The organism is Steroidobacter sp. (assembly GCF_036402275.1).
Classification (GTDB): Bacteria; Pseudomonadota; Gammaproteobacteria; order Steroidobacterales; family Steroidobacteraceae; genus Steroidobacter.
The window spans coordinates 171,770-217,437 of record NZ_DASWTF010000017.1; the positions used below are offsets into that span (position 1 = coordinate 171,770).

Consider the following 45,668-nt stretch of genomic DNA (forward strand, 5'->3'; position numbering starts at 1 on the left):
CGTTCCCGCGAGAGAAACAAGGCCGCGCATTCAGCGTCTATAACATGGGGATCGCGATCGGCGCCGGCGTTGCGATGCTGGTCGGCGGCCTAGTGGTTGCCGCCATTTCAGTCGAAGGCAAAACATTCACGCTACCGCTGCTCGGCGAAGTGCGCGCCTGGCAATTCGTGTTCATCGTGACCGGCGCGCCCGGATTGCTGTTGCCACTCTTGCTGCTCGGAGTGCGTGAGCCGGCGCGTCGCGGCTTCATGAAGATGCAATCCGCCAGCGGCGAGGACTTCGGCCAGAAAGTCCCATTCCGGGAAGTCATGAAGTTCCTGCTGGAGCACGGCAACTTTTACAGTCTGCACTTCATCGCGCTGGCCATGCTCGCCATGGTCGGCTACGCGGTGGGCGGCTGGTTGCCGACAGTGATCGCCAGAACGTATGGCGTGGCTCCTGCGCAGGTCGGCGTGGTCATCGGTTTGTCGACCATCTTCATCAACACCACCGGCATCTTCCTTGCGGGCAAGCTGTGCGATTGGTGGGCCTCGCGGGGTCACACCGACGCACCCATCAAGGTCGCCCTGGTCGTTGCCCTGGCGACGCTGGCCACGAGCTCGCTCACACCGTTCATGCCCTCGTTCGCCATCGCAGTCGTGGCGATCTGCATCGCCGGCCTGCCCTTCCATGGCTATGTCGCCATGGGCCCCATGGCCGTGAATCAAGTGACGCCCAACCAGATGCGAGCGCAGATTTCCTCGGTGTACCTGTTCACGGTGAATCTGATCGGCATGGGCGTGGGTCCGGCGCTGGTGCCGTTCATCAGCGACTACATCCTGCAAGACCCCATGCAGATTCGCTGGGCGCTGCTGATCGTCGTGGTCATGGGCACATCCATCGCAGCCACCTTGCTCTGGCTGGAACGCCCGCTGTTCCGGGAGAAAATCGCGGCAACCGCGAGCTGGCACTGACGCGCCGGAGGGGGCGGGCATGGAATCGCCCGGAACGGGGCGTGCGTGGACTAGAATAGCGCGCATGCACGCCACTCCCCTGCGCCGCCACCCATCGACTCCGGACGACATCGTCACCGGCATCACCGTCGAAGTGGATTCGCTCACGACGGATCTGCTGGTGCTGTACTTCCGCGTCACCGGCAACATCGACCGCCTGCAGCTGCCTGCGCAGGCGGCGAGCAAGTTTCAGGACGAGCTGTGGAAACACACCTGCCTGGAAGCATTCCTCGCGTTCGCCGACAGCGACGTGTACTACGAATTCAACTTCTCGCCATCGAGCCAGTGGGCCGTGTATCGGTTCGACGGCTACCGTGAGGGAATGACGCCGCTGCACCCAGCGCCGCCACCGCGTGTGATCGTGCGACGACGCGAAGGCGAGCTGGACTTCGACGTCGACATCCACCTCGGCGCCATACCGGGACTGACGGCGGACGACATCAAAGATCGCGAGCTGCGCATGGCGGTCTCCGCGGTCATGGAGAGCGATCAAGGACGCAAATCCTATTGGGCGCTGGCGCATCCGCAAGGCAAGCCCGATTTTCATCACCGAGATGGCTTTGCCCTGGTCCTGGACGGGGGCCTGGCTGGAGATCCTGTATGAAGTTCGGTATCGATCGGCTGCTCGCCGAACCGACGTTGCGTCGTGAGTTACAAGGCAAGCGCGTGGCGCTGCTGGCCCATCCCGCATCGGTCACCACGGACCTGACTCATTCGCTGGACGCACTGGCCGCCGCCGGAGTGAAACTCACAGCGGCCTTCGGTCCGCAACACGGTTTGCGCGGCGACAAACAGGACAACATGGTCGAGTCGCCGACCTTCAACGATCCGATCCACGGCATTCCCATCTTCAGCCTTTATGGCGAAGTGCGCCGGCCCACTGATGAAATGATGCAGCCGTTCGATGTGCTGCTGGTGGATCTGCAGGATCTCGGTTGTCGCATCTACACGTTCATCACGACGCTCCGTTACGTGCTGGAGGCCGCGGCCAAGCATGGCAAGTCTGTATGGGTACTGGATCGACCCAATCCCGCTGGCCGCCCAATCGAAGGTCTGCGCTTGCGCGAAGGTTGGGAAAGTTTCGTAGGCGCGGGGCCGTTGCCCATGCGACATGGACTGACGCTCGGCGAGCTCGCGCACTGGTTCGTTCGCACGTTGAAGCTCAATGTCGATTACCGAGTGATCGAGATGCAAGGTTGGCAGCCGGACGCCTCGCCCGGTTACGGCTGGCCGTTGGGCGAGCGAACCTGGGTGAATCCCAGCCCGAACGCGCCGAATCTCTGGATGGCGCGCGCTTATGCCGGCACCGTGATGCTGGAAGGAACGACGCTTTCGGAAGGTCGCGGCACCACCCGGCCGCTCGAGCTGTTCGGCGCTCCCGACATCGACGCCAACAAAGTGCTCGCCGAAATGCGCTCGCTCGCGCCGCAATGGTTGCAAGGCTGTCGCCTGCGTCCGTGCTGGTTCGAGCCGACGTTTCATAAACATGTCGGGAAACTTTGCTCAGGATTGCAGATCCACGTCGAAGATCCGAGCTACGACCACGAGGCGTTCCGCCCCTGGCGATTGCAAACATTGGCGTTCAAGGCGCTACGACGTTTGCAGCCCGACTATCCGCTGTGGCGCGACTTTCACTATGAATATGAGAAAGACCGGCTCGCCATCGACATCATCAACGGCAGCCCGCTGCTGCGCGAATGGATCGACGATGCGCAGTCAACGCCCGCTGATCTGGATTCAATGACGGCGCCGGACGAGAAGTCGTGGCGCGAGGAACGCGAAGCTTTCTTGATATATCGCTGACACGTTTCGGAACAGGGTGCTGCTGTAGGGCGTTGCTGGGGCGGGACTAATCCATACCGGGCCCAGCCCTGGGTCCATCCCGCCACCAACGAGGAGCATCCTCATGGCAACACGTAAGTACAGCAAGAAAGCGTCCAAGAAAGTCGAAAAGACCATGCGTGAGCGCAAGCGCGGCACGCTGCGCAGTGGCCGGTCGGGCAAGAAGGTGAAGAGCCGAAAGCAGGCTATCGCCATCGGCCTGTCCGAAGCGCGGCGCTCCGGTGCGAAGGTGCCGAAGAAGAAAACGGGCCGCAAGACCGGCGGCCGCAAGAAAAAGAGCGCCAAGAAGAAATAAGCGTCAGCGCGTGCGCGGCTCCGCTCAGGATCTGGAGCTGCGCACGAGCAGCAGAGCGCTCAGCGCCACCAACGCCAGCGCGCTCAAGGCCAGAGAGGAATGAATTCCGATCGCCGCCCCCATCAATCCCACCGTCACGCCACTGAAGGTCCGCAGTCCCAGGGCCATCATCGAAAAGACGCCCAGCACCCGGCCCCGAATGTCGGCCGGCGCATTCAGCTGCACCAGCGTCTGGGCCATCGAGTTGAACGATAGATCCATGAAGCCGGCGATGAACAGCAACAGCACCGCCAGCGAATAGAACGACGACATGGCGAAACCCGCCAGCGCGCCACACCACAGGATCGCCAGGATCATGGCAGTGCGCGGATTCGGCTGCAGCCAGCCGCGACTTTCCAGGATGAAGCCCGCGGTCAACGCTCCGACAGCGTCGGCGCCCAACAACACGCTGTATGAAAGATCTGCATCGACATGACCGAGCGAGCGTGCGAAGTCCGGCATCTGCGGCAGATAAGCATTGCCGATGAAGAACGATGCGCCACCGGACAGCAGGATCATCGCCAGCAATACCGGATGAGAAGAAATTCGCCGTAAGGTCGACGTCACGTCGCTAACCGAGAGCAACGCACGACGTGGCGGCCCCTGCCCTGCAGTAACCCGCGAGTACGGCGCTTTCCACAACCAGACGATGGTGGGCACGTAGATCAGCGCATTCAAAAGAATGCCGTGCGACGGGCCGAAGATCATCAGCAGCAAGCCGCCAATCGCGGGCCCGCCGAGCATACCCAGCTGTCGCGCGGTCGCATTCAATCGCACGGCGCTCTGTAACTGCTCCGGCGGCACAACGTGATGCAACAGCACTTGTGAGCTCGGCGTCCACAGCACGCCAGCGATGCCGTGCAGGGTCAGCAGCAGCATCGCGTGCCACATTTCCAACGTATCGGTCAGGAACAGCGCGCCCCACGCGACGGACACGCCCATGAAAATCACCATGCCGATTTGAATCAGACGTCGCGGATCGAAATGATCGGCCAGCGCGCCCACCGGCAGGGACAATAAGAGAAACGGCAGCCAGTGCGACACCACCGCAAACGCGCCCAGCGCGTTCGACTGAAACTTCTGGAACATGATCCAGTAGCTGATGACGTGCTCGATGCTGTCCGCCATCATCGCGCCGGCGAAGGCGAAGAAAAACCCGCGATAGCCCGGGTGCCTCAGGGCCGCAAAGGATCGGCGCGGCGGCGCGGTGGCCGTGTCGTTATTCATTGGCGGGGGCGGCCGAATCGGCGCTGGGTTTAGCTCGCAGCGGCAGCTCGGGAACGAACAGCACCACGAGCAGCGCCAGCCCGACGATCCACAGCGCTCGTTCGAGCATGTGAGCAATGGACGTGGCGAACGCCACTTTGATGCCGCGATGAACGTCCTCGACGACTTTCGTGACATACGGCGCCATTCCCGCCTTCACCAGCTGCAACACCTGCTCGGAACGCTTGGCGACGATCGCATTCTCGGTCGCGAGCAGGCTGTCGCGGAACAACTTGGCTACACCGGCAATGACCTCGGGTTCGTTCCAAGCCCGCGAGGGAATATTAGCGAGCTGGTGTTTCATGGACGGCGACAGATTCGGATCCTGCAGCAGCCGATCGCGCCCATCCTGCCCATCCTTCAACTCGGCCACCAGCGCATCGGTACGCTCTTCCAATTCATCATGGGCGTGCGCGCGAATGCCGCCATCGCGCAACGGCGCCTTGATGCTCTCCGGCAGCCGTGAATCTGCGAGGATGTCAGCCACGGCTTTGGGATCTTCGCGATAGGCGCGCTCGATGACCTGATATCGCTCGTCGAACGCGCGCTGCACGCGCGCCCGGATCTCCCCGACGTTCATGGCCTGACTTTGCGCATGCGCAAGATCCAGCTGCGAAATGTTGTTCCCTGGCAGCTGAGGCACATGCTTGGGCAGCTCTGACGTGAGCGCATGCGTAAGAAACGTTCCGAAAATGGCCACGCCGACGGTCGAGCCCATCTGCCGGCTGAACTGGCTCATGCTGGTGGCCACGCCGACCTGGTGGACCGGCGCGGCGTTCTGAATCACCAGGCTGAACAAGGTCTGCGCCGGCCCCAGGCCCAGGCCGGTCAGCACCAGCCGCCAGGTGAGATCGGTCTGCGTGGTGTCGGCCGTGATTCCGGTCAGCGATATGACGCCGGCAAACAGGACGATGCCGCCCGTCACCATCAACAGTTTGTATTTGCCGGTGCGGTGGACGATGCGGCCGGAGCCGATGCTGCTGACGATCAGCGCGATCATCAGCGGCAGCAGGGCAACACCGCTCTGCATGGCCGACACGCCTTGCACCACTTGCATGTAAAGCGGCATGAACATCACGACACCGAGAAACGCCATGCTCATCACAAACGAGCCCAGTGTCGCGGTACGAAAGGTCGGAATGCTGAAGAGACGAAGCGGCAGTATCGGCTCGCGAGCGCGCGTCTCGACCCAAAGGAAGATTGCCAGCGAGACCACAGAAAGGGCGAACAGCCCGATGATGCGAGGCGAATCCCACGCGTGATGCGTGCCGCCCAGCGTAAGCCCGAGCAGAGCCGACGCGGCCGTCAACACGATCAGCACCGCGCCCAGATAATCGATTTCGCCACCGCCACCCTTTCGCAGCGTGGGCATGCGATAGATGATCATGAACAGCGCCAGCGCGCCGAGCGGCAAGTTCACATAGAACACCCAGCGCCAGCCCGCGATCTCATAACCGGCCAACGTGACGGTGCCATGGTCGGTGAAGAAACCGCCGATGAACGGCCCCACCACCGTGGCCAGACCGAACACCGAGCCGAACACGCCGAACAATCTGCCGCGTTCACGGGGTGGATACAGATCGGCCATCACGGCGAACGACACTGTCATCAACGCGCCGGCGCCCAGGCCTTGCAGAGCCCGGAACACCACCAACTGCATCATGCCCTCACCCAGCACGGGCAAACGGCCGAACTCGCCGCTCAAGCCGCACAGGGCCGAGCCGGCCAGAAACATCAGCACGCCGACGATCAGAATGGGCTTGCGCCCGTACTGATCGCTCAACTTGCCATAAAGCGGAACCGACACCGTCGAGGTCAGCAGGTACGCCGTGGTCACCCAGGCATACATGGAGAGACCCTGCAGCTCCTCGATGATTCGAGGCATGGCCGTGGCCACGATGGTCTGGTCGAGCGCGCTGAGCAGCACGACAACCGCCAGCGCCGCCAGCGTCAGGCGCCTTTCGGCGGACGAGATTTGCAAGTCGCTCAAGTGAGGATTTTACGGTCGCAAAAAACGCCGCAGAGCTTAAACCGTCCGCCGTCGCCTCGCATCACTACGTTCAGTCCGTCGTGATTTGGCCTCGGCTGGTCGCAATGCGCACAACCGACACGGGGGACTGAGGTCCAATCCGCGTAATAGTCGAAAGGGCCTCGGCCGCTTTCGACCGAAAAACCATTCTGGCCAATTCACGGAGCCGAGCGATGCGTGTCATTGCCGCCGCCATCCGCAACCCCATCGCCGTCTGCGTGACGGTCCTGCTCGTCTGTCTGTTCGGCGCGCTCAGCCTGCTCGAGCTGCCGCTGCAGCTATTTCCCGATATCGAACGCCCGACCATCGGCATCTTCAGCAACTGGCGCGGGGCCTCGCCGGAGGAAGCCGAGGCCGAGCTGCTGGAGCCGCAGGAACGCGTGCTGCAAGGACTGCAGGGTCTGGAGGAAATTACCGGTAACGCCAACAGCGGCGGCACCGAGGTCATTCTCACTTTCGCCATCGGCACCGACATGAAGGCCGCTCTGGTCGACGTAATTGGTCGGATGAGCCGATTGCCGCCATTGCCGCGCGATGCCGACCGGCCCGTGGTGCAGCTCGGCGCCTTCGGCGACGCCAATCAAAACCTCACATACTTTTTCGTGCAGTTGTTGCCGGGGACGGACGGCCCCATCGACAAGTATCGACGCTTCATCGAAGACGTCGTACGACCCCGCATCGAATCCGTTCCCGGCGTCGGCGGCGTGAACATCAACGGAGGCTCGCCCAACGATGTGCGCATCACGGTGGATCTGGCGCGAGCGGCAGCGCTCGGTGTTGGCATTCCGGATATCGCCCGCCTCGCAGCGAGCGCGAACAATGTTTCCGCAGGGCAGCTGGACGTGGGCCGCCGCCAATATGCGCTCCGCTATGCGGGCCGGTACGACCTGGATGAGCTCGGTCAGCTGGTGCTCGCCTGGCGCGATGGCCAGCCCGTGCGTCTGTCGGACGTGGCGGTGGTCGAAACGCGTCCACCCGACCAGCTCAGGTACTCGCATCAGAACGGCAATCCAGCCATCGATCTGCAGATACTGCGAGCGCCCGGCGCGAATGTGCTCAGCACGCTCGCGGAAGTAAAGAAGGTCGTAGCCGAGCTGCGCGAAGGGCCGCTGCGCGAGCGGGGATTGGGAATCGAGCAATCGTTCGACGCGTCCTTATTCATCACTCGCGCCGTGAACCTGCTGACCGAGAATTTGATCGTCGGCGCATTGCTGGCGCTGGTATGCGTGTGGTGGTTCATGCGGAACGCGCGCGCCACCGTCATCATCGCCACCACGATTCCGGTTTGTTTGCTGGCGACGTTCTGCGCCCTGCATCTGGGCGGCCGCAGTATCAATGTCATTTCACTGGCGGGTCTGGCGTTTGCCGTCGGCATGGTGGTCGAAGGCGCGATCGTCGTCTGCGGCAATATCATTCGATTGCGAGAGACCGGCATGCCTCTCGATCAGGCCGCCCACGATGGCACGCGACAGGTGGTGCCCGCGCTGTTCGCTTCGACGACTACGACGATCGCGGTGTTCCTGCCGGTGCTGTTCCTAGAAGACGTCGAAGGGCAGATCTTCGCCGACCTCGCGCTGACCATTTCCATCGCCGTCGCGTTTTCTATTTTAGTCGCCATCACCGTCGTGCCGGCCGCGGCGGGACGATGGCTCGGCGGCCCGGCGCAGAAATCGGGCTATGGCGAAGGTTGGCCGGGGCTCACGGACAAAGTCATTGCATGGACCAAGACCCGACCTCAACAAGTGGCGTGGGTGCTCGCGCTGCTGGTGCTGCCGCTGGCCATGTCTTGGGTATTTATGCCCAAGCTGGACTATCTGCCGCCCGTGAAGCGCGCGGCGATCGATGCGTTCTTCAGCTTCCCTCCGGGCATGAGCCCCACGACGGTGGACCGCGAGATCGTCACCAAGCTGCAGGAGCGAATGCAGCCTTACATGAGCGGCGAGAAAGAGCCGCGCCTCAAGAACTATTACATCCTGCTATGGCCAGGTGGCGGCACGCTGGGCGCGCGTGTCATCGATGATGAACGCATCGGCGAACTGGAGCGCATCGTTCGCGACGAGGTCGTCGCCGGGATTCCGGACACGCGCGTGTTCGTGAATGAAGGCGAATTGTTTGGCGGCATCGGCGGCTCGGCCCGCTCTGTCGCGATTCATCTGCAAACCTCCGACACTGCCTCGCTGAACGCGGCGGGCGCGGCGGGGCGACGGCTGCTGGAGCAGACATTCCCTGGAGCGAACGTGCAGTCGCTCCCGAACACCGACGTGCAGGTTCTGGAACTGCGCGCCGAGCCCAATGACCGTCGCATTGCCGAGGTCGGTTGGGACCGCGCCGCGCTTGGCACGATCGTTCGCTCGCTCGGCGATGGCGCGTGGCTTGGCGAATATTTCGATGGCCAGGCGCGCTTGCCGGTGATGTTACGAACCAATCTCGGCGAGACGCCCGAGGACCTCGCGCAAGCGCCGTTGATCACCCCATCCGGCGAAGTTGTGCCACTCGGCGATCTCGTGACGCTGGAGACGACGCTGGTGCCCGAGCAGATCCGCCGCGTCGATCATCACCGCACCGTGACGCTCACCATCGATCCGCCGCCCTCTTTGTCGCTGGAAGACATGCTGGCGACGATCAACACCGAGATCGTGCCCAAGCTGCGCGCCGACCTGCCGGCGGATGCAAACATTCGCCTCGCCGGCAGCGCCGATCGGCTCGACACCATCATTGCCACCATGAGCGGCAATTTCATGCTGGCGCTGCTCGTGCTGTTCATGCTGATGGCGGCGATGTTTCATTCGCTTCGCGATGCGCTCGTGGTTGTGCTCACGGTGCCGCTGGCGCTGGCAGGCGGTGTGTTAGGAATTCGGCTGCTCGGGGCCGTGGCGTTCCAGCCGATGGACCTGCTCACCATGATCGGCTTCATCATGATGATCGGCATCATCGTGAATCACGCGATCTTGCTGGTGGACCTGACCCGGCATGCGATGAACGATGGGCACAGCCTGGAAGAAGCGCTGCGGATGTCGCTGAATCAGCGCTTGCGCGCGATGGTTGCGAGCACTCTGACGGGCGCTCTTGGAGCATTGCCCATGGTCGTCAATCCCGGCCCGGCCAGCACCATCTATCGCGGCCTTGCCGCCGTGAACGTGGCCGGCGTGATCGTGAGCATGGTGTTCTCGGTGGTGCTGCTGCCGAGCCTCATGCGACTTGTTTACGAACGACGTATGCCTGTTACGGCAACCAACGACGCCGCACTGCTAACGGAGACTGGGCGATGATGCGAGCTACGAAGGGATTGTTACTCATGCTGTTCGCCGCGGCGGCCGGCGCTCAACAATCCAACGAACAATTGCCTGTGGTGATGGTCGAGGTCGCCGAAGCGTCGGTGTCACGCGTGGCGCCACGACGCTGGGTGCCCGGCAGTGTCGTGAGTCGCAATGACGCTCGGCTCGCGACCAGCGCGGCTGGTCGACTTGAGTACGTCGCCGAAGTGGGCACTCGCATTCGTGCTGGCGAGCGTGTCGCGAAACTCGAAGACGAAGCCGTGCGCTTGCAGGTCGAGGACGCGAAGGCCGAGGTCGCACGCATCGAGGCGCAACGGGCGATGTCGGCTCGGCAACTACAGCGGCTCGAGCAACTTGCCAACAACTCCATCTCACAAACACAGCTCGACGAAGTCCGTTCGCAGCTCGCGATGCTGACCGCACAGCTTCAACAGGCCGAAGTCCGTCATCGCTCCGCCAAGCACGACCTGGAGCAAACCGAAGTGCGCGCGCCGTTCTCCGGCGTCGTCACCGAGCGGCTCGCTCAACGAGGCGAGTACGTGGCCACGGGAGCTTCGATTGCCCGGCTCGTCGATACGGTGCACGTCGAAGCCCGCGTGCAAGCGCCCCTCGCGCTGCTCAGCTCCGTGAAGCCGAACATGGAGCTGCCCATCAAGATCGCCAACAAACAAACGCCCGCGGTCGTGCGGACTGTCGTGCCCGTGGGTGAAGAGCGGTCCCGGCAGTTCGAGTTGCGCATGGTGCTTGCGGACAACCAATTCAACGTCGGCTCCGCCCTCGAAGTCGGCCTGCCTGAACGCGACGCCACCGAAGCTCTCGTCGTCCCCCGCGACGCCATCGCCGTTCGCCAGACCGGCAATTACCTGATGCGCATCCGTCGCGACAACACTGCCGAACGCGTCGCCATCACCTCCATTGCCACCGACGGCGACCTCGTCACCATCGACGGCCCCGTCAGCCCCGGCGATATCGTCGTCATCCGCGGCGTCGAACGCCTGCAAGACGGCCAACGCGTCACTGTTCTTACTCGCGATGCTTCGCTAAAGACCAAGCGTCAGCCCGACGCTTGAGTTGCAGCTCTTTCCGGCGGAAGACCCACCCCCTAACCCCCTCCTGTGTCCGGGAGGGGGAATAGAAATTTTTTATTTCGCCTGCGGCGAGCCCAGAACAGACGCGTACGGGTATGCCTGTGGAGGCTGATGAGTGCCGGCGGCGAGCGCCGAAGCGCATGGGCCGACGGCAAGGGCGATGAAAGCCTGCAAGGACGCGGCACAGGGCACCTGCTTTCCATTCCAAATAAGAATGATTATCATCGAGCGGCTTTGATCGCTGGGACCAGCCACGCCCGTTAGGCCCGATTGTGCGGCCGAGCCGCTAGCCATCCCTGGGTTTGGATCACCGGGAGGCGTATGGGGTCGGGCATCGCAATTACAGGTCGGGGCCGCTGAGGGATGGCACCGCTCACTCCTGCTTATCGACTTGCCGTCGCTGCGCGCGTGGTCGCGGCCATTGTCGGTGGCTATGCGCTGGCGGCGCTGGCGACGTTTGCGCTCGCACAGTTCCTGCCGATGACCAAGGCGGAAGCGTCGATGACGGCGACGCTGCTGTCGTTCCTCATTTATGCCTGCGCCGTGATCTGGGTGTTTGCGACGCGCAGGAAAGAAGGATTTCGCCAGTCGATGGCGTGGCTGCACACCTGGTCGGGGCTGGTCGTCGGGTGGATTTTGTTCGCGGTGTTCGTCACGGGGACGCTGAGTTATTTCCGTCCCGAAATCTCACAATGGATGCGTCCCGAGCTGCGCGACATGCAGACGCAGCCGGGGGCTGCCGCGAAAGCGATTGCTACGCTTCAGCAGCGCGCGTCCGATTCGCCGCGATGGTTCATTCGATTGCCGGACGCCCGCGAGCCGGTCGTGCGGGCAACCTGGCGAGATCCGAACGCCGAGGGGCGTCGATTCAAGAACGCAGTGTTCGATCCTGCCACGGGCGAGGAAGTCACAGCGCGCGACACGCGCGGCGGCGATTTCTTTTATCGGTTTCATTTCGAGTTGAGCATGAAGCCCATCTGGGGCCGGTGGGTGGTGGGCTTCTGCGCCATGTTCATGTTCGTCGCCATCATCAGCGGCGTCATCACTCACAAAAAGATCTTCAAAGACTTTTTCACGTTCCGGCCGAAAAAAGGTCAGCGCTCATGGCTCGACGCGCACAACGCTGTCGGCGTGCTGGCGCTGCCTTATCACATCATGATCACGTACAGCGGCCTGGTGACGCTGATGTTCATGTACATGCCCTGGGGCGTGCAGGCGAACTACGGCGACAATCGTGAAGCATTCTTTGACGAAGCTCTGGCGGTGACGGCGGAAACGCCGGCCGCGAATCAACCGGGCACGCTCGCCGATGTCGAACCGATGCTGCTGGCGGCACAACGCCACTGGAAAGGCGCGAACGCGTCGATGATCACGGTGCACAACCCCTCCGACGCCAACTCACGCATCGAGATCCGTCGTGACAACGAGGGCCGTTTGTCACATAGCAACCAGAGCGTCGTATTCGCCGGCGCCACCGGTGAGTTGATCGCGGCCGCAGGTGAACCGGCGCCCGCAACCCAAACTCACGATGTGGTGTACGGCCTGCACATGGCGAACTTCTCGTCGACCGCCCTGCGCTGGCTGTTCGCACTCTGCGGCCTCGGCGGCATTCTCATGGTCGCGAGCGGCCTGGTGTTGTGGTCGGTGAAGCGCGCGCCCGCGCGCGTGAAACTCGGCCGCACTCCATTCGGCCATCGGCTGGTCGAAGTCCTGAACATCGGCGTGATCACCGGCCTGCCCATCGCAATCGCCGCGTTCTTTTATGCCAATCGCCTGCTGCCCGTCGGTCTGGCCGAACGCCCGACGTGGGAAGTGCGCGTCTTCTTCGCGGCGTGGCTATTGAGCTTCCTCATCCCGATCCTCCGGCCGGCTCGGGCCGCCTGGAAGGCGCAATTGCTCGCTGCCGCGACGCTGTTTGCGGCCCTGCCGGTGCTCAATGCCCTGACCACCCAGGCTCACCTGGGCATCACCCTGAGCCAGGGCAACTGGGTCTATGCCGGCTTCGATTTGACAATGCTGGGCCTCGCCGGGCTGCTGGGCCTGGCCGCCAGGTACGCCGCCCGCACCCCGGCTGCCCGACGTAAACCCGCGCGAAATAAGGCCGAAACGCTGGAGGATCTGCCGGCCGAAGCGGAGCGAGCGTAATGTCCTTATTCCCATTCGCGCTCACGTACACCGGGTGGGTGGCGCTATGCTTGGCAATGAGCCGCCATGCCCGCGAGATCTTGCAGCGGGAGCCGTCGCCCCTACAAAGGCACCTCCTGCGCGCCGCCGGCTGGATAGCCCTGACCGTGTCGTTGTTTCTGGCCGCCGCCCGAACGGGCTGGCCGATAGGCACGGTGGAATGGTTCGGCATGCTCACCGCGAGCGCCGTGAGCTTCGTTTTACTGCTGACTTATACCCCCCGGTTGGCCGCCGGCCTGGGACTGGGGCTGCCGGTTTGTGCCGCGATGGTCACTTTCTGGTCAGCGTGATGATGCATTGAGGAGCCAAATGTCGAGTTTCAACACCGAGCGCGTCCTGCGAGTCCGTCACTGGAACGACACGTTGTTCAGCTTCGTGACGACGCGTAATCCGGGGCTGCGTTTCGAGAACGGCCAGTTCGTGATGATGGGCCTGGAAGTGGACGGCCGTCCGCTGACCCGCGCCTACAGCATCGCCAGCGCCAATCACGAAGAGCACCTGGAGTTCTTCAGCATCAAAGTGCAGAACGGCGCGCTCACTTCCCGCCTGCAGCACCTGCTGCCGGGCCACGAGGTGCTGGTCAGCCGCAAGCCCACCGGCTCGCTGCTCATCGACGACCTGAAGCCGGGCAAGCACGTCTACCTGCTGAGCTCGGGCACCGGCCTCGCGCCGTTCATGAGCCTGGTCAAAGATCCCGCGATGTATGAGAAGTTCGAGAAGGTCGTGCTCCTGCACAGCGTGCGCGCGACCAGCGAGCTGGCGTACGAGGAATATCTGACTCACGTGCTGCCCAAGGACGAGCACATCGGCGAGATGGTGGCGAACCAGCTCATCTACTATCCCACCGTGACCCGCGAGCCGTATCGCAATCGCGGCCGCCTCACCGACCTGATCGAAAGCGGCAAGCTGTTCGAGCAGATCGGCCTGCCGCCGCTGAACCCCGAGCACGATCGCGCGATGATCTGCGGCAGCCCGTCCATGCTGAAGGACCTGTCCGCCATCCTCGATGCGCGCGGCTTCGAAATCTCGAAGCACATCGGCGCGCCCGGCGACTACGTCATCGAACGCGCGTTCGTCGAGAAGTAACGCGATCTCACGACACTCTCGATAACAACAGGCCGCCTCTCAGGCGGCCTGTTTTTTTGCGGAACGAATTCAGTCGATCGCCAGGGTGACACTCACGGGGCAATGATCGCTGCCCATCACGTCGCTATGGATCTCGGCTTTTTTCACCAGCTTGCGCAGCTTCTCCGACACCAGCCAGTAATCGATTCTCCATCCCACGTTACGCGCGCGAGCATTCGAGAAATTGCTCCACCACGAATAGTGACCGTTGCCTTCGGTGAACATGCGGAAGCTGTCGACGAAGCCCGCGTCGAGGAAATTCTGGAAGCCCTCGCGCTCCTCGTCCGTGAACCCTTTCTTGCCGCGATTCGGCTTGGGGTTCGCCAGGTCCAGTTCGGTATGCGCCACATTCAAGTCGCCACAGAACAGCACCGGCTTTTTCTTTTCCAACTGCTTCAAGTACGCGAGGAACGCCGGATCCCAATGTTTGTGTCGCAGCGGCAGCCGGCTCAGGTCGTCCTTGGCGTTCGGCGTGTACACCGTGACCACGAAGAACTTGGCGAACTCCGCGGTGATGACACGGCCTTCCTCGGTGCTATCGCGCTTCAGCTCGTCCGCGAACGAGAACTTCTTGGCGAACTCCTTGGGAAAGCCGTTGATCACATCCAGCGGCTCCTGCTTGGAAAAAATCGCGGTGCCCGAATAGCCCTTCTTGACCGCCGAATTCCAATACTCGTGATAGCCCGCGAGATCGATCTCGGCCTGGCCGCGCTCGGCCTTGGTCTCCTGCAGACACAGCACGTCCGGTTTGTGCTTCTTGATGAACTCTTGAAAGGTGCCCTTTTTCACCACGGCACGAATGCCGTTCACGTTCCACGAATAGAACTTCATCGTCACGCTCGTTTGTTTATTTCTTGTCGCCGTGAGTTGCGAAGACCGACGTCTCGCCATCCTTACCTACCAGCAGCACGTCGTAACGATCTACACGCCCCGACGGCACTTCCATGCCCGGCGATCCCGCCGGCATGCCCGGCACCGTCAATCCCTTGGCTTCGGGCTTTTCACGCAGCAGCCGTTTGATGTCGTCGGCCGGCACGTGGCCTTCGACGAAATAGCCGCCCACCTCGGCGGTGTGGCAGGAGCCCATGCCGAACGGCACGCCGACGCGCTCCTTGATGGGCGCGAGGTTCTCCAGGTCATGGACTTGAACGGCGAAACCCGCCGCCTGCAGATGTTTGACCCAGACGCCGCAGCAGCCGCACGTCGGAGTTTTGTTCACGACCACGGTGGGCGTGGCTGCCGCCGAAGCAATATGCGCCACCGCGGGCAAGGCAACGAGCCCAAGCAAGGCCTGGCGTCGATTCATGTCGGTCTCCAAAACCCAAAAAAGCGGTTCCCAAAAACGATGGGGCGGAGCCTGCCACGCAGACTCCGCCCCAATGATGACCGCGACGCGGTGAACTGACCAGTCTTGTCGAACTACGGCGGATGCGCTCGCCGCCCGCCAGCCACTGACATGTTTTGGGACAAGTTTTACTCCTCGCCCTTGTCGTTATCCGCCTCGTTCTGCTTGACCGCCTTGCCGGCCGCCTGCTTTTCCTCTTCACGCGCGCCCGCCAGGATGCCCGGCAGCGCATAGTTGCCCTCGTGACAGGCGTACTCGTACATCAGATCGGGCGTCGCATTCAGCGGCAACTCGCCGGCGAACGGCTGGCTCAACCCGGGATCTTCCACCTTGAACTGATACAGGATCTGGTCCGCCGAAATGCGGGTGAAGCGCTCGGTCACCTTGCGATCGGGACCGAGGCCGCGGAACGTCTGGTGAGGATGGAAGTTCGTGGTCTCCACGACCAGCGTGTCACCTTCCCAGCGGCCGATCGAATCGCCGTACCACTTTTTCACGTTGCTCGGCGCATGCGTGCCGTCGATGCGGACGACGCGGGCGTCGTGAATCATTTCGACCAGGATCATGACCGTGTCCTTGGTCTGCACGATGGAGTACGTGTTGTTGTACATCAGCGGCAGCATCGGCGGACCCGCGCTCGATCCGAACGACGTGAGACAACGTTCGCCCAAGGAGCGAATCTCGGGACCGTCGACCGGGCCAGCGCCCTTACGGAAGGCCGCGACACGCGCGCTCGCTTCCTTGGCGGCTGCCGGTGTCATGGAAGGAATGCGACCGTTCGCGGGCTCGGTGATGATGGAGCTGCGCGGCTGACCGTCGATGCGGATTACCTGCGTGCCGCGATCCACCCAGAAGTTGTTGTAACCGCAATTGGTGCCGGTGAAACCGTAACCGCAATCCTTGGGTAAATCTTCGATGCCGAGTTTCGGATCGGTGGGCTTGGCATTGTCTTCGACGTGCTTGGCGGCATAGCCCTCGATCTTCTGCGCCTCCTCGGCCGTCAGCGTCTTGCGATCGCCGAACTCCGCCGAGCGCTCCAACTGCGTGAGCGTTGCATTGGTCCAGTTGCCCTGCAGATCCGGCTTGCCTTCCGCAGTACGTGGCAACTTCCACCCTGCAGCCTTCTTGGCATTCGCCGCGTGCGACGCCGGCGCGCCGACGACACAAACCATCGCCAGAATACTGCCCATCAGAACTGCAGGCAGGCGAGCTGCAAACAGGCCCCGCGACGATCGATATTTCATACACTTCCCCCACCCGCCACTCATGCAGCGCCCGAGCAGTTTATGGATGAAACGCGGCGAGACAATCGCGCCGGCCCTGCTTTGACTTTTCTTTTTACGGCCGCGGGTCCGAATCCGGTAAACAGCGCATCGGGGGATTTCTATGCCGACACTGTTCATGACCGGACATTCGTTCTGTCGCAATGCCTTCGCGCGCGCCGCGATGGCTCTTGCTCTGGGATTTTTCAACCACCTCGCCGTGGCCGCGGAAGGGCCAGCGCCCGATCCGCGCGCCAATCATCCCGGCCGTGCCGTATATGAAACTTACTGCGCGGCCTGCCACAACATTCCTGGCACGCGCGCTCCCGCACTGTCTTCGCTTCAGCTCATGAGCGAACAGTCGCTGCGTCTCGCGCTCACACAAGGCGTGATGCAACAGCAGGGCTCGCTCGTTCCCAAAGACAAGATGCCGCTGCTGCTCGAGTATCTCGCCGCGGACGATGCCGACACCGACTGGACCGCCGAGATAATGTGCGCGGCCGGCGATCGCAACGTCAACTTGAACGAGCCTGTTTCGCTCAGCATGTTCGGCGTGGATCACAACAACAGCCGGCGCATGAGCGCGAAGCAGGCCGGTCTCAGCAGCAAACAATTGCCCGAGCTGGAACTGGCATGGGCGATTGGGTTCCCGAAAACAACCTCGCTGCGCTCCTCGCCAGTGATCATCGGCTCGACCATGTTCTATGCGCCGGCGCAGAGCGGCAAACTGCTCGCGCTGGATATCGAGAAAGCCTGCGCCAAGTGGGTTTATGACGTCGGGATGCCGGTGCGCAGCTCAGTGTCGTATGGAGATATCGGCTCGCGCAAGGCGCTGATCCTTGCTGACACGCAAGCGCAGGTGCACGTCGTCGACGCCAAGACCGGCGAGCGCATTTGGAAAGCGAATGGCCGTCACGACGCGACAGGCAACATCACTGGCGCGCCAGTCCTCTACAAAGATCGCATCATCGTGCCGGTTTCATCTTCCGGCGTCGGCGCTGGAGCAAATCCGAAACACGAATGCTGTGTCGGCCACGGCGCAGTGGTCGCGCTCGATGCAGCGACGGGCAAGCAGTTGTGGACTGCGCACACGATGGAAGACGCGCAGTACACGGGCAAGACGAGCTCGATTGGCGTGAAATTGCGCGGACCGTCGGGCGCTCCGATCTGGTCGACGCCGTCCGTCGACCCCAAGCGTGGACTGATCTATGCGACGACGGGACAAAATACTTCGCTGCCTGCGACGGCGACCAGCGACGCCGTGCTCGCGATCGATCTCGACAAAGGCGACCTCAAGTGGACGTTCCAGGCGCTGGCCAACGACGTGTGGAATCTGGCGTGCCGCCCCGACCCGGCGCAGTCCGGTCCCAATTGCCCGAGCCCGAAGGACAGCGTGCTGAAAGATTACGACTTCGGCGCTGCCGCCGTGCTCGCACAGACTCGCGATGGTAAGGAGATCGTGCTGGCCGGCCAGAAGTCCGGCGACTTGTGGGCGCTCGATCCGCAACAGAATGGCAAGCTGCTGTGGCGACGGAGCTTCGGCATGGGCACCGCGCTCGGCGGCATTCATTGGGGGCTCGCGATCGATAGCGAATATCGCGTGTTCGCGCCGATCAACGATCCGCACTTTCCTGAGCTCAAGGAGTACGTGCCCGAGCCCGGCATGAATGCCGTCGACCTGAACACCGGCGCAGTACTCTGGCGCAAGTCCGTGACTGCCGATTGCAGCAACGGTCGTAAAGAACGATTCAACTTGTGCGGCGAGAAATATGGACTGTCGGCCGCGCCGCTGGTCGTGGATGAATCCGTGATCGCGGGCGCACTCGACGGGCGGATCTATATCTTCGACGCAGCCAGCGGAGACGTCGTGTGGCAGTACGACACGCTGCGCGATTTTTCGACGGTGAATGGAGTCAAGGGTCAGGGCGGCGGCATCGATTCGCATTCGGTGTTCGCAGGCAGCGGCATGTTGTTCGTGGCTTCCGGTTACGGCGGGTTCCGTCAGCCGCCGGGCAACGTGCTGCTGGCGTTTCGTCCCAAATCCAAAACGCGCTAACGGACTGTTCAGAGGGGGATCATCATGTCGAACGTCATCATTCGAGCTTCGATTGCGGCGTGTGGGCTGTTGTTGGGCGCGAGCGCGTTTGCGCAATCGTCCACGACGGAGAGCGCTCCGCAGGCAGCTAACGATTACAGCAAGCCTGAGACCTGGTTGTGTCGGCCGGGGCGGAAGGATTCATGTGCTGTGGATCTGACGACCACAGTCATCGGCGCCGACGGCAAGCTCACCAAGGAGCCGTTCCAAGGTAATCCCAACGCGCCCATCGATTGTTTCTATGTGTATCCGACGGTGTCGAACGATGAGACGCCGAACAGCGATATGTATGCGGGGCCCGAAGAGCACGCGGTGGTGCGCGCGCAGTTCGCCCGATTCGGATCGCAGTGCAAGTTGTATGCGCCACTGTATCGACAGGTGACGCTCAAGACACTGCGCGCTGCGATGGCCGGCGGCGCCGGTTTTCCTGCGGACCGCAAGCTGGGTTACAACGATGTGCTGTCGGCGTGGAACTATTACCTGAAGAATGACAACAAGGGCCGCGGCGTCGTGCTGATCGGGCACTCGCAGGGCTCGAGCGTGCTGACGCAGCTGATCAAGAACGAGATCGATGGGAAGCCGATTCAGTCGAAGATTATTTCGGCGTTGCTGTTGGGAACGAATGTCGCTGTGCCAAAAGGTAAGGATGTGGGTGGCGCGTTCAATCACATGCCCTTGTGTCGTTCCTCTTCTCAGCTCGGCTGCGTGATCTCGTATGTAACGTTCCGTAGCGATGTGCCGCCGCCGGCGAACTCTCGCTTCGGTCGCGTTCCGGGCGACGGCCTGACGGCAGCGTGCGTCAATCCTGCGTCCTTGAAAGGAGGCAAAGGTGAAATGCACGCGTATCTTTCGACTGGATCGAATGGCGTAAGTACTTCCGCCGCGCAGCCGAAGCCATGGGTGACCGGGCAGACCATCGACACGCCGTTCGTGAGCGTTCCTGGTCTGCTGAGTGGCGAGTGCGTTTCCAACGATGCCGGCTCTTACCTGGCGATCACCACCAACGCCAATCCTGCCGACCCGCGCACGGATGAGATCCCCGGCGACGTAGTCGCCAACGGTGTCGTCATGAAAGACTGGGGCCTGCACCTCATCGACGCCCACGTCGCCATGGGCAACCTCATCGATGTCGTCGCCCAGCAATCGAAGGCGTACTTAGGCAAGTAACGCCGTAATTCACGCAGGCGTCATCTACACGACGCCTGCGGTGAATTGATCTACGTACCTCGCAGGCCACGGGCGCGTGGCGGAACCCCCAATTCGATTGCGGCGTTCCGCCGATGCGTTTTCCCACGGCGAGACTTACGGCCATGCGATACCTCGCGCTGTGCACCGACTATGACGGCACGATCGCCCGCCATGGCGTCGTCGACGACCTCACTATCGACGCCCTGGCGCGGCTGCGTGAATCGGGGCGCAAGCTCGTGATGGTCACCGGTCGCGAACTCCCCGATCTGTTCAGTGTCTTTCAGCGCCTGGATCTGTTCGATCTGGTCGTCGCCGAAAATGGCGCCCTCCTCTACAACCCGCAAACCAAAGAAGAGAAGCCGCTCTGCGAGCCACCGCCACCCGCATTCGTAGCGGCACTGCAGGCCCGCAACGTCGCCAGGCTCAGCGTGGGCCGAACCATCGTCGCGACATGGGAGCCGCACGAACGCGACGCGCTCGAAGTCATCCGCGACCTCGGCCTCGAACTGCAGGTGATATTCAATAAAGGCGCGGTGATGATCCTGCCCTCCGGCGTCAACAAGGCGACCGGCCTCAAAGCCGCGCTCACCGAATTGAATCTTTCCGTACACAACGCCGTCGGCGTCGGCGATGCGGAAAACGATCACGCCTTTCTCGGTATCTGCGAATGCGCCGTGGCCGTCGCGAATGCGCTGCCCTCGGTGCAAGAGAAAGCGGACTTCGTTACGAGAGCGACGCACGGCCCCGGCGTGACGCAACTCATCGACGAAATGATCGCCGACGATCTCATGTCACGCGAGCCGTCGCTGCGTCGACATCGCATCCTGCTCGGCAAGACCTACCTGGGCGAGCCGGTGCATTTCTCGCCTCATGGAGTGAACGCCCTGATTGTCGGCACCTCCGGCGGCGGCAAGTCGACGGTCGCCGCCGGGCTGGTCGAGCGCTTGTGCCAGCAGCAATACACCTTCTGCATCGTCGACCCCGAAGGCGATTACGACAGTGTCGAGTCCGCCGTCGTGCTCGGCAGCGCCGAGCATCCCCCGGAGATCGAGGAGTGCGAGCAGTTGCTGTGCAAGCCCGATGAGAACGCCGTGATCAATCTCATGGGCGTCAAGCTCAACGACCGCCCATGGTTCTTCATGACTTTGTTCGCTCGCCTTCGCGACCTGCGCGCCCGCACCGGACGCCCTCATTGGCTGATCGTCGACGAAGCGCATCATGTGCTGCCTTCGAACTGGCAGCCGTCGGATGTTTCTCTCCCGGAGGTGCTCGAAGGCGTGCTGCTCGTGAGCGTGACGCCGAGCCTGCTCGCGAAATCGTTGCTCCGCGCCGTCGACACGCTCGTGATATTGGGCGACAAGCCGCGCCAGATGCTGCATGAGTTCACGCAAGCAAACAAACTACCGATGGTGGATCCGCCGGTCGAGCAGATCGAAGCCGGCGATGCCTTGCTCTGGAGCCGCACTGCCAATGCGCCGCCGCTGCTGCTGAAGCTGGAGCCGAGCAAGGTCGAACATCGACGTCACCTGCGCAAATACGCCGAGGGCGAGTTGCCGGAAGATCGCAGTTTCTTTTTCCGCGGTCCGCAAGGAAAACTCAAACTGCGCGCCCCCAACCTGATCACGTTCATGGAGCTGGGCGACGGCGTCGACGACGACACCTGGCTGTTCCACTTACAGCGCCACGAGGTGTCGCAGTGGTTGCGCGAAGCCATCAAGGACGAAGAGCTGGCCGACAAGGTCGCCGAAGTCGAGAACGAGATCGATAACGACGCCGATGCTTCCCGCAAGGAAGTGCGCAAGCTGATCGAAGCTGTATACACGCTGCCGGCCAGCACCGCCGCGAGCGCGCGGCCCTCGAAATAGCCCGAATTGCAACCACTATTGTTAACTGTGTACAGATCTTAATCCTGGCCTGGCGACGAGTGCGGCTCGGCCCTTGCTGAATGGGCGCGCATTTGTAAATCTGGCTGCCTCGCTTCGGACACCGACATTCATCCCATGCCAGCCAAGACACTCGCCGCCGCGGTGCTAGCCGCGACGCTCGGAACGATGACCATGAACGCAATCGCCGCCCCTGCTCTTTCGCCGGACAATCCCTTCGCGCGGGAAAGCACGCTGCCCTACAAGTGGCCGCCGCTCGATAAGATCAAGAACGAGCACTACGTGCCCGCGATCGAAGCCGGCATGGCCGAGCAGCGCGCCGAGGTGACGGCCGTCGCCACCAGCAAGGCCGCGCCCACGTTCGAGAACACCATCGTCGCGCTGGAGCGCTCGGGTCAGCTGCTGAACCGTGCGACCACGATTTTCTTCGCGCTCAGCTCCTCGAATACGAATCCGGAAATCGAGAAAGCGCAGACCGAGTTGGCGCCCAAGCTGTCGGCCCACTCGGATTCGATTTATCTGGATCCGGCTTTGTTCGCACGCGTGAAAAAGCTCTACGAGCAGCGCCAGTCGCTGCAGCTCGATCCGGAGTCGCTGCGCCTGCTGGAGCGGTATCACACCAACTTCGTGCGCGCCGGCGCCAATCTTTCCGAGGCCCAGAAAAAAGAGCTGCGGGCGCTGAACGAAAAGATCTCCTCGATCACCACGGAGTTTCGTCAGCTGGTGCTCAAGGGCGACAACGCCGCCGCCCTCGTGATCGACAATCGAGCCGAGCTCGACGGCCTCAGCGATGCGCAGATCGCCACCGCCGCCGAAGCCGCAAAATCGCGCGGCCTGGAAGGCAAATGGGTGCTCACGTTGTTGAACACCACGGGTCAGCCGCCGCTCGCGCAGTTGAAGAATCGCGCTGTGCGTGAGCGACTGTACAAGGCATCCATCGGTCGCGGCTGGGGCGGTGAGTTCGCCACCACCAAAGCCATCGCAGAGATCGTGAAGCTGCGTGCCGACCGCGCCAAGCTCCTCGGTTATCCCAACCACGCTGCATACGTGCTCGAAGACGAAACAGCGCTGACGGCCGATGCCGTCAACAGCATGCTGCATCAACTCGCGCCGGCAGCAGTGGCCAACGCCAAGCGCGAGGCAGCCGACATGCAGCAGGTCATCGACGCGCAGGCCAAGGCCAACGGCACGCCCAGCTTCCAGTTGCAGGCATGGGATTGGGATTTCTACGCCGAGCAGGTGCGCGCCCAGAAGTTCGCTTATGACGAAGCGCAGGTCCGCCCCTATTTCGAGTTGAATCGTGTGCTGGTCGACGGCGTGCTGTTCGCGGCACAGGAGCTGTACGGCCTGAAGTTCAAAGAGCGCAAGGACCTGCCCATCTATCAGGAAGACGTGCGCGTCTTCGAAGTCTTCAATGGCGACGGCTCGCAGCTCGGAATGTTTCTGTTCGATCCCTATGCCCGCAGCAACAAGCGCGGCGGCGCCTGGATGAACAGCTTCGTCGAGCAGTCGCGACTGTTCGGCAATAAGCCGGTGGTGACCAACACCCTGAATATTCCCAAGCCGCCGGCCGGCCAGCCGACGCTGCTGACCTGGGATGAAGTGACCACGGCCTTCCACGAGTTCGGCCATGCGCTGCACGGCCTGTTCTCGAGCGTGCAGTACCCGCAGTTCGCGGGCACCAGCGTGCCGCGCGATTTCGTCGAGTACCCATCGCAGTACAACGAGATGTGGGCGACCGAGCCACGCGTGCTCGCGAACTACTCCAAACATCACCAGACCGGCGCGCCGATGCCGAAAGAGCTGATGGATAAAGTGCTGGCGGCGCAGAAGTTCAATCAGGGCTACGCGACCACCGAGTACCTGTCAGCCGCGATTCTCGATCAGCGCTATCACCAGCTGGCGCCGGGCAAGACGCCGGCCGCGGGCGAGATCGCTGCTTTCGAAGCGGATGCGCTGAAGTCAGCTCAAGTGGACTTCGCGCCGGTGCCGCCGCGCTATCGCTCGACCTACTTCCTGCACATCTTCTCCAACCCTATCGGCTACTCGGCCGGCTACTACGCTTACATCTGGAGCGAGGTGCTGGCCCGGGACACCGAGCACTGGTTCAAGACCCACGGCGGGCTGAAGCGCGAGAACGGCGACCTGTTACGCAACAAGGTGCTGTCCAAGGGCTTCAGTGCGGATGCGCTGACGATCTTCCGGGATTTCTATGGCAAGTCGCCGGACATCGCCCCTCTGCTGGAGGCGCGCGGCCTGACCGGGGGCGGCGAAGCGGCCGCTAACTGAACGGACCGGCGCCGCCCGGTGTAAGACTTCGGCAACATCGCCCGACACATGAATGGGCGGCCAATGCTGTATGCTGGCCGCCCTTTTTTCACACCGGATAAGGAATCCCATGCGCGCGTTTCTGATTGCGACGGTAGGGTTCGTGCTGTTCGTGGTGGCGGTAAAGCTGTTCGCGACCGAGCCCAAGGCCAAAGCGGCCGCAGCACCCACTGCCAGCGCTCCCCTGACCGGCAGCGATGACGAGAAGGCCCTGTACGCCCTCGGCGTGGCCGTCTCCCAGAACATCGCTTCGTTCGAATTCACGCCCGCCGAGTTGGAGAAGGTGAAGCAGGGCTTCACCGACGGCGCACTGGGTAAGAAGCCGGCGGTCGACGTGCAGACCTACATTCCGCGCCTGCGCGAGATGCAGCAGACCCGCATCGCGGCCACCGCGAAGAAGGTGCTCGACAAGGAAGCGGCGGCCCCCGGCGCCAAGCGCCTGGACTCCGGCTTGATCATCACCACGGTCAAGGAAGGCACGGGCCCGACGCCCAAGGCCACCGACACCGTGAAGGTGCACTATCACGGCACCTTGCCGAGCGGGAAAGTGTTCGACAGCTCGGTCGATCGTGGCGAGCCGGCGACCTTCCCGCTCAACGGCGTGATCCCGTGCTGGACCGAAGGCGTGCAGCAGATCAAGGTCGGCGGCAAGAGCAAGCTGGTGTGCCCGGCCAACATCGCCTACGGCGATCGCGGCGCGCCGCCGGATATCGGCCCGGGCGCGACGCTGATCTTCGACGTCGAGCTGATCGGCATCGAACCCGCGCCTGCCGCTCAGTAAGGTCGGCTTAGTTACATCGGCAACACACGGAGAGAAGAACTGTGACTTCCGCGGCTCGGATTCTGTTCGCGCTGTTTGTTTCGGCAGCGGGTCTGTCGGCCCCTGGTTTGTCTGCTCAGGCGGCGCCGGTTCAGGGCACCGACTACACCCTGATCTCGCCACCGCAGCCGCAGACCACCCAGGAAAAGGTCGAAGTCATCGAGTTCTTCTCCTATGGCTGTCCGCACTGCTTTCACTTGCAGCCGCTGCTGAATGAATGGAAGACGCAGCTGCCGGCGAATGCGGTGCTGATTAAAGTACCGGTGTCGTTCGGCCGCCGCGAGTGGGGCCAGCTGGTGCGCGCCTATTACACGCTGGAAGCGACGGGAGATCTGAAGCGCCTCGACGACCAGCTGTTCAATGCCATCCACGAGCAGCGCCAGCCGTTGTTCGATATCGACTCGCTCGCCGCCTGGGCCGCCCAGAACGGCGTCGACGCGAACAAATTCCGCACCCAGTTCAACTCGCCCGAAGTCACACAGAAGGCGCTGCGCGCGGAACAGCTGTCACGCGACTACAAGATCCAGGGCGTCCCCACCATCACCGTCGCCGGCAAGTACCGCGCCCAGGGCAAGGACTACCCCGACATGCTCCGCGTCGCCCGCGAACTAATCGACGTCGCCGCGAAGTAAACCGCATCGCTGAAATCGGCGCTCCCCGCACGAACGGTTGCCTCGAGCATGAGGCAACCTGTTCCGGAACCGCACCCGCCTCCGCACGGCGGCAACATTCCTCCAGAACCCCGTAGCCCCGCAGGGGGCAACCTCCTCCGGAACAGCGCCCCCGGGTACTGAGGCAACATTCCTCTGGAACAGCGCGCCTCTGCCGAAGGCACATCCCTTTCCGACCGCGCCGTTGCCCCCGCAGGGGGCAACATAAAAACAACTCTTGGGCGATGCCCCTGCCGAAGGCAGGAGGCATGAGCCTCTTACTTGATGTCGTAGACCAGATTGATCGTGGTCAACGTGTCCGTCTCCTCGAACTCCGCCGGCGGATTGCTGTTGTAACGAACCGAATACCCCAGCGCCAACGCCAGCACATCCGTCATCTTCACCTGCAACGACAGATCGTTCTGCACGAACGTATTGTCCGCGCCCGACTCGACGATGAACTTGTTGATCAGATTGGTCGTGGCCGTGAACTGGTGATCCAGATCGAGCGTGCCTCGAAACACCACTTCACTATCGCTGTCGCCCTCTTCGATCAGCACGCCGGTCTCCTCATCGAACGAATCGCGCGTTTCGAAGAACTTGTAACCAGCGCCGAGCGTGCCGATCATTTTGGTGGTCGGGGTATCGAAGAAGCGGCGACCGATACCGTACGAGGCCGTGGCCTGGTACTCGAAACCGCTGAACTCGTCCTCTTCGTAGCGGCCGGCGCCGAACAGGAAGTTTCTCTGCGTGAACTTCCAGTCCGTCTGCCCGAACACCTCCCAGCGATTGGCCGTCTTGCCCTCCTCGTCGGAGGCATACAGCGCGGCCCCGCCTAAGGTGTTCTTCCAGCTATCCGACTCATGCGTGAGCTGCAGCTTGGCGTTGGCCGTCTCCGTGTCGGTGTTGCCACTGGCAAACACAAGGCCTGCCTCTCCCTTGCCAGTCCAGTCCGCATGCGCTGGCGCGGCGGCGGCCACCAAGGCCGCGAAAACCCATCGTCGCATCAATCAAACTCCGTAAAAAAAGCCGCCATCCCGCGACTCAAACGCGGGAAGGTATCCGGGCGTGCTATGGAAGCAAAATACGTAGATGCTTCCAATTAAAAATTTTTTGTCCGTCGCCAGAGAGCGACGTTAGTGGAAGGACACCACCGGAGGCTGCCCGCTGCGCGCGGCGGCTTGCGAGGCCGAGGCAACACGTGAGTAACAAGCATCGGCGCGCAGCGTGCTCTGAAATTCTTCGCTGCTCATCGTGTCGTGTGTAATGGCTGCAATGGCAGGCTCGGCCAGATAACAAGCCAGATAACGAATTCTGAGCGCGCCCTCCTGCGGCTCCGCCAGCGCATACGTGCCGGTGATGGGCGCTTCGTGCTCCGGCATGCGACGCGGCGTGGGCCGGGCAAGCGCGCTGGTCAGGACCAGACCGGCTGCTTCGTATTGCCAGCGGGCGTCTCGGGCGCCGGCGGTGCATTCCGAGCGGGCGGCGTCACACCAGGCGAGCATGACAACGATGGGTCGCTCGCATTCGTTATCCAGGAACCAGCGACGCGGGACGGTGCTGGTTACACGCAGCGGCTTGATGCATGTCGTCGCCGGCCACTGGTCGGCCGTGCCGAGGTCGGCGACGGCGACCGGTGCACCCTTCGTGCTGCTGTCCGGCAGGGCGCGCTCAAAGCCCGGTATCCAGGCTTGCCAAGTGGCGGAAGTGGAGACGATCGCCACGGCGCTCGCGCCGAGCAGCAGCACCAGGCCCATGCCGCCGATGCCGAGCGACAGCGCGGAAGCGCGGCGCTGCTCGCTCAACCACTGGTTGAATAACCAGCTGCCGAGCGACGCGGCCAGCACCAACAGCACCAGAATCAGCAGCGCGGTAAACATATCCGCTCCTGAGCTTGCGGCGATTCCCAAGGGCTCACTGGCAAAGCATGCCAGCAATCATATGACCGCATCCGCCCGCCGATGCGCCACGAATCAAAAAGGGTTTTTCAACAGCCGGCCAGTGCTTCACAATCACAGGATGACCCCGTCCGATCGTTCACGCCAGGCCGCCGCAGGGCCCATCTATGAGCAGCCGCTCAATGAGCGGATGCGTACTTTTCTGCGACTGGACTTTCTTTATCACCAAGCGCTGTACCACGAAGAACGCGAGGATCCGTGGTCGACCCGCGCCGCGATGAGCGCGCTGCTGGAAATTCTGGCCATCACCGCACGCGGCGATATCCGCAGCGAAGTGCTCAAGGACCTCGAGCGCCAGATGACGGTGATGCACGATTACGCCAGCCGCGCCGGCGTGGACAGCTCCCGGCTCAAGGCGGTGATCAACAATCTCGGCCGGCTGCGCACCGAGCTCAATTCAGTGGGCGCGCTGTTCATGCAGCGACTGCGAGATTCGGAGTTCCTGAACGCCATCAAGCATCGCAGCACCATCCCGGGCGGCACCTGCGAGTTCGACCTGCCGGATTATCGCCATTGGCTGGACCAGCCGTTCGCGGTGCGCTCCAAGGCGTTCGGCGACTGGATGGCCACCATCCGGCCACTGTGCGACGCCGTGACCGAATTGCTGTGGCTGACACGCGAAGCGGCGCGGCCCCGCCCCGAAGTCGCCACCGGCGGCGTGTTCCAGATTGCATTCGAGCGCGAGAATCCCTGTCAGCTGCTCCGCCTCGCACTGCCTGCGGGGACCCAGCTGTTTCCCGAAATCAGCGGCAGCCACCACCGCTGCAGCATTCGTTTCCTGTCGTGGAACGATGTGAATTCGCGGCCAGTTCAAACCACAGAGGACGTGCACTTCCAGATCAGTGTCTGTACTTGAGACTGACATGACTGTGGTTCGATGCCCCACCTGCGACCGCCCCGTGGAGTGGACGGAGGCCTCGCGCTGGCGCCCCTTCTGTAGCGAGCGCTGCAAGCTCATCGATCTCGGCGCCTGGGCCGCCGAAAAACACGCCATTCCCGGCGAAGTCATCGAGACCGAGGACGGCCCCAAGCGGGGCAGCGAGAGCGACGACGATTAGCCGTCGCTCCCGCCCGATTTCGTTAACTCCGCGTTAGCCCGCGTTCGCCCGCCCCGGCAGCGGGTCGACCTGCTCCATGCGCAGCGACTTGACCAGGAACGCCCACTGATCGGCGTAGTCCTCGATCTGCATCCATACCGGCTTGCCGGCGCCATGCCCGGCCCGAGTCTCCACTCGCAACATCACCGGGTTGGGACAGCTCTGCGCTGCCTGCAGCGTGGCGGCGAACTTGTAGCTGTGCCAGGGCACGACGCGATCGTCGCGATCGGCCGTGGTCACCAGCGTCGGCGGATAACAGACCTTCTGCACGTTATGCAGCGGCGAGTACGCCAGCTGCGCACGAAACTCCGCTTCGTTCTCGCTGAGACCGTAGTCGCTGGACCACTGGCGGGCGTTGGCGCTCGGCGTGTGATAGCGAAGCATGTCCAGCACACCCACGGCCGGCAGCGCCGCGCCGAATAAATCCGGACGCTGGGTCAGCACAGCGCCGACCAGCAGCCCGCCGTTGCTACGGCCCCGGATCGCGATCTTCGATGGCGAGGTGTACTTCTCGTCCACCAAGTACTGGGCCGCGGCGATGAAATCGTCGAACACGTTCTGCTTGCGCAGCTTGGTGCCGGCCTCGTGCCACGCCTCACCATACTCCGAGCCGCCGCGTAGATTGGCCATCGCGTACACGCCGCCCATTTCCAGCCACACCAGCACCGGCACGCTGAACGAGGGCTGCTGCGCGATGTTGAAGCCGCCGTATCCGTACAGCTGCACCGGATTCTGCCCGGCCAGAATCAGGTCCTTCTTGTGCGCGATGAACATGGGCACGGCGGTGCCGTCCTTGCTCTTATAGAACACCTGCTTGACCACGAACTGGCTGGTGTCCGCGGCGAGCTTGGGAGCCCGCCATACTTCGGTCGCTCCGCTCGCCAGCTCCAGACGCGACACGCTCATGGGCGTCAGAAAATCGGTGTAGGCAAAGAACGTTTCGTTGTCTTTCACGTCGCCGGTGAAGCCCACCGCGGTGCCGAGACCGGGCAATTTCACGTCGTACTGGACCTTGCCGTTCAGGTCGAACACCCGCACCAGCGAATAGGCATCCTGCAGGTACTGCACGATGATCTTGTTGCCGACGATGCTCACCTCGTCCGCCGAGTACGGCGTTTCCGGCACGACCACGCGCTTGCTCTTCGCAGCGCCCGCCACCGGCATCGCGATCACTTGCGCGTTCGGCGCATCCTTGTTGCTGCGGATATAGAAAACATCGTCGATGGCGGCGATGAATTGATAGTTCGCATCGAAGCTGTCGATCAGGCGGACGGTCTCGCCCTGTGGCGTGCCGTCGGTCGCGATCTTCCGATAGTAGATGCCCGTGGATTGCGAGCCGTCGTACAGCCAGATCACCGCGTAACGGCCGTCATCCGAAATCTGCACATATGGATTGCGCGTCGGGTGATCGGTGACTTTGAAGATGAGCTTGTCGCTGCCAGCGTCCGTACCGAGCTTGTGCCAGAACACTTCGCGCTGCTTGGTGTCGTCGCCCTGCCCGTCGGCGTTCAAGGGAAAGCGCGCGTAGTAAACGGACTTGGAATCGCCAGTCCACGCCACTGGCACGAACTTCACGAAGCGCAGCACATCCGGCAGATCCTTGCCGGTCTCGACGTCGCGGAAGTGCCAGGTGCGCCAGTCGGTGCCGCCGTCGGAAAGGCTGTATGCAATCAGCCGACCATCGGGGCTCGGCACGAACTCGCCCAGGGCGACGGTCGCATCCTTGCTGAGTTTGTTCGGATCGAGCAGCACGCGCGGTTCGCCGTCCAGCCGCTCGGTGACGTACAGCACGCTCTGGTTCTGCAGGCCGTCGTTGCGCAAATAGAAGTAACGTTGGCCGCGCTTCAGGGGGATGTCATAACGCTCGTAGTTCCACAGCTGCGTCATCCGCTGCTTGATGCGCTCACGCGCCGGAATGCCCTCCAGGTACGGCTGGGCCAGCTCGTTCTGCGCCTGGATCCAGCTCTTGGTGTCGGCACTGTCGGCATTTTCAAGCCAGCGATACGGATCGGCCACACGCGTGCCGTGATACGTGTCGAAGTGCTCGATGCGTTTGGTCGTCGGATAGGTGAACGCCGCCGGTGGGCTCGACGCGGTCGCGGGCGGGCTCGACGTGGACGCCATTTGCCTGGCGGGTTCGGTGCCGCAGGACCCTAGCAACAGCAGGGCTGGAAGCAGCAGCAGGACTTTCCTTTTCATAAGTCTCTCTGGGGGTTTTCTCGAATCTCTCGCTCGGGCTTAGTGTAACGTCGCGATTCCTTTTCCGGCGCAACTCTCATGCGGTATACAACGACCCTCGTCGCACTGATTGCGACAGCCACTTCCACTTGCTTACCAGGCCAGCCCGTGTCCGCCGAACCCCTGACCGTCGCGCGTATCTTCGCCGATCCCGATCTGTCCGGCCCCCGCCTGCGGGAGCCGAAGTTCTCGCCCGACGGCCGCTATGTGACCTACCTGCAGGGCAAGGCGGACAACAAGGATCAACTGGATCTGTGGGGCTTCGACACCCGCGACGGCTCGGCGCGCCTGCTGGTCGATTCCCGCAAGCTGATCGGCGACGACGAAAATCTGTCGGCCGAAGAGGAAGCGCGGCGGGAACGCCAGCGCACCGCCTCGTTACGCGGCATCGTCGAATATGAATTCTCCAGCGACGGCAAGCGTCTGCTGATTCCGCTGGGCGGCGATTTGTATCTGTACGATCTGGACGCCAAGTCCGACCCGGTGGTCCGGCTCACCAACAGCCCGGCGTACGAAACGGACGCGAAGCTTTCGCCGGGCGGGCGCTATGTCAGTTTCATTCGCGAGCAGAATTTGTTCGTGATCGATTTGCGCACGCGCGAGGAGCGCGCCATCACCACCGACGGCACGGGGCTCGTGCAAAACGGCGTCGCGGAATTCGTGGCGCAGGAAGAGATGGGACGCGACACCGGCTACTGGTGGTCGCCGGACGACTCGCACATCGCGTTCACCCGCATCGACGATTCGCCCGTGCAGGAAGTCGAACGTTTCGAGATCAACGCGGATGGTGCGCGCATGTTTCGTCAGCGCTATCCCGCCGCGGGCACGGCCAACACCAAAGTCGAGTTGAAAGTCGTCACGCTCGCGACTTCGAAAGTCACGGTCCTCGACATCGGGCTGGGCGACGGCTATCTGGCGCGCGTCAAATGGTTCCCGAACTCGAAGTCCCTCGCCGTCCAGCGCCAGACGCGCGACCAGAAGAAACTCGAACTGCTCAAGGTCGACGCGGACAACGGCCGCTCGCGCGTGCTGCTCACCGAGACCAGCCCGCACTGGGTCGAGCTCAACGACGATTTCAAGTTTCTGAGCTCCAAGCCGCAGTTCGTCTGGAGCTCCCGCCGCAGCGGTTACAAACATTTGTACTTGTACGACCTGGACGGCAATCTGCTGCGCCCGTTGACGGCCGGCGAGTGGATGGTGGTCGGCGACGGCTCCGAGAACGGCCTGGTCGGCGTGGATGAGGCCGCAGGCCGCGTCTACTTCCTGGGCACGAAGGACTCTCCTCTGGAACGTCACCTGTACTGGACGTCGCTGAACGGGAAGGATGCTTCGAGCAAAGTGACACGCGTGTCTCGTGAGGAGGGCTGGCACGATGTGAAGCTGCTGCCGGCAGGGCGCGGCTATCTCGATGTGCATTCATCGCCGGAGCAACCGCCTTCAGCGAGCATTCGCAACCTCGACGGATCGCTCCAGCATTGGCTGCTGCGCAATCCGCTCGATGCCACACACCCCTATCATCCGTATGTTTCCAATCATGTCGCCGAGGAATTCGGCTCGGTGCCTGCCACTGATGGCCAGCAGCTCTACTACCGACTGGTGAAGCCCGCGAATCTTCAGCCCGGCAGGAAATATCCCGCCATCATCGACGTGTACGGCGGGCCGCATTTCCAATATGTGCGCAAAGATTGGATGGGCGGCGCCAGGGCCGCGCAAGGCTTGTTCCGTCAGGTGCTCGCTCAGAACGGGTTCGTGGTGCTCACGCTCGATAATCGCGGCTCGGGCTTTCGCGGCAATGCCTTCGAAACGGCTATCGCCGGTCGCACTGGCAAGGTGGAGATCGACGATCAGCTGCGTGGCGTGGAATATTTGAAGTCCTTGCCGTTCGTCGCAGGCGATCGTATTGGCATCATGGGCTGGAGTTACGGCGGCTACATGTCCCTCATGGCGCTCACCACCACCAAGGCGTTCCGCGCCGGCGTAGCGGGCGCGCCAGTGACTGACTGGGCGCTATACGACACGCATTACACCGAGCGTTATCTCAGCACTCCGCAGGCCAACGGCGAGGGCTATCGCAGCAGCGCCGTCATTCCTTACGTGGATTCATTGCACGGCTCGCTGCTGCTGGTCCACGGCATGGCCGATGACAATGTGTTGTTCACTCACAGCACGCTGCTGATGCAGAAGCTGCAGTCGCTGAACAAGCCGTTTGACGTGATGACCTACCCCGGCGGCAAACACGGCCTCGTGCGGATGCCGCAGCAAGGCCGTCACTATTACGAGATGGTCGTGCGGTTCTTCAGCCGGGAACTGAACACCCCGGAAAGCTGATCACCGCCGTCGCGCGCGGACCGCAATGTCGGGATAGTCGGTGAAGATTCCGTCCACGCCGAGAGCAAACAGGGCGCGGAAATATTTTTCCGCGTCGCCGAGCTTGGCTTGGTAACCGGACGCACTTGAGTTGCCGCGGCGTAGATCGGTCGGCAGCGCCGGATTCTCGGCGCTGACGCTCCATGGATGCACTACCAAACCGGCGGTATGTGCGTCGGTGACGAACTTCGTTGGCGCGGTGAGGCGCCCCTCGTGATCACGCGGCAACAGTAGATCGAGCTCGGGGCCGACGCCGTCGGCAAAACTTGCGATCTTGCGCATGCCCTCGGGCGAATAAACATCCGACCAGGCGGCAATGCCGTTCGCCTTCAAAATTTCGGCAGGAGGCGACACGCTGTTGATCAGGAACACGCACCGGACCGGCGACAGCTGGCGCAGAGACTGCAGAGCTTGCGGCCAGAACGACTGCAGGAACACCGGCGCGTCGCGCCGATTCAGATCGTTCGCCGCCAGCGCCTCCACCAACTTCCGCTCCATCGGCAGACCGATGCTCGCGTGATAGTTCGGATTCTTCAGCTCGATGTAGAGCCCGACGGGCCGCCCCGCGGCACGGACGATGTCGATGATTTCCTGGAAGGTGAGTATCTGCTCGCGGCCATCGTACGACGCACTCACAGGCCGCCGCGCTGGAGAGCGCTCTCTCGCCCGCAGTGACTTGATCTCTGCAAGCGTGAAATCCTCGGCAAACCAACCGGTGAATGTTTCACCTTCGATGGTTCGCGTCGTGCGACGAGCGGCGAACTCGGGATGGTCGGCGACATCGGTCGAGACGCCAATCTCGTTCTCGTGGCGAGCGACCAGCACCCCGTCCTTGGTCATGACCAGGTCCGGCTCGATGTAATCCGCGCCCTGCTCGATGGCCAACAAATAGGCAGCGCGCGTGTGCTCCGGCCGATAACCACTGGCGCCTCGATGCGCAATGACAATAGGCGAATCGGTCGACGCCGCGATGGCGGGCACCCCCACCAACGACAACACTGCAAGGAACGAAGCAAACCAGACTTTGATCATGATCAGCGCCGGATGGAAAAGCGGATGCCGTAGTAACGAGGATCGCCGAGCACGTTGGTGGGCAAGCCGATCGAGCCGCCAGCGCTGCCCGCGCCCTTTCTGTAAACCTCGTCGGTGAGATTGCTGACGAAGGCCTCGACATCCCAGTTGCCGCGATCCGGCACGTAGCCCAGCCGAAGGTTCAACAAACCGAACGAATCCTGGAACTCGTCCACGATCAGGTCGGGAACGATCTGGTTGGATTGCAACTCGCGCCGGTCGTTATCGTCGGCAAAGAAAATTTTGGAACGCCACGTGTACGTGGGCCGGAATTCCACCATGCCCGCCGGCGCCGGCATTCGCAGAATCGCGCCCAGCGAAAACATGTGATCGGGAGAGCGCGCGAAACGATTACCCTCGTAGGCGCCTCGGTTGAAGCGGGTGTGGTTGTAAGCGTAGCTGGCAAACAGCTCGAAAGATCCAAACGCTCGCCACATGCCTTGCAACTCCGCACCGTATGCGTCGGCCGCGCCGGCGTTGGTGGTGACGAAGCTCGAGCCGATCAACTCGCGCGTCTGGAAGTTGTCGTACTCGTAGTAATAAAGCGATGTATCCAGGCGTACATCGTGCTCGCTGGATTCGAACTTCAATCCCAGTTCGTAGGTGTCCGCAGTTTCGGCGGGCGCGACTGCGAACACTGGCGTTCCATCGGGCGCTGACGGAGCCGCTGCAGAGAGCACGGCTGCTCTGCGTCCGCGCGCGTAGCTGCCGTACAGATTCAACTGATCGGCCAATTCATATCTGCTCGCGAGTCGCCAGGTGAACCCATCGTCGTCCAGCGACTGAGTGAAGATCGAGCCGTTGCCGGGCGTCGGCTGCGCATTGATGCCGAAGTACGGCAACGGCGCACTCAGATCGGCGCCGAAAGCAGTGAGCCCATTGAGCAGCGCGCGGGCCGTGGCGATGCCGGCCGGAGTGCCGCTCGCGGCGAGGCCTGATGCGCCGACGATTCCACCCAGCACGCTGCGCCCTGCAACCGAGCTGCCCCAACGAGTGACTTTGTCATCACGCGTGTAGCGAACGCCCGCGCTGACTTCCCAGCGCTCCTGTGGGCGGAAGGTCATGTCCGCGAACACATCGTATGAATCCGTGTCCGCGGTGTTGTTGTTCGTTTCGACATGCGCCGGATCGAGCTGCGCGGCAAGCGCCGCCGCCTGAGATCCGTTCAGCAGGATATTTCCACGCGTCTGTTGTGCAATGAGCCCCTGCACGAGTGCGCCGGTGAACGCCGTGTTAGCAAACAAGGCCGCGGGCGCCGGCGTCGTCGCCGGCAGCCCCAACAGCGGGCCGCCGTTGAGCATGCCCGTGACTTGAGCGAGCAGCATGCGTTCGTCGAAGAGCACGTCCACCTTGGATCGCGCCCGTTCCCGGTAATAGTTCAAGCCGAGCATGCCGGTCACCGGCCCGCCCGTGTCGAAGTTCAGCCGCAGCTCCTGATTGAAGAAGCGACCGCCGTTGTCTTCCATGTTCGTGAACAACGGTAGAGAAATGCCGTCGGCGTCGTACACCTCGATGGAGTCCACGTCGCGATAGCCGCTGATGGAGTTGAGCGTCATGGCGTCGTTGATCTCATATTCCAGCAACGCGGTGACGCCGGCGTATTGCTGATCCACACCGAGATCGTTGCCGGTCGCGAACCCTTCTGGAACAGACAACCACACGGCATCGTCAGTGTCGGTGCCGGCGAGCACTTGCCCCGTGACCGGGTCGGTCGGGCTCAGGTACATCGACTTGAAGCCGGTGCCGTCGGTGCGTTCCTCCTGATAGTTCACGATCAGATCGGCGCTCAAGCGCTCGCCAGTGCGCAGGCTCATCACGGCGCGATAAGCGTTCAGCTCGAGCGAATTGAGATCGCCCTCCGCGTCGGGCGCGAGGTTCTCCTGATAGCCGTCGCGCTCGCGATGTCGGGCGGCGACGCGAAAGGAGACGCTATCGCTGAGCGGCACATTCAACATGCCATCCGCGAGCACGTAGCCCAGATTGCCGCCCTCGACGGCTGCGGCGCCCGCGAGCTCCGGCGTGGCGCGATTTTGAATGACGTTGATGCCGCCGATCAGCGCGCCACGGCCGAACAGCGTCGACTGCGGTCCTTTGGATACTTCCACGCGTTCGATATCGAACAACTCGACGAAGGAACCGCGCGACTTGGAGATCGGCACACCGTCCTGAAACACCGCGACGCGCGGCTCCGTGAACGAATCGCCTCCCGAGGAGGTGATACCGCGCATGACGAAAATCGGATTGTTGGGAGATTGATCCTCGACCAGCAGTCCAGGCGTATAGAGTGAAACATCACGCAGTGTCACCGCGCCCAGGGTTTCCAACGCGTCGCCACTGAACGCTGTCAATGCGAATGGCACATCCACCGCCGCCTGCTCGCGCCGCTGAGCTGTGACGATCAGCTCCTCGATTTCCACCGGCGCGACAGCAGATGTTTCGACACGAGCGCGTTCGCGCGGACGCGCCGAAGTAGCGCCTACGCTGGCTTCGCGCAAAGAAATGAGGCCGCCCTCGTCGCTACCGATTTCGAGACCGCTGCCCGCCAGCAAACGATTCAATGCCTCTCGGCTGCTCATTCGCCCTTCGACCGCCGGCGAACGACGGTTTGCGACGATCTGCGCGGGATAGGCGATCTGCACGCCAGCCTGTTTCGACCACGTGTTGAGTGCGAGGCCGAGCTCCTGGGCCGGAATGGAGAACTGCAGTTCCCGCGTCGCCACCGCCGTCTGCGCCGCATGCGATATAACGGGCACGCCCAGCGCCAACGCGATGTGCGCACTCAACAACCAGATGCTCGACTTCACTTCGCCATTCCTCTGCCGCACTCACCGTACGTGAAGCCAGACGCGCAAGCGCCCCGCTACCGCCAAGCGGCAGAGAATATTTTTGATTTATGTTTTACGAACCAGCACCACGGCGCCGTTTGATTGCACGGACGTTACACGCAACGTGACTTCGATCGCACGCAGGAAGGTGCTGGCGTCGGCCGAGTTGAAACGGCCGCCGATGCGCAGCTGTCCCACTTCTGGATCCAGGATCATCAGCTTGCGCTGCAGATAACGGTTGTACTCGGCGACCGCGACCGACAACTGCGTGTCGTGAAAAACGATCTCGCCTCGCTGCCAGGCTTCGATGGCGTCCAGGCTTTGCGCCGACACGGGTTGCACCGTGGTTGTACCGGCAGCCGCAAGCAGGCGATGACCCGTTGTCACCTCCATTACTCTCTTGCCGCGCAGTTGTGCGGCCCCTTTCACGACAGTGAGATCGAGGATGTTGTCGACGAAGCGCGCGTTGTAAACGCCGGCCGAGAGCCGCGCTTCGATGTTGCTCGCCTCTATCAACAATAAGGCCGCGGTGGCAGCGACTCGCACGGCGATCTCACCATGGTCGAGCCAGAGCTTCACTTCATTGCTAGAAGCACGCCACGACATCGCGGTGGCGGTGTTCATGTCCAGCCGCACGGATTGTTGCAGGTTGAGCGAGCGGCGCTCGCCGGTGCTGGTTTCGACCGCTTCTCGGGCCAGCGATTGATGGGTGATGAGACCGGCCGCGCCCAGCGTGACCGTTCCAGTGAACCAAGCCAGTGCTCGACGCCGGCTCAGCGTCACGCGCGGCATGATGGTTCCTCGATCAATCGCTGTCGACAGTTCCGCGCCTGGCCAGGCCACGTCCTCCACCGAAGACCACGTGCTGGCAATCCTGGCGAACGCAATCGCGTGCGCGGGATCGGCATCACGCCAGCGCTCGAACTCAGTCAGGTCGGCGGTGCCGGAGTCGAGCTGCGCGCGCCACAGCGCCGCCTGCTCCAACAGAGTCTCGCGTCGGCTGGCTGACGTGGTTGCAGGTGGCTGCTCGCTCATTCCCCTGGACGATCGTTGGCGCGGGTCATGAAGGTGAGACGCTCGAAGCGCCACCCACCGCCAAGCCTGGCCAAAAATATTTCAGCTCAGTTGCCGCTGAGATGTGGCGGGATCTTGAATCGACGACGGCGGATCCTGTTGGAGCGCCCTTGTCAGCAGCACCAACGCGCGGGCCAGCCGTTTCTCCATCGTCGACAGACTCAGGCCGAGTCGCTCCGCCACTTCGCGCGGAGGCAGCTCTTCGAAGCGGCGCAGGATCATCACGTCGCGGCACCGGGCGGGCAGCTCACGAATAGCGTTTACCAAGCGGCGCAGTTCATGACGCGCAACCATGCGATCGAAGGGATCCGGCCCGGCGTCTGCCTGCTCCAGCTCGTCGAGATTGGCGATGGAGGCGAAGTTCACGATCTTGGTCCGTCGCAGTCGCTGGATGCCCAGGTTGCGAACCATGCGCAGTACATAAGCCGGCGGATGATCGATCGCCCGCCAGGCTTCGTCCCGAAACAGGCGCGTATAGGCGTCGTGCACCAGGTCCGCGGCCTGGTCACGATTGCCCGTGAGCCGCCGCGCCAAAGCGAGATAACGCCCCTCGTGCGGCAGCACTTCGTCAATGAACCAGCGATCGATTTCTCTGAGGAGCGACACGCCGCAAAGGCTGCGGCACGAATGTGAAGTTCTGATGACGCCTCGAACGACGCCTTCAATGTCGCCCGACCGAAACCCAGCTTGGACGAGCGTCTTTGTTATTCCATGCTTTTGACGTAGCGGACTCGACCATCGCCGGCAGCAGTTCACCCAAGCCAAGCGAGAAGCTGTGGATAAGGTTACGTCAATTTTCGATGACGGTTCCTGAGCGCTTCAGACGAAAATTTCGATGCCGATCTTTACGGCGAAGAACGCCAGGCCCGCGGCGCAGGCCAGATTGAGATTCCGAAATACCGCTGCGCTGCTGGCATTGCGTACATAGGCGACAACGGCGGAAAAGAGCAGCGCCCAGACAACCGAGGAAGCCATGAATCCCGACAGGAATACGGTGAATGCGCGCATGTTCGAATCAGACACACCGAGCGCAGACACCGCACCTCCCATGGCCGTCCAATACACTATGTTGGTCGGTGTCGACAGCGACAGGCCGGCACCGGCCACTATTGCGGACCTGTCAAGCTTATCGGCCTGAAGCTCCAGTGCAGGCATCGGACCGAACGCTGCTTTGAGTGCCGACCAGGACATCCAAGCAAGTAAGAGTACCCCCGCGAGCGATAACGGCACCTTCACCCACGACATGGTGAATAGCGCGGCTACTCCCATCAGCCCCAAGACGGCCCAAGTGATGTCACCTACGAGGGATCCTACCTGTACGGCCAGCGCATCGTAGAAACCGCCCTTCATGCCCCGCCTCAAACTCTCTCCAAATACGGCACCGGGCGTCGCATTGAAGATGAGACCCAAAAAAAACGAAGATACAAAAAGACTGAGCACGGGAGGACGCTCCAAATCAACTTTTCCCTGAGACCGTAGTCTGGGATGACTCCATCTGAACATCATGGATGGGGTTCCCGAAGCGCTGATGAATCACAATTCCATCTGTCATACGAACACACCTTCGGCCGCCCCAAAATCCACATGCTTGAAGATGCGAAATTTGTTCCCAAAAGTTCGCGTGCGTGAGCGTACGCAGTAACTGCGCTGTAGCCCTCTCGACGTAGCGGCGCTTTCCTACTTCGGCGCGGCATACTTTGGGTTTCAGGACATCGTCGTTTAGATCGCCGCCATTGAAGGGATTGTAAGCCGCACAACGAACACCACCGCTGACGCGATCACCATTGATTAACGCCGCGCGGCGCGCAGCGCTGGAATCATCGGGCGATCCGCTTCCAGGAGTCCGACTGTCTCCAACTCGTCGATTGCCACCCACTGCAGCGGCTGCCCTTCGAGCGAGCGCGGCTGGCCGGTGAATAGCGACACCAGCCAGAGGTCGAGCAGCACGCGACGATCGGTGTAACCGTGTTCGTATGCAATCAGCGGCGTTGCGTCGAGCACCTCGATCCCGAGCTCTTCTTGTAGCTCGCGCTTCAGGCCCGCGAGCGGCTGCTCATCCGGCTCGAGCTTGCCTCCCGGGAATTCCCAGCCGCCCGCCATGTGCTTGCCCGGCGGCCGCTGCGCGATCAGAACCCGACCTTGCTCATCGAACAGGGCGCCAGCGACGACGTGAATCATGTGTTGTTTGAGTTTTGAGGGGCAGGCGGCGAAGTCTACACCTGCCCCGCTGGCAGATCACGAGCTCACGGCTAATCTAAATAATGCTTCTCCAGGAATTCGGAGCGGAAAGTCTGGGGCGGCGTATCGCGGTCCGGCCGGCCCTCCGGAGTGAAATCCAGAAGGTTCCAGTAGGCCCACACGGTGTCGACGTGATTCTCCATCGATTCCGTGCCCCAGAAGTGATGGATCTTGCCGTCGCGCCTGGTGAAGACATGCATCACCGGCAATTGCATGTCGTCGTTCTCGGCCTGGCATTTGTAATCGGCCTGATAGGTGGTGTTTGCTCCGGAGAGCAAGGCGATCTGCGACCAGCCGCGTTGTTTGGCCCACTCGTTGATGCGCTTCGCGGGCGCTTTGGCCACCGCGACAAATGCGGCATCTTGCGTGACCGAGTACCAGGCGCGGTCGAATCCGTCGACCAGCGAGGTGCAGGACGGACAGGGATGATCCCAGCTCGGGCCGAACATGAAGGAGTAAATCAGCAACGAGGGCTTGTCGCCGAACAACTCGGAGAACTTCACCTTCTGGCCCACCTTGCCGTCGTTGGCCCACTCGAAGACATAGTCTTCTTTCAACTGCCCGCCGAGCGGCAACTTGCGACGCTTGGCCGCCACGGCTTTCACTTTTTCAACCAGCTCTCGTTCGTCCTTGAGCAAGGAGTCGCGCGCCTCACGATACTCCCTGCTTTCGTTGGGATACCGCAGTTCACTCATGGCTCTCTCCTTTGCAACGAGGACCGTGCACATGTACGCGGTCAGTCCTCGGCACGATACGCCTCTCGCTTCGGCTCCGAAATCCTCGCTTCCCTCTCCCACTTACCGCTTTTCGAAGCGGGTAGCGTATTCCTTCATGACACTGTCGAACTTCGACCAACCCATTTTGCAGCCGTAGGTCGTTCCTTTAGGGAACCACACTAGCGAGCCGTTGGACACCGCCAGCGTGCCTAGCAGTGTTTCATCCTGCTTGACCAGGAACTGCACATCCGCGCGTCCAAGCTCTCGCTCGGGGATGCTGAAAGAAACCAGATGCTTTGCCATTCTTCGTTCCTTCCCTCTGTGTATGCATACATACGCTCGTTAGACTGCGCTACGCACCATGAGAACCTGAGGGATCATCCCTCATGGCAGGAATGCGCGCGGCTCGCTACGCGCGCGCTTTGATGAGTGCGATGGCGGCTTGCTGGTCGAGCTTGGGGCCGACGTGCAACTTGACGTGGCGAGCGCCGGCGCCCGCGCCGAGCTCGAGGAAAATTCTTTCTTCGACCGATGACAGGCCGCCTTCGGTCATTTCCAACGGCTGGATCAGCAGGGCCGGCTGGGCCGAGAACAGGCCGCTCGATTTTACTTCCTTGATGAGCTTTGCGAGCAATTCTTCGGCTGGCTTGAAGTCGCCCACGAGCAGCCGTGTCGTGGTGAAAGCGGCTGAGCCGGCGGCGGTGGCGCCATCCTTCAAGTTCATCACTTCGATGTGATTCTTCCGCACGTACGCAACAAGATCAGACATTCCGTTCTCCGTGAGCGATACAGATATACGACCATGTGCTGGGCCTGCAGCTAGAAAGCTTCGAATGGAAGCTCTACCGGAGACAGCAAATAGGAGATTCCATCATCGCTTTGCTTGACGTGCCACAGCACGACCCCGGTCGGCGGCACGTCCGACGACGACGGAAACACAAACGACGGCAGCCACAACAACTCGATCTCGCCATCCCCGGCCCAACCCAACTCCGTGAATCGCTCCTTGGCGATTGCAACGTATTCCTGCGCTGCCCGCGTCCCCAACAACCTTTCCGCGGAAACGCAGAACAATCGGTTATCTATGTACTCGAAGCCGTAAGAGTAAAAGTCCCGCAGCCTCTCGGCGGGATAATCGACAACTTCGCTCGGCCCGATGGTGTAGCTCATTCCTTCCACCCCGATGTTCCAAGCCCGACTCAGCGGCCAGTTATGAGCATCTTAGCCCGGTTCAGCCTCGGGATGCCCCGAACCGTCCATCCGGCAGGATGATTCCCTTTACGTTCGGCTCAACACGTCCAATAGATACGCCGCTCGAGGTCAACCACGGTAGGTCCGTCCGAACAACCGCCCACCTCGCTAGCCGAAGCATCCGCCGCAGTTTCGCCAATGATCCACTGCTCCGAACTGGCATGCCAAAGCAGATCCCCTTCGTCTATCACGCCAATTGGAAACACGGCTGATTGGGAATAATTGATGAGCCGGATATGGTGGCCGCGGATCTGCGCCGTCAATTCGATGCTAGGCATGTCCGGGTGCTCCGCGTATTTGTGAACGAACGGGTAGTCGCCACTCGCCAGTGGGACGGGTCTGCCCGACAGGTTGGCGCATCCCGCCGCCAGACTCGTGATCGCGGCCAGGAAGAAACGCATGTAGAAGTTCACCATACTTCTTCGGCGAATGTCTCTGTCACTTGTCGGTACGAGACTCCGGCAGTTTCCGGATTGAGCGTGACGATGAAGTCCGGGGGATAGCGCGTCTCTTTGTTATAGGAACTCTCCGGCCAGCTCAGCAAGTGCACGACCACCTGCCAACGGCCCGGGGGCACGCGGATGCAGGCGACGGCTCCGGTGAGTTGCCCGCCGATGTATTCGATGCCACTGACGTTGGCGACGCCGTTCGATATGAACAGATAAGGATCCGACGCGGCTTTGAGCCAGCCCTTTTCCTGCTCCGACAAGCCGGCGGAAGACTCCTTCGAGCCCACTCTCACGTCGATCACGGGCGCGCCGTCGGAGTGGACGTAGATAGGAACAAATTCACCCTTTTTGATGTGCGCCTCGATCGAGGCGTTCTCGATGAAATGCGCTTCCCAGTTGTGCTCTCCGACGTTACGGAATGCCTCCGGACTCCACAGACCGTGCATTCCCGCATCTGTTACAAGAACACGCCGCATAGTCGGCTGATCTGCAACGGAGTATCCGGGGGAGGAAAGCGCGTCGCCGCCGCAACCCACGGTGACCGCACCGAAAAGAACGACAACTGCCCTAAGCCAAGTATTCATTGCAAGATCAAGCCCGCCCCTGTGATTTGAATCTCGCGGCGACTACTAGCGCCCCAAGGGCGCCGGTGACGACGCAAGCGATGTGAAGAGACCCAAATGAAACTGCGCCGAGCAACGGATTGCCGGCGGCGATGGGCCTGCCGATCAGCCCCGCGACCGTGCCGATCACGAGCGCCCCCAGAATCGTGTGCGTATATCCTTGAAGAATCGGCTTCTGCTGGATGATGCCGATCAATGGCTCGATATCCATCAGCACCTGCGTGCCGCCGTACACCATAAAGCTGAAATGCCGACCCGCCGCTGCTTTGACGATGGCGCCGGGCCCCAGATGAAATGGTGTGAACGGCATGCTTCAGCGCCGCGACATGGCTGCTATCTCTCGGCTGGGATGCGCCTTCAGACGTCCTGGTCGCTGCGCCATTGCGATTGATCGTCCACTGGCTGCGGCAGTCGGCCTTCGAGGGCCTCGGCGATGTCGGCCGGGTCGATGTAATTGAACTTCGATTCGATGACCCACGCCAGAAACTCGCGTGGACCGCCGTTGAGATAGACCGGCGGCGAAACGGGCATGAATACCGTGGGCAGCCGTTCTGAAACCGACAGGTAGTTGAGCACGTAGCCCAACTCCTGCACCACCGACCATGCCAGGCGGTGATCGAGATCGATGCTGAGCTTCACCCACCAGTACGCATCCTTGGTCACTTCGGACGACATGACCTTCACGGTGGGGATGCGATTCAAGAACGCAGTGAGTTTCGTCAGGCCGCGCTTCAGAGCTTTCGCATCGATCATTTCGAGGGGCGGCGTTATTCCCTCCAGCTTGCTGACGATATGAGCGTGCAGCGTCCGCCCCGCGTCCGCGGCCTCACGTTCCAGTGCTTGCGTAAGCTCCGCGGGAAGATCCAGTTCCATCAGTCACTCCGTATCCCGCGTGCGGCGGGTGAGAAACGCCTCTCACCCCTGCCCGGCCAGCGCTCCATGGCAATGCTTGAACTTCTTCCCCGACCCGCACGGGCAGGGCTCGTTGCGGCCGACCTTCTTGGTATCGCGGACGAATTGATGGACCGGCTCACCCGAGGCAGCGGCGAGGGCCTGCGGCTCTTCCGCAGGCTGCGTCGGAGCAGTGAGTTGCTCGGGGGCGGCATGTTGGAACTGCATGGCGCGAGCGAGGCGAGCCTGGCGCTCTTCCTCTTCACGGTCGATGTCGGCCTGCGTGCGCAGCTGCATGCGGGACAACATGGAGACGGTGTCGTGCTTGATGCGATCGAGCATGGCGGTGAACAGCTCGAAGGCCTCGCGCTTGTATTCCTGCTTGGGATTCTTCTGCGCGTAGCTGCGCAGGTGGATGCCCTGGCGCAGATAGTCCATGGCGGCGAGGTGTTCGCGCCAGTGCTGGTCCAGCTGCTGGAGCATGACGGCCTTTTCGATGTGACGAACGACCGGCGCGCCGTACATCTCCACCTTGGCCTCGTACGCCTTGTCGATCACGTCGAGCACGCGCTTGCGCAGCCCTTCCTCGACCAGGTTGGTGTCTTGCTCGAGCCACGCCTTCGGATCGACAGTGACGGCGAAGTCCTTCTCGACGGCCTGCTTCAAGCCCTCGATGTCCCACTGCTCTTCCAGGCTGCCCGGCGTGACGAAACGGTCGATCAAAGCATTGACCACTTCGTGACGGATGCCCGCGATGGCGTCGCCCACTTCCTCGGCGGCCATGAGATCGGTGCGCTGGGCGTAGATGACTTTACGCTGATCGTTGGCGACGTCGTCGTATTCGAGCAGGTTCTTACGAGCATCGAAGTTGTGCGCTTCGACCTTGCGCTGGGCGCGCTCGATTTGCTTCGAGAGCATGCGGCTCTCGATCACTTCGCCTTCCTTCATGCCGGCGGTCTGCAGCCAGCGCTTGACGCGTTCGGGATCGCCGAAGATGCGAATCATGTTGTCTTCGAGCGAAATATAGAAACGGCTCGAACCCGCGTCGCCCTGACGGCCGGAACGGCCGCGCAGCTGGTTGTCGATACGACGTGATTCGTGACGTTCCGTGCCGACGATGTGCAAGCCGCCGGCGGCGAGCACGGCTTCGTGACGCGCCTTCCA

General features: G+C 62.1%; 41 protein-coding genes (1 of these 41 cut by a window edge). 18 read left to right on the plus strand and 23 right to left on the minus strand.

Features of this window, described 5'->3' with window-relative positions:
* The 4 genes from VGD45_RS09550 to VGD45_RS09565 form a co-directional block, all read left to right on the plus strand.
* Window positions 1-953, plus strand: partial view of an MFS transporter gene (locus VGD45_RS09550; RefSeq protein ID WP_331155062.1) — the 3' portion only. The gene continues 430 nt to the left of window position 1, outside the view; the window shows 953 of its 1,383 coding nt (coding positions 431-1,383); its start codon lies beyond the left edge, outside the window; the stop codon is at window positions 951-953.
* A 64-nt stretch (window positions 954-1,017) separates the two neighbouring features.
* Window positions 1,018-1,596, plus strand: a complete 579-nt coding sequence (locus VGD45_RS09555) for a DOMON-like domain-containing protein (RefSeq protein ID WP_331155063.1) — start codon at window positions 1,018-1,020, stop codon at window positions 1,594-1,596.
* On the plus strand, window positions 1,593-2,795 hold the full coding sequence (locus VGD45_RS09560; protein WP_331155064.1) for a DUF1343 domain-containing protein: 1,203 nt from the start codon (window positions 1,593-1,595) through the stop codon (window positions 2,793-2,795). The genes VGD45_RS09555 and VGD45_RS09560 overlap by 4 nt, the downstream gene beginning before the upstream one ends.
* A gap of 103 nt (window positions 2,796-2,898) precedes the next feature.
* Window positions 2,899-3,129, plus strand: coding sequence for a DUF6496 domain-containing protein (locus VGD45_RS09565; protein WP_331155065.1), 231 nt, complete (start codon window positions 2,899-2,901; stop codon window positions 3,127-3,129).
* Window positions 3,130-3,153: 24 nt separating this feature from the next.
* Here VGD45_RS09565 and VGD45_RS09570 read toward each other — a convergent pair whose 3' ends face one another.
* Complete coding sequence (locus VGD45_RS09570; RefSeq protein ID WP_331155066.1) at window positions 3,154-4,395, minus strand: MFS transporter; 1,242 nt, start codon at window positions 4,393-4,395, stop codon at window positions 3,154-3,156.
* A complete protein-coding gene (locus tag VGD45_RS09575; RefSeq protein WP_331155067.1) occupies window positions 4,388-6,424 on the minus strand; it encodes an MDR family MFS transporter in 2,037 nt (678 codons plus the stop codon). Before VGD45_RS09575 ends, VGD45_RS09570 begins: the two co-directional genes overlap by 8 nt.
* Window positions 6,425-6,636: 212 nt before the next feature.
* Between VGD45_RS09575 and VGD45_RS09580 the strand changes: the two genes are divergently transcribed.
* The 5 genes from VGD45_RS09580 (at window position 6,637) to VGD45_RS09600 (ending at window position 14,096) form a co-directional block, all read left to right on the plus strand.
* A complete protein-coding gene (locus tag VGD45_RS09580; protein WP_331155068.1) occupies window positions 6,637-9,732 on the plus strand; it encodes an efflux RND transporter permease subunit in 3,096 nt (1,031 codons plus the stop codon).
* Entirely contained in the window at window positions 9,729-10,808 is a 1,080-nt protein-coding gene (locus VGD45_RS09585) for an efflux RND transporter periplasmic adaptor subunit (RefSeq protein ID WP_331155069.1), read from the plus strand. Before VGD45_RS09580 ends, VGD45_RS09585 begins: the two co-directional genes overlap by 4 nt.
* A gap of 381 nt (window positions 10,809-11,189) precedes the next feature.
* Window positions 11,190-12,971 (plus strand): PepSY-associated TM helix domain-containing protein, encoded by a 1,782-nt coding sequence (locus VGD45_RS09590; protein ID WP_331155070.1) that lies wholly within the window; start codon window positions 11,190-11,192, stop codon window positions 12,969-12,971.
* Window positions 12,971-13,300: a DUF3325 domain-containing protein gene (locus VGD45_RS09595; RefSeq protein ID WP_331155071.1), complete on the plus strand. Its 330-nt coding sequence runs from the start codon at window positions 12,971-12,973 to the stop codon at window positions 13,298-13,300. The genes VGD45_RS09590 and VGD45_RS09595 overlap by 1 nt, the downstream gene beginning before the upstream one ends.
* Window positions 13,301-13,319: 19 nt before the next feature.
* Window positions 13,320-14,096: a ferredoxin--NADP reductase gene (locus VGD45_RS09600; protein ID WP_331155072.1), complete on the plus strand. Its 777-nt coding sequence runs from the start codon at window positions 13,320-13,322 to the stop codon at window positions 14,094-14,096.
* Between the two features lie 69 nt (window positions 14,097-14,165).
* Here the strand turns inward: VGD45_RS09600 and VGD45_RS09605 are convergent, their stop codons facing one another.
* The 3 genes from VGD45_RS09605 to VGD45_RS09615 all read right to left on the minus strand — a co-directional run bounded on the left by VGD45_RS09605 (window position 14,166) and on the right by VGD45_RS09615 (window position 16,724).
* Window positions 14,166-14,966, minus strand: coding sequence for an exodeoxyribonuclease III (locus VGD45_RS09605; RefSeq protein ID WP_331155073.1), 801 nt, complete (start codon window positions 14,964-14,966; stop codon window positions 14,166-14,168).
* A gap of 16 nt (window positions 14,967-14,982) precedes the next feature.
* Window positions 14,983-15,441 carry a DUF411 domain-containing protein gene (locus tag VGD45_RS09610; RefSeq protein WP_331155074.1) on the minus strand — a complete coding sequence of 153 codons (459 nt, stop codon included), beginning with the start codon at window positions 15,439-15,441 and terminating at the stop codon, window positions 14,983-14,985.
* A 167-nt stretch (window positions 15,442-15,608) separates the two neighbouring features.
* Window positions 15,609-16,724 (minus strand): hypothetical protein, encoded by a 1,116-nt coding sequence (locus VGD45_RS09615; protein WP_331155075.1) that lies wholly within the window; start codon window positions 16,722-16,724, stop codon window positions 15,609-15,611.
* A gap of 142 nt (window positions 16,725-16,866) precedes the next feature.
* Here VGD45_RS09615 and VGD45_RS09620 point away from each other — a divergent pair, with 142 nt between their 5' ends.
* From VGD45_RS09620 to VGD45_RS09645, 6 genes are all read left to right on the plus strand, one after another.
* The gene (locus VGD45_RS09620) at window positions 16,867-18,798 is read left to right on the plus strand and encodes a PQQ-binding-like beta-propeller repeat protein (RefSeq protein WP_331155076.1); all 1,932 of its coding nucleotides are present in this window, start codon (window positions 16,867-16,869) and stop codon (window positions 18,796-18,798) included.
* A 24-nt stretch (window positions 18,799-18,822) separates the two neighbouring features.
* On the plus strand, window positions 18,823-20,004 hold the full coding sequence (locus VGD45_RS09625; protein ID WP_331155077.1) for a DUF3089 domain-containing protein: 1,182 nt from the start codon (window positions 18,823-18,825) through the stop codon (window positions 20,002-20,004).
* Window positions 20,005-20,147: 143 nt separating this feature from the next.
* The gene (locus VGD45_RS09630; RefSeq protein ID WP_331155078.1) at window positions 20,148-21,890 is read left to right on the plus strand and encodes an HAD-IIB family hydrolase; all 1,743 of its coding nucleotides are present in this window, start codon (window positions 20,148-20,150) and stop codon (window positions 21,888-21,890) included.
* A gap of 135 nt (window positions 21,891-22,025) precedes the next feature.
* Complete coding sequence (locus VGD45_RS09635) at window positions 22,026-24,197, plus strand: M3 family metallopeptidase (RefSeq protein WP_331155079.1); 2,172 nt, start codon at window positions 22,026-22,028, stop codon at window positions 24,195-24,197.
* A gap of 109 nt (window positions 24,198-24,306) precedes the next feature.
* The gene (locus tag VGD45_RS09640; protein WP_331155080.1) at window positions 24,307-25,017 is read left to right on the plus strand and encodes an FKBP-type peptidyl-prolyl cis-trans isomerase; all 711 of its coding nucleotides are present in this window, start codon (window positions 24,307-24,309) and stop codon (window positions 25,015-25,017) included.
* Window positions 25,018-25,058: 41 nt separating this feature from the next.
* Entirely contained in the window at window positions 25,059-25,688 is a 630-nt protein-coding gene (locus VGD45_RS09645) for a thiol:disulfide interchange protein DsbA/DsbL (RefSeq protein ID WP_331155081.1), read from the plus strand.
* Window positions 25,689-25,984: 296 nt separating this feature from the next.
* Here the strand turns inward: VGD45_RS09645 and VGD45_RS09650 are convergent, their stop codons facing one another.
* Window positions 25,985-26,713 carry a DUF481 domain-containing protein gene (locus VGD45_RS09650; protein ID WP_331155082.1) on the minus strand — a complete coding sequence of 243 codons (729 nt, stop codon included), beginning with the start codon at window positions 26,711-26,713 and terminating at the stop codon, window positions 25,985-25,987.
* A gap of 129 nt (window positions 26,714-26,842) precedes the next feature.
* The gene (locus VGD45_RS09655; RefSeq protein WP_331155083.1) at window positions 26,843-27,586 is read right to left on the minus strand and encodes a hypothetical protein; all 744 of its coding nucleotides are present in this window, start codon (window positions 27,584-27,586) and stop codon (window positions 26,843-26,845) included.
* A gap of 139 nt (window positions 27,587-27,725) precedes the next feature.
* On the opposite strand from VGD45_RS09655, the gene zapD reads away from it, so the two are divergent.
* Together zapD and yacG are read left to right on the plus strand one after the other, a co-directional pair.
* Window positions 27,726-28,520 (plus strand): cell division protein ZapD, encoded by a 795-nt coding sequence (zapD, locus tag VGD45_RS09660; RefSeq protein ID WP_331155084.1) that lies wholly within the window; start codon window positions 27,726-27,728, stop codon window positions 28,518-28,520.
* 7 nt (window positions 28,521-28,527) lie between these two features.
* Entirely contained in the window at window positions 28,528-28,722 is a 195-nt protein-coding gene (yacG, locus tag VGD45_RS09665) for a DNA gyrase inhibitor YacG (RefSeq protein WP_331155085.1), read from the plus strand.
* 33 nt (window positions 28,723-28,755) lie between these two features.
* Here the strand turns inward: yacG and VGD45_RS09670 are convergent, their stop codons facing one another.
* Window positions 28,756-30,960: a prolyl oligopeptidase family serine peptidase gene (locus tag VGD45_RS09670; protein ID WP_331155086.1), complete on the minus strand. Its 2,205-nt coding sequence runs from the start codon at window positions 30,958-30,960 to the stop codon at window positions 28,756-28,758.
* A gap of 78 nt (window positions 30,961-31,038) precedes the next feature.
* Here VGD45_RS09670 and VGD45_RS09675 point away from each other — a divergent pair, with 78 nt between their 5' ends.
* The gene (locus tag VGD45_RS09675) at window positions 31,039-33,327 is read left to right on the plus strand and encodes a S9 family peptidase (RefSeq protein WP_414717568.1); all 2,289 of its coding nucleotides are present in this window, start codon (window positions 31,039-31,041) and stop codon (window positions 33,325-33,327) included.
* Here the strand turns inward: VGD45_RS09675 and VGD45_RS09680 are convergent, their stop codons facing one another.
* From VGD45_RS09680 to VGD45_RS09755, 15 genes are all read right to left on the minus strand, one after another.
* Window positions 33,328-34,398: a glycerophosphodiester phosphodiesterase gene (locus VGD45_RS09680; RefSeq protein ID WP_331155088.1), complete on the minus strand. Its 1,071-nt coding sequence runs from the start codon at window positions 34,396-34,398 to the stop codon at window positions 33,328-33,330. It lies immediately after the preceding gene.
* Window positions 34,399-34,400: 2 nt separating this feature from the next.
* Window positions 34,401-37,241, minus strand: a complete 2,841-nt coding sequence (locus tag VGD45_RS09685; RefSeq protein ID WP_331155089.1) for a TonB-dependent receptor — start codon at window positions 37,239-37,241, stop codon at window positions 34,401-34,403.
* An 87-nt stretch (window positions 37,242-37,328) separates the two neighbouring features.
* Window positions 37,329-38,297 carry a FecR family protein gene (locus VGD45_RS09690; RefSeq protein ID WP_331155090.1) on the minus strand — a complete coding sequence of 323 codons (969 nt, stop codon included), beginning with the start codon at window positions 38,295-38,297 and terminating at the stop codon, window positions 37,329-37,331.
* 81 nt (window positions 38,298-38,378) lie between these two features.
* Entirely contained in the window at window positions 38,379-38,942 is a 564-nt protein-coding gene (locus VGD45_RS09695) for an RNA polymerase sigma factor (protein ID WP_331155091.1), read from the minus strand.
* Window positions 38,943-39,155: 213 nt separating this feature from the next.
* Window positions 39,156-39,776, minus strand: coding sequence for a LysE family transporter (locus tag VGD45_RS09700; RefSeq protein WP_331155092.1), 621 nt, complete (start codon window positions 39,774-39,776; stop codon window positions 39,156-39,158).
* Window positions 39,777-40,124: 348 nt separating this feature from the next.
* Window positions 40,125-40,514, minus strand: coding sequence for a (deoxy)nucleoside triphosphate pyrophosphohydrolase (locus VGD45_RS09705; RefSeq protein WP_331155093.1), 390 nt, complete (start codon window positions 40,512-40,514; stop codon window positions 40,125-40,127).
* Between the two features lie 71 nt (window positions 40,515-40,585).
* Window positions 40,586-41,269, minus strand: coding sequence for a DUF899 family protein (locus VGD45_RS09710; protein ID WP_331155094.1), 684 nt, complete (start codon window positions 41,267-41,269; stop codon window positions 40,586-40,588).
* 102 nt (window positions 41,270-41,371) lie between these two features.
* Window positions 41,372-41,593, minus strand: coding sequence for a hypothetical protein (locus VGD45_RS09715; RefSeq protein ID WP_331155095.1), 222 nt, complete (start codon window positions 41,591-41,593; stop codon window positions 41,372-41,374).
* Window positions 41,594-41,699: 106 nt separating this feature from the next.
* On the minus strand, window positions 41,700-42,059 hold the full coding sequence (locus tag VGD45_RS09720; RefSeq protein ID WP_331155096.1) for a hypothetical protein: 360 nt from the start codon (window positions 42,057-42,059) through the stop codon (window positions 41,700-41,702).
* Window positions 42,060-42,109: 50 nt separating this feature from the next.
* Complete coding sequence (locus VGD45_RS09725; RefSeq protein ID WP_331155097.1) at window positions 42,110-42,460, minus strand: hypothetical protein; 351 nt, start codon at window positions 42,458-42,460, stop codon at window positions 42,110-42,112.
* A 119-nt stretch (window positions 42,461-42,579) separates the two neighbouring features.
* Window positions 42,580-42,957, minus strand: coding sequence for a hypothetical protein (locus VGD45_RS09730; protein ID WP_331155098.1), 378 nt, complete (start codon window positions 42,955-42,957; stop codon window positions 42,580-42,582).
* The gene (locus VGD45_RS09735; protein WP_331155099.1) at window positions 42,951-43,436 is read right to left on the minus strand and encodes a hypothetical protein; all 486 of its coding nucleotides are present in this window, start codon (window positions 43,434-43,436) and stop codon (window positions 42,951-42,953) included. The genes VGD45_RS09730 and VGD45_RS09735 overlap by 7 nt, the downstream gene beginning before the upstream one ends.
* Before the next feature lie 145 nt (window positions 43,437-43,581).
* Complete coding sequence (locus VGD45_RS09740) at window positions 43,582-43,923, minus strand: hypothetical protein (RefSeq protein WP_331155100.1); 342 nt, start codon at window positions 43,921-43,923, stop codon at window positions 43,582-43,584.
* 47 nt (window positions 43,924-43,970) lie between these two features.
* Window positions 43,971-44,486, minus strand: coding sequence for a hypothetical protein (locus tag VGD45_RS09745; RefSeq protein ID WP_331155101.1), 516 nt, complete (start codon window positions 44,484-44,486; stop codon window positions 43,971-43,973).
* A 42-nt stretch (window positions 44,487-44,528) separates the two neighbouring features.
* A partial coding sequence (locus VGD45_RS09755) for an SEC-C metal-binding domain-containing protein (RefSeq protein WP_349263241.1) occupies window positions 44,529-45,668 on the minus strand: 1,140 nt, incomplete at its 5' end.

Bases quoted from the DNA above. Each gene is read 5' to 3' on its own strand.
- VGD45_RS09555 (WP_331155063.1), top strand. From the start codon at position 1,018: ATGCACGCCACTCCCCTGCGCCGCCACCCATCGACTCCGGACGACATC.
- VGD45_RS09560 (WP_331155064.1), top strand. From the start codon at position 1,593: ATGAAGTTCGGTATCGATCGGCTGCTCGCCGAACCGACGTTGCGTCGT.
- VGD45_RS09565 (WP_331155065.1), top strand. From the start codon at position 2,899: ATGGCAACACGTAAGTACAGCAAGAAAGCGTCCAAGAAAGTCGAAAAG.
- VGD45_RS09570 (WP_331155066.1), bottom strand. From the start codon at position 4,395: ATGAATAACGACACGGCCACCGCGCCGCCGCGCCGATCCTTTGCGGCC.
- VGD45_RS09580 (WP_331155068.1), top strand. From the start codon at position 6,637: ATGCGTGTCATTGCCGCCGCCATCCGCAACCCCATCGCCGTCTGCGTG.
- VGD45_RS09585 (WP_331155069.1), top strand. From the start codon at position 9,729: ATGATGCGAGCTACGAAGGGATTGTTACTCATGCTGTTCGCCGCGGCG.
- VGD45_RS09590 (WP_331155070.1), top strand. From the start codon at position 11,190: ATGGCACCGCTCACTCCTGCTTATCGACTTGCCGTCGCTGCGCGCGTG.
- VGD45_RS09595 (WP_331155071.1), top strand. From the start codon at position 12,971: ATGTCCTTATTCCCATTCGCGCTCACGTACACCGGGTGGGTGGCGCTA.
- VGD45_RS09600 (WP_331155072.1), top strand. From the start codon at position 13,320: ATGTCGAGTTTCAACACCGAGCGCGTCCTGCGAGTCCGTCACTGGAAC.
- VGD45_RS09605 (WP_331155073.1), bottom strand. From the start codon at position 14,966: ATGAAGTTCTATTCGTGGAACGTGAACGGCATTCGTGCCGTGGTGAAA.
- VGD45_RS09610 (WP_331155074.1), bottom strand. From the start codon at position 15,441: ATGAATCGACGCCAGGCCTTGCTTGGGCTCGTTGCCTTGCCCGCGGTG.
- VGD45_RS09615 (WP_331155075.1), bottom strand. From the start codon at position 16,724: ATGAAATATCGATCGTCGCGGGGCCTGTTTGCAGCTCGCCTGCCTGCA.
- VGD45_RS09620 (WP_331155076.1), top strand. From the start codon at position 16,867: ATGCCGACACTGTTCATGACCGGACATTCGTTCTGTCGCAATGCCTTC.
- VGD45_RS09625 (WP_331155077.1), top strand. From the start codon at position 18,823: ATGTCGAACGTCATCATTCGAGCTTCGATTGCGGCGTGTGGGCTGTTG.
- VGD45_RS09630 (WP_331155078.1), top strand. From the start codon at position 20,148: ATGCGATACCTCGCGCTGTGCACCGACTATGACGGCACGATCGCCCGC.
- VGD45_RS09635 (WP_331155079.1), top strand. From the start codon at position 22,026: ATGCCAGCCAAGACACTCGCCGCCGCGGTGCTAGCCGCGACGCTCGGA.
- VGD45_RS09640 (WP_331155080.1), top strand. From the start codon at position 24,307: ATGCGCGCGTTTCTGATTGCGACGGTAGGGTTCGTGCTGTTCGTGGTG.
- VGD45_RS09650 (WP_331155082.1), bottom strand. From the start codon at position 26,713: ATGCGACGATGGGTTTTCGCGGCCTTGGTGGCCGCCGCCGCGCCAGCG.
- VGD45_RS09655 (WP_331155083.1), bottom strand. From the start codon at position 27,586: ATGTTTACCGCGCTGCTGATTCTGGTGCTGTTGGTGCTGGCCGCGTCG.
- zapD (WP_331155084.1), top strand. From the start codon at position 27,726: ATGACCCCGTCCGATCGTTCACGCCAGGCCGCCGCAGGGCCCATCTAT.
- yacG (WP_331155085.1), top strand. From the start codon at position 28,528: ATGACTGTGGTTCGATGCCCCACCTGCGACCGCCCCGTGGAGTGGACG.
- VGD45_RS09670 (WP_331155086.1), bottom strand. From the start codon at position 30,960: ATGAAAAGGAAAGTCCTGCTGCTGCTTCCAGCCCTGCTGTTGCTAGGG.
- VGD45_RS09675 (WP_414717568.1), top strand. From the start codon at position 31,039: ATGCGGTATACAACGACCCTCGTCGCACTGATTGCGACAGCCACTTCC.
- VGD45_RS09680 (WP_331155088.1), bottom strand. From the start codon at position 34,398: ATGATCAAAGTCTGGTTTGCTTCGTTCCTTGCAGTGTTGTCGTTGGTG.
- VGD45_RS09690 (WP_331155090.1), bottom strand. From the start codon at position 38,297: ATGAGCGAGCAGCCACCTGCAACCACGTCAGCCAGCCGACGCGAGACT.
- VGD45_RS09705 (WP_331155093.1), bottom strand. From the start codon at position 40,514: ATGATTCACGTCGTCGCTGGCGCCCTGTTCGATGAGCAAGGTCGGGTT.
- VGD45_RS09710 (WP_331155094.1), bottom strand. From the start codon at position 41,269: ATGAGTGAACTGCGGTATCCCAACGAAAGCAGGGAGTATCGTGAGGCG.
- VGD45_RS09715 (WP_331155095.1), bottom strand. From the start codon at position 41,593: ATGGCAAAGCATCTGGTTTCTTTCAGCATCCCCGAGCGAGAGCTTGGA.
- VGD45_RS09720 (WP_331155096.1), bottom strand. From the start codon at position 42,059: ATGTCTGATCTTGTTGCGTACGTGCGGAAGAATCACATCGAAGTGATG.
- VGD45_RS09725 (WP_331155097.1), bottom strand. From the start codon at position 42,460: ATGAGCTACACCATCGGGCCGAGCGAAGTTGTCGATTATCCCGCCGAG.
- VGD45_RS09730 (WP_331155098.1), bottom strand. From the start codon at position 42,957: ATGGTGAACTTCTACATGCGTTTCTTCCTGGCCGCGATCACGAGTCTG.
- VGD45_RS09735 (WP_331155099.1), bottom strand. From the start codon at position 43,436: ATGCACGGTCTGTGGAGTCCGGAGGCATTCCGTAACGTCGGAGAGCAC.
- VGD45_RS09740 (WP_331155100.1), bottom strand. From the start codon at position 43,923: ATGCCGTTCACACCATTTCATCTGGGGCCCGGCGCCATCGTCAAAGCA.
- VGD45_RS09745 (WP_331155101.1), bottom strand. From the start codon at position 44,486: ATGGAACTGGATCTTCCCGCGGAGCTTACGCAAGCACTGGAACGTGAG.